This is a genomic window from Streptomyces sp. NPDC048291 (genome assembly GCF_043201715.1).
In the GTDB taxonomy this organism is placed as follows: domain Bacteria; phylum Actinomycetota; class Actinomycetes; order Streptomycetales; family Streptomycetaceae; genus Streptomyces.
In genome coordinates, this window is record NZ_JBICZC010000001.1 from 511,222 (window position 1) to 567,666 (window position 56,445).

At 71.1% G+C, this 56,445-nt stretch carries 55 protein-coding genes, 1 pseudogene and 2 riboswitches (2 of these 58 cut by a window edge); of the genes and pseudogenes, 35 read left to right on the forward strand and 21 right to left on the reverse strand.

Annotated features, from left to right (window positions below; translation table 11 throughout):
* The 4 genes from coxB to ACGF5O_RS02195 form a co-directional block, all read left to right on the forward strand.
* Positions 1-339 carry the 3' end of a cytochrome c oxidase subunit II gene (coxB, locus tag ACGF5O_RS02180; RefSeq protein ID WP_393808014.1) on the forward strand. Its footprint begins 624 nt before the window's first position, so only the last 339 of its 963 coding nucleotides appear in the window; the start codon falls outside the window, past its left edge; the stop codon is at positions 337-339.
* The gene (gene ctaD, locus ACGF5O_RS02185) at positions 336-2,069 is read left to right on the forward strand and encodes a cytochrome c oxidase subunit I (protein ID WP_393808015.1); all 1,734 of its coding nucleotides are present in this window, start codon (positions 336-338) and stop codon (positions 2,067-2,069) included. Before coxB ends, ctaD begins: the two co-directional genes overlap by 4 nt.
* Positions 2,066-2,464: a cytochrome c oxidase subunit 4 gene (locus ACGF5O_RS02190; RefSeq protein ID WP_393808016.1), complete on the forward strand. Its 399-nt coding sequence runs from the start codon at positions 2,066-2,068 to the stop codon at positions 2,462-2,464. The genes ctaD and ACGF5O_RS02190 overlap by 4 nt, the downstream gene beginning before the upstream one ends.
* Before the next feature lie 151 nt (positions 2,465-2,615).
* Positions 2,616-3,878 (forward strand): Ig-like domain-containing protein, encoded by a 1,263-nt coding sequence (locus ACGF5O_RS02195; RefSeq protein ID WP_393808017.1) that lies wholly within the window; start codon positions 2,616-2,618, stop codon positions 3,876-3,878.
* Positions 3,879-3,997: 119 nt separating this feature from the next.
* Here ACGF5O_RS02195 and ACGF5O_RS02200 read toward each other — a convergent pair whose 3' ends face one another.
* The gene (locus tag ACGF5O_RS02200) at positions 3,998-4,399 is read right to left on the reverse strand and encodes a hypothetical protein (protein WP_393808018.1); all 402 of its coding nucleotides are present in this window, start codon (positions 4,397-4,399) and stop codon (positions 3,998-4,000) included.
* Between the two features lie 187 nt (positions 4,400-4,586).
* On the opposite strand from ACGF5O_RS02200, the gene ACGF5O_RS02205 reads away from it, so the two are divergent.
* The 6 genes from ACGF5O_RS02205 (at position 4,587) to ACGF5O_RS02230 (ending at position 11,787) form a co-directional block, all read left to right on the forward strand.
* Complete coding sequence (locus tag ACGF5O_RS02205; protein ID WP_393808019.1) at positions 4,587-5,207, forward strand: heme-copper oxidase subunit III; 621 nt, start codon at positions 4,587-4,589, stop codon at positions 5,205-5,207.
* 77 nt (positions 5,208-5,284) lie between these two features.
* Entirely contained in the window at positions 5,285-6,097 is an 813-nt protein-coding gene (locus ACGF5O_RS02210) for a c-type cytochrome (protein ID WP_393808020.1), read from the forward strand.
* Complete coding sequence (locus ACGF5O_RS02215; protein ID WP_393808021.1) at positions 6,094-7,155, forward strand: Rieske 2Fe-2S domain-containing protein; 1,062 nt, start codon at positions 6,094-6,096, stop codon at positions 7,153-7,155. Before ACGF5O_RS02210 ends, ACGF5O_RS02215 begins: the two co-directional genes overlap by 4 nt.
* Positions 7,152-8,789, forward strand: coding sequence for a cytochrome bc complex cytochrome b subunit (locus tag ACGF5O_RS02220; protein WP_393808022.1), 1,638 nt, complete (start codon positions 7,152-7,154; stop codon positions 8,787-8,789). Before ACGF5O_RS02215 ends, ACGF5O_RS02220 begins: the two co-directional genes overlap by 4 nt.
* A gap of 133 nt (positions 8,790-8,922) precedes the next feature.
* Positions 8,923-9,987 carry an anthranilate phosphoribosyltransferase gene (gene trpD, locus ACGF5O_RS02225; protein WP_393808023.1) on the forward strand — a complete coding sequence of 355 codons (1,065 nt, stop codon included), beginning with the start codon at positions 8,923-8,925 and terminating at the stop codon, positions 9,985-9,987.
* Positions 9,988-10,141: 154 nt separating this feature from the next.
* Positions 10,142-10,258: riboswitch (SAM riboswitch) on the forward strand.
* 164 nt (positions 10,259-10,422) lie between these two features.
* Entirely contained in the window at positions 10,423-11,787 is a 1,365-nt protein-coding gene (locus ACGF5O_RS02230; protein ID WP_393808024.1) for an aminotransferase class V-fold PLP-dependent enzyme, read from the forward strand.
* 139 nt (positions 11,788-11,926) lie between these two features.
* Here the strand turns inward: ACGF5O_RS02230 and ACGF5O_RS02235 are convergent, their stop codons facing one another.
* Positions 11,927-12,208: an Lrp/AsnC family transcriptional regulator gene (locus tag ACGF5O_RS02235; RefSeq protein WP_020137395.1), complete on the reverse strand. Its 282-nt coding sequence runs from the start codon at positions 12,206-12,208 to the stop codon at positions 11,927-11,929.
* The gene (locus ACGF5O_RS02240) at positions 12,205-12,999 is read right to left on the reverse strand and encodes a rhomboid family intramembrane serine protease (RefSeq protein WP_393808399.1); all 795 of its coding nucleotides are present in this window, start codon (positions 12,997-12,999) and stop codon (positions 12,205-12,207) included. The genes ACGF5O_RS02235 and ACGF5O_RS02240 overlap by 4 nt, the downstream gene beginning before the upstream one ends.
* Positions 13,000-13,152: 153 nt before the next feature.
* Here ACGF5O_RS02240 and ACGF5O_RS02245 point away from each other — a divergent pair, with 153 nt between their 5' ends.
* From ACGF5O_RS02245 to ACGF5O_RS02265, 5 genes are all read left to right on the forward strand, one after another.
* Entirely contained in the window at positions 13,153-13,392 is a 240-nt protein-coding gene (locus tag ACGF5O_RS02245) for a hypothetical protein (protein WP_009309707.1), read from the forward strand.
* A gap of 39 nt (positions 13,393-13,431) precedes the next feature.
* Positions 13,432-14,775: an NYN domain-containing protein gene (locus ACGF5O_RS02250; protein ID WP_393808025.1), complete on the forward strand. Its 1,344-nt coding sequence runs from the start codon at positions 13,432-13,434 to the stop codon at positions 14,773-14,775.
* 210 nt (positions 14,776-14,985) lie between these two features.
* Positions 14,986-16,020, forward strand: a complete 1,035-nt coding sequence (locus ACGF5O_RS02255) for an NlpC/P60 family protein (protein WP_393808026.1) — start codon at positions 14,986-14,988, stop codon at positions 16,018-16,020.
* A gap of 425 nt (positions 16,021-16,445) precedes the next feature.
* Positions 16,446-17,462, forward strand: a complete 1,017-nt coding sequence (locus tag ACGF5O_RS02260) for an NlpC/P60 family protein (protein ID WP_393808027.1) — start codon at positions 16,446-16,448, stop codon at positions 17,460-17,462.
* 30 nt (positions 17,463-17,492) lie between these two features.
* Complete coding sequence (locus ACGF5O_RS02265) at positions 17,493-18,689, forward strand: hypothetical protein (RefSeq protein WP_393808028.1); 1,197 nt, start codon at positions 17,493-17,495, stop codon at positions 18,687-18,689.
* A 17-nt stretch (positions 18,690-18,706) separates the two neighbouring features.
* On the opposite strand, the gene ACGF5O_RS02270 is transcribed toward ACGF5O_RS02265, so the two are convergent.
* The gene (locus ACGF5O_RS02270) at positions 18,707-19,942 is read right to left on the reverse strand and encodes a glycosyltransferase 87 family protein (RefSeq protein ID WP_393808029.1); all 1,236 of its coding nucleotides are present in this window, start codon (positions 19,940-19,942) and stop codon (positions 18,707-18,709) included.
* Between the two features lie 114 nt (positions 19,943-20,056).
* On the opposite strand from ACGF5O_RS02270, the gene ACGF5O_RS02275 reads away from it, so the two are divergent.
* Together ACGF5O_RS02275 and ACGF5O_RS02280 are read left to right on the forward strand one after the other, a co-directional pair.
* Positions 20,057-21,199 (forward strand): glycosyltransferase family 4 protein, encoded by a 1,143-nt coding sequence (locus ACGF5O_RS02275; RefSeq protein ID WP_393808030.1) that lies wholly within the window; start codon positions 20,057-20,059, stop codon positions 21,197-21,199.
* 230 nt (positions 21,200-21,429) lie between these two features.
* Positions 21,430-23,013, forward strand: a complete 1,584-nt coding sequence (locus tag ACGF5O_RS02280; protein WP_393808400.1) for a GMC oxidoreductase — start codon at positions 21,430-21,432, stop codon at positions 23,011-23,013.
* Between the two features lie 28 nt (positions 23,014-23,041).
* Here the strand turns inward: ACGF5O_RS02280 and ACGF5O_RS02285 are convergent, their stop codons facing one another.
* Entirely contained in the window at positions 23,042-24,838 is a 1,797-nt protein-coding gene (locus ACGF5O_RS02285; RefSeq protein WP_393808031.1) for an AMP-dependent synthetase/ligase, read from the reverse strand.
* Between the two features lie 316 nt (positions 24,839-25,154).
* Between ACGF5O_RS02285 and ACGF5O_RS02290 the strand changes: the two genes are divergently transcribed.
* From ACGF5O_RS02290 to ACGF5O_RS02315, 6 genes are all read left to right on the forward strand, one after another.
* On the forward strand, positions 25,155-25,952 hold the full coding sequence (locus tag ACGF5O_RS02290; protein ID WP_393808032.1) for a metallophosphoesterase: 798 nt from the start codon (positions 25,155-25,157) through the stop codon (positions 25,950-25,952).
* Positions 25,953-26,092: 140 nt separating this feature from the next.
* Positions 26,093-26,536: an SRPBCC family protein gene (locus ACGF5O_RS02295; RefSeq protein WP_393808033.1), complete on the forward strand. Its 444-nt coding sequence runs from the start codon at positions 26,093-26,095 to the stop codon at positions 26,534-26,536.
* A 169-nt stretch (positions 26,537-26,705) separates the two neighbouring features.
* Positions 26,706-27,860 (forward strand): ArsA family ATPase, encoded by a 1,155-nt coding sequence (locus tag ACGF5O_RS02300; protein WP_393808034.1) that lies wholly within the window; start codon positions 26,706-26,708, stop codon positions 27,858-27,860.
* 63 nt (positions 27,861-27,923) lie between these two features.
* Complete coding sequence (locus ACGF5O_RS02305) at positions 27,924-28,385, forward strand: DUF5304 domain-containing protein (RefSeq protein ID WP_393808035.1); 462 nt, start codon at positions 27,924-27,926, stop codon at positions 28,383-28,385.
* A gap of 55 nt (positions 28,386-28,440) precedes the next feature.
* Complete coding sequence (locus ACGF5O_RS02310) at positions 28,441-29,394, forward strand: ROK family glucokinase (RefSeq protein WP_362581737.1); 954 nt, start codon at positions 28,441-28,443, stop codon at positions 29,392-29,394.
* Between the two features lie 147 nt (positions 29,395-29,541).
* Complete coding sequence (locus ACGF5O_RS02315; protein ID WP_393808036.1) at positions 29,542-30,291, forward strand: endonuclease/exonuclease/phosphatase family protein; 750 nt, start codon at positions 29,542-29,544, stop codon at positions 30,289-30,291.
* 4 nt (positions 30,292-30,295) lie between these two features.
* On the opposite strand, the gene ACGF5O_RS02320 is transcribed toward ACGF5O_RS02315, so the two are convergent.
* The 4 genes and pseudogenes from ACGF5O_RS02320 to ACGF5O_RS02335 all read right to left on the reverse strand — a co-directional run bounded on the left by ACGF5O_RS02320 (position 30,296) and on the right by ACGF5O_RS02335 (position 33,469).
* Positions 30,296-31,321: a CU044_5270 family protein gene (locus ACGF5O_RS02320; protein WP_393808037.1), complete on the reverse strand. Its 1,026-nt coding sequence runs from the start codon at positions 31,319-31,321 to the stop codon at positions 30,296-30,298.
* Positions 31,314-31,895, reverse strand: a pseudogene (locus ACGF5O_RS02325) (RNA polymerase sigma factor). The gene ACGF5O_RS02320 and the pseudogene ACGF5O_RS02325 overlap by 8 nt, the downstream one beginning before the upstream one ends.
* 184 nt (positions 31,896-32,079) lie before the next feature.
* Positions 32,080-32,697, reverse strand: coding sequence for a hypothetical protein (locus ACGF5O_RS02330; protein WP_393808038.1), 618 nt, complete (start codon positions 32,695-32,697; stop codon positions 32,080-32,082).
* Entirely contained in the window at positions 32,690-33,469 is a 780-nt protein-coding gene (locus tag ACGF5O_RS02335) for an alpha/beta hydrolase (protein WP_393808039.1), read from the reverse strand. Before ACGF5O_RS02335 ends, ACGF5O_RS02330 begins: the two co-directional genes overlap by 8 nt.
* A gap of 209 nt (positions 33,470-33,678) precedes the next feature.
* Here ACGF5O_RS02335 and ACGF5O_RS02340 point away from each other — a divergent pair, with 209 nt between their 5' ends.
* The 4 genes from ACGF5O_RS02340 to ACGF5O_RS02355 all read left to right on the forward strand — a co-directional run bounded on the left by ACGF5O_RS02340 (position 33,679) and on the right by ACGF5O_RS02355 (position 37,530).
* Complete coding sequence (locus ACGF5O_RS02340; protein WP_366364726.1) at positions 33,679-34,401, forward strand: lysophospholipid acyltransferase family protein; 723 nt, start codon at positions 33,679-33,681, stop codon at positions 34,399-34,401.
* A 65-nt stretch (positions 34,402-34,466) separates the two neighbouring features.
* Positions 34,467-35,681, forward strand: a complete 1,215-nt coding sequence (gene macS, locus ACGF5O_RS02345) for a MacS family sensor histidine kinase (RefSeq protein ID WP_393808040.1) — start codon at positions 34,467-34,469, stop codon at positions 35,679-35,681.
* Positions 35,678-36,340, forward strand: a complete 663-nt coding sequence (locus ACGF5O_RS02350; protein WP_393808041.1) for a response regulator — start codon at positions 35,678-35,680, stop codon at positions 36,338-36,340. The genes macS and ACGF5O_RS02350 overlap by 4 nt, the downstream gene beginning before the upstream one ends.
* Before the next feature lie 161 nt (positions 36,341-36,501).
* On the forward strand, positions 36,502-37,530 hold the full coding sequence (locus tag ACGF5O_RS02355) for a 6-phosphofructokinase (RefSeq protein WP_362581727.1): 1,029 nt from the start codon (positions 36,502-36,504) through the stop codon (positions 37,528-37,530).
* Positions 37,531-37,689: 159 nt separating this feature from the next.
* Here the strand turns inward: ACGF5O_RS02355 and ACGF5O_RS02360 are convergent, their stop codons facing one another.
* Both ACGF5O_RS02360 and ACGF5O_RS02365 read right to left on the reverse strand, forming a co-directional pair.
* Positions 37,690-39,555: an anthranilate synthase family protein gene (locus ACGF5O_RS02360; RefSeq protein WP_393808042.1), complete on the reverse strand. Its 1,866-nt coding sequence runs from the start codon at positions 39,553-39,555 to the stop codon at positions 37,690-37,692.
* A gap of 99 nt (positions 39,556-39,654) precedes the next feature.
* On the reverse strand, positions 39,655-39,711 hold the full coding sequence (locus tag ACGF5O_RS02365; protein ID WP_071659820.1) for a trp operon leader peptide: 57 nt from the start codon (positions 39,709-39,711) through the stop codon (positions 39,655-39,657).
* Positions 39,712-39,817: 106 nt separating this feature from the next.
* Between ACGF5O_RS02365 and ACGF5O_RS02370 the strand changes: the two genes are divergently transcribed.
* Together ACGF5O_RS02370 and ACGF5O_RS02375 are read left to right on the forward strand one after the other, a co-directional pair.
* On the forward strand, positions 39,818-41,170 hold the full coding sequence (locus tag ACGF5O_RS02370) for a class II 3-deoxy-7-phosphoheptulonate synthase (protein WP_393808043.1): 1,353 nt from the start codon (positions 39,818-39,820) through the stop codon (positions 41,168-41,170).
* 155 nt (positions 41,171-41,325) lie between these two features.
* Positions 41,326-41,550, forward strand: coding sequence for a bacterioferritin-associated ferredoxin (locus tag ACGF5O_RS02375; protein ID WP_393808044.1), 225 nt, complete (start codon positions 41,326-41,328; stop codon positions 41,548-41,550).
* 2 nt (positions 41,551-41,552) lie between these two features.
* Here the strand turns inward: ACGF5O_RS02375 and bfr are convergent, their stop codons facing one another.
* The gene (bfr, locus tag ACGF5O_RS02380; RefSeq protein WP_393808045.1) at positions 41,553-42,038 is read right to left on the reverse strand and encodes a bacterioferritin; all 486 of its coding nucleotides are present in this window, start codon (positions 42,036-42,038) and stop codon (positions 41,553-41,555) included.
* A 182-nt stretch (positions 42,039-42,220) separates the two neighbouring features.
* Between bfr and ACGF5O_RS02385 the strand changes: the two genes are divergently transcribed.
* The gene (locus tag ACGF5O_RS02385; RefSeq protein ID WP_393808046.1) at positions 42,221-42,853 is read left to right on the forward strand and encodes a sulfite oxidase-like oxidoreductase; all 633 of its coding nucleotides are present in this window, start codon (positions 42,221-42,223) and stop codon (positions 42,851-42,853) included.
* Between the two features lie 19 nt (positions 42,854-42,872).
* On the opposite strand, the gene ACGF5O_RS02390 is transcribed toward ACGF5O_RS02385, so the two are convergent.
* The 5 genes from ACGF5O_RS02390 to thiO form a co-directional block, all read right to left on the reverse strand.
* Complete coding sequence (locus ACGF5O_RS02390; protein WP_393808047.1) at positions 42,873-43,751, reverse strand: deoxyribonuclease IV; 879 nt, start codon at positions 43,749-43,751, stop codon at positions 42,873-42,875.
* 34 nt (positions 43,752-43,785) lie between these two features.
* Entirely contained in the window at positions 43,786-45,744 is a 1,959-nt protein-coding gene (gene pknB, locus ACGF5O_RS02395) for a Stk1 family PASTA domain-containing Ser/Thr kinase (protein ID WP_393808048.1), read from the reverse strand.
* Positions 45,745-46,007: 263 nt separating this feature from the next.
* A complete protein-coding gene (locus tag ACGF5O_RS02400; RefSeq protein WP_393808049.1) occupies positions 46,008-46,802 on the reverse strand; it encodes a thiazole synthase in 795 nt (264 codons plus the stop codon).
* Positions 46,803-46,807: 5 nt separating this feature from the next.
* Positions 46,808-47,020, reverse strand: coding sequence for a sulfur carrier protein ThiS (thiS, locus tag ACGF5O_RS02405; RefSeq protein WP_393808050.1), 213 nt, complete (start codon positions 47,018-47,020; stop codon positions 46,808-46,810).
* Positions 47,017-48,186, reverse strand: coding sequence for a glycine oxidase ThiO (gene thiO / locus ACGF5O_RS02410; protein ID WP_393808051.1), 1,170 nt, complete (start codon positions 48,184-48,186; stop codon positions 47,017-47,019). Before thiO ends, thiS begins: the two co-directional genes overlap by 4 nt.
* Positions 48,184-48,295, reverse strand: a riboswitch (TPP riboswitch). It overlaps the preceding gene by 3 nt.
* A gap of 164 nt (positions 48,296-48,459) precedes the next feature.
* On the opposite strand from thiO, the gene ACGF5O_RS02415 reads away from it, so the two are divergent.
* From ACGF5O_RS02415 to ACGF5O_RS02435, 5 genes are all read left to right on the forward strand, one after another.
* Complete coding sequence (locus ACGF5O_RS02415; RefSeq protein ID WP_393808052.1) at positions 48,460-49,692, forward strand: NAD(P)/FAD-dependent oxidoreductase; 1,233 nt, start codon at positions 48,460-48,462, stop codon at positions 49,690-49,692.
* A gap of 108 nt (positions 49,693-49,800) precedes the next feature.
* A complete protein-coding gene (locus ACGF5O_RS02420) occupies positions 49,801-50,166 on the forward strand; it encodes an Rv2175c family DNA-binding protein (protein ID WP_362581705.1) in 366 nt (121 codons plus the stop codon).
* A gap of 33 nt (positions 50,167-50,199) precedes the next feature.
* A complete protein-coding gene (gene thiE, locus ACGF5O_RS02425; RefSeq protein WP_393808053.1) occupies positions 50,200-50,847 on the forward strand; it encodes a thiamine phosphate synthase in 648 nt (215 codons plus the stop codon).
* Between the two features lie 154 nt (positions 50,848-51,001).
* A complete protein-coding gene (gene metF, locus ACGF5O_RS02430; protein WP_393808054.1) occupies positions 51,002-51,925 on the forward strand; it encodes a methylenetetrahydrofolate reductase [NAD(P)H] in 924 nt (307 codons plus the stop codon).
* 56 nt (positions 51,926-51,981) lie between these two features.
* Positions 51,982-53,004, forward strand: a complete 1,023-nt coding sequence (locus tag ACGF5O_RS02435; RefSeq protein WP_393808055.1) for a hypothetical protein — start codon at positions 51,982-51,984, stop codon at positions 53,002-53,004.
* A gap of 43 nt (positions 53,005-53,047) precedes the next feature.
* On the opposite strand, the gene ACGF5O_RS02440 is transcribed toward ACGF5O_RS02435, so the two are convergent.
* The 4 genes from ACGF5O_RS02440 to ACGF5O_RS02455 form a co-directional block, all read right to left on the reverse strand.
* On the reverse strand, positions 53,048-54,562 hold the full coding sequence (locus tag ACGF5O_RS02440) for a phytoene desaturase family protein (protein ID WP_393808056.1): 1,515 nt from the start codon (positions 54,560-54,562) through the stop codon (positions 53,048-53,050).
* 47 nt (positions 54,563-54,609) lie between these two features.
* On the reverse strand, positions 54,610-55,224 hold the full coding sequence (locus tag ACGF5O_RS02445; RefSeq protein WP_393808057.1) for a DUF4126 domain-containing protein: 615 nt from the start codon (positions 55,222-55,224) through the stop codon (positions 54,610-54,612).
* Between the two features lie 397 nt (positions 55,225-55,621).
* Positions 55,622-56,248: a TetR/AcrR family transcriptional regulator gene (locus tag ACGF5O_RS02450; RefSeq protein WP_393808058.1), complete on the reverse strand. Its 627-nt coding sequence runs from the start codon at positions 56,246-56,248 to the stop codon at positions 55,622-55,624.
* Between the two features lie 62 nt (positions 56,249-56,310).
* Positions 56,311-56,445, reverse strand: the end of a protein-coding gene (locus ACGF5O_RS02455; RefSeq protein ID WP_393808059.1) for a YhgE/Pip family protein. 1,950 nt of this gene lie beyond the right edge of the window; 135 of the gene's 2,085 nt are visible here — the last part of the coding sequence; its start codon lies beyond the right edge, outside the window; the stop codon is at positions 56,311-56,313.

The following is a 56,445-nucleotide window of genomic DNA, read 5'->3' on the forward strand; positions in this document are numbered from 1 at the left end:
CTCTGGCTCCCCAAGGGCGAGACCGTCCGCTTCGTCCTCACCTCGCGTGACGTCATCCACTCCTTCTGGGTGGTGCCGTTCCTGATGAAGATGGACGTCGTCCCGGGCCACACCAACGCGTTCCAGGTGACTCCCAACCAGGAGGGCACCTTCCTCGGCAAGTGTGCCGAGCTCTGCGGCGTCGACCACTCCCGGATGCTGTTCAACGTGAAGGTCGTCTCGCCCGAGCGTTACCAGCAGCACCTCAAGGACCTCGCCAAGAAGGGGCAGACCGGTTACATTCCCGCCGGCATCGCTCAGACGAGCCACGAGAAGAACCGGGAGACGAACAACCTGTGAGCATCCTCAACGAACCCCAGGGTGCCGCGGCAGCTGAGGGCTCTTACGCAGATGAGCTGCCGGTCAGGCGCAAGCAGCCCGGCAACGTGGTCATCAAGTGGCTCACCACCACCGACCACAAGACCATCGGAACGCTGTATCTGGTCACGTCGTTCGCGTTCTTCCTGATCGGTGGTGTGATGGCGCTGCTGATGCGCGCCGAGCTCGCCCGCCCCGGTCTGCAGATCATGTCGAACGAGCAGTTCAACCAGGCGTTCACGATGCACGGCACGATCATGCTGCTGATGTTCGCGACGCCGCTGTTCGCCGGCTTCACGAACTGGATCATGCCGCTCCAGATCGGTGCCCCCGACGTCGCTTTCCCGCGGCTGAACATGTTCGCCTACTGGCTCTACCTGTTCGGCTCGACCATCGCCGTCGGCGGCTTCCTCACCCCGCAGGGTGCGGCCGACTTCGGCTGGTTCGCCTACTCCCCGCTCTCCGACGCGGTCCGCTCGCCGGGCATCGGCGCCGACATGTGGATCATGGGTCTGGCCTTCTCCGGCTTCGGCACCATCCTCGGCGCGGTCAACTTCATCACCACGATCATCTGCATGCGTGCGCCGGGCATGACGATGTTCCGCATGCCGATCTTCGTGTGGAACGTGCTGCTGACCGCGGTGCTGGTCCTGCTCGCCTTCCCCGTCCTCGCCGCCGCGCTGTTCGCGCTGGAGGCGGATCGGAAATTCGGGGCACATGTCTTCGACGCGGCGAACGGCGGAGCACTGCTCTGGCAACACCTCTTCTGGTTCTTCGGCCATCCAGAGGTGTACATCATCGCCCTGCCGTTCTTCGGCATCATCTCCGAGGTCATCCCGGTCTTCTCCCGTAAGCCGATGTTCGGCTACATGGGTCTGGTGGCCGCGACCATCTCGATCGCCGGTCTGTCCGTGACCGTGTGGGCGCACCACATGTACGTCACCGGCGGTGTGCTGCTGCCGTTCTTCTCCTTCATGACCTTCCTGATCGCGGTACCGACCGGTGTGAAGTTCTTCAACTGGATCGGCACCATGTGGAAGGGATCGCTGTCCTTCGAGACACCGATGCTGTGGGCCACCGGCTTCCTGATCACCTTCACCTTCGGTGGTCTGACCGGTGTCATCCTGGCCTCGCCCCCGATGGACTTCCACGTCTCCGACTCGTACTTCGTGGTGGCGCACTTCCACTACGTGGTGTTCGGCACGGTCGTCTTCGCGATGTTCTCCGGCTTCCACTTCTGGTGGCCGAAGATGACGGGCAAGATGCTCGACGAGCGGCTCGGGAAGATCACCTTCTGGACGCTGTTCATCGGCTTCCACGGCACGTTCCTGGTCCAGCACTGGCTGGGCGCCGAGGGCATGCCGCGCCGGTACGCCGACTACCTGGCGGCCGACGGCTTCACCACCCTGAACACGATCTCGTCGATCAGCTCCTTCCTGCTCGGCCTGTCGATCCTGCCGTTCCTCTACAACGTCTGGAAGACGGCGAAGTACGGCAAGAAGGTCGAGGTCGACGACCCGTGGGGCTACGGCCGCTCCCTGGAGTGGGCGACCTCCTGCCCGCCGCCGCGGCACAACTTCGTCACCCTGCCGCGGATCCGCAGCGAATCGCCGGCCTTCGACCTGCACCACCCTGAGATCGCCGCCCTGGAGCAGCTGGAGCACGGCCAGGCCGTCGCCGCTGTCGCGGGCAGCAAGGAGGCCGGCAAGTGAAGATCCAGGGCCGCATGTTCGTGTGGCTGAGTGTCTTCGTCCTCGTCATCGCGATCGTCTATGGCGTGTGGTCGAAGGAACCGGCCGGTACCACGGCACTCTTCCTGGCCTTCGGCCTCTGCATCATGATCGGCTTCTACCTGGGCTTCACCGCCTCCCGCGTCGACGCGGGTGCCCAGGACAACAAGGAGGCCGACGTCGCGGACGAGGCCGGCGAGATCGGCTTCTTCAGCCCGCACAGCTGGCAGCCGCTCGCCCTGGGCGTCGGCGGCGCGCTGGCCTTCCTCGGTGTCGCCGTCGGCTGGTGGCTGCTGTACTTCTCGGCACCCGTCATCATGATCGGCCTCTTCGGCTGGGTGTTCGAGTACTACCGCGGTGAGAACCGCACCCAGTAGGCACACGCCGAACGCAGCGGGAGCCCGGACCCTCCGTCAGGAGAGTCCGGGCTCCCGCCGTTTCCGGCCGTTCGCGCCTTCGGCGCAGTGCCGGTCCCCCGTCTGGGCTACCTGCCGCGCCGGTCCGGAAAACATCTCATAGCGTGACAGTATGAGTCACTCTCCGTGCGCCCGTACCGTCGTCAGCTGCACCCTGCTGGTGACCGCCCTCGGCGTGGGCCTCACCGCCTGCAGCGCGGACGGCAACCCCCTCGCGGACAAGCCGTACGACGCGGCGGACCAGATCTCCTTCAACACCCCCACCGGGACGGGGAAGCGGGCCGACCCCGACAAGCCCCTGGAGGTCGTCGCCAAGAGCGACGAGGACCGCATCACGGACGTGACGGCCCAGGACGCCACCGGTCGCTTCGTGGCGGGCGAACTCGACGCCGACGGCCGCCGGTGGCACAGCACCTCCCCGCTGGCCGCCAACGCCCACTACACGGTCCAGGTCAGCACCGAGGACCAGGACGGCGCACCCGGCCGCAAGACCCTCACCTTCGACACCAGCACGCCCACCACCCGGCAGCGGCTGAAGGTCACCTTCGGCCCCAAGGCCGGCGAGTACGGCGTGGGCCAGCCGGTCACCGCCCAACTCGACCACGGGATCAAGGACAAGGCCCAGCGCGCCATCGTCGAGCGCGCCCTCCGGGTCGACTCCGTCCCGGCCGTCGAGGGCTCCTGGTACTGGGTGAGCGACAAGGAACTCCACTACCGGCCCAAGGACTACTGGCCCGCCCACGCCACCGTCCAGGTGCACAGCAACCTGGACGGCATCAGGATCAGCGACCGCCTGTGGGGCGGCGCCGCCGCGCCGCTGAAGCTCACCATCGGCGACAAGCTCCTCGCCGTCACGGACGCCGCCGCCCACCAGATGACGGTCTACAAGGACGACAAGGAGATCAACCAGATCCCCGTCACCACCGGCAAACCGGGCTTCGAGACCCGCAACGGAGTCAAGGTCGTCCTGGAGAAGCAGTACTTCGTACGCATGCGCGGCACCACGGTCGGCATCGCCGAGGGCACCTCGGACTCCTACGACCTGCCGGTCTACTACGCCACCCGGGTGACCTGGTCAGGTGAGTACGTGCACGCCGCGCCCTGGTCGGTGGGGTCCCAGGGCTACGAGAACGTCAGCCACGGCTGCACCGGCATGAACACCTCGAACGCCGAGTGGTTCTTCGACACCGTCCACCCGGGCGACCTGGTGAAGGTCGTCAACTCCAACGGCAAGGCGATGGAGAACTTCGGCAACGGCTTCGGCGACTGGAACCTCGCCTGGAAGGACTGGCGCAAGGGCAGCGCCCTCACCGACGCCACCCAGGACGGCCAGAAGCCCCAGGACGCGGCGAGAGTGCAGCCGGCCGCACTGTGAATCGCCCTCAAGGGCAGCCGACCCAGGGGCGCGGGGCCGTGACATGTGCGGCTCCGCCGCGTGGGCGCGAACGGCGCCCACCGGCCCGCACCCGCGCACGCACCGCGCCCCGCCCCCTCCTAGGCGCTCTGCAGCCTCGTCTGCCGCAGCAGGGACGCCAGGGCCGAGGCGAACTCCACCGGCTCCACAGGCAGCGTCACAGCCGCGTCCGCCCGGCTCCACGTGGCCAGCCACGCGTCCTGCGGCCGCCCGATCAGCAACAGCACCGGCGGGCAGTTGAACACCTCGTCCTTGATCTGCCGGCACATCCCCATGCCCCCCATCGGCACGGCCTCGCCGTCGAGCACGCACACGTCGATCCCGCCCTTGTCCAACTCGGCGAGGACCGCCGCGGGCGTCGCGCACTCCAGGAACTCGACGAGCGGCACATCGGGAGCCGGCCGCCGGCCGGCGGCGAGCCGCACCTGCTCGCGGGTGTTGGAGTCGTCGCTGTAGACCAGCACCGTGGCGGTCGGCTGCATTGTTCCTCCGATACGCGGGGACGGGAGTCGTCGTACGGACAGGACCGATGGGCCGGATGCTACTCCCCTGAACACCTCGTCAACACCTGTTGGAACACCGCTTCGATGGGCCATCCGGGCAGTACACACGGGGCGGACACTCCGAACGGCACCCCCCGGAGTGAGCGCGAGATAAGCGACCGACATAATGTCGGTCGTGGCGACAGCAACGACAGTAGAAACCGGGCACGCGCACCCGTCGGTCAACAGGCCGAACCTCACCAGCGTCGGAACCATCATCTGGCTGAGTTCCGAGCTGATGTTCTTCGCGGCCCTCTTCGCGATGTACTTCACCCTGCGATCGGTGACCGGTCCGGCGCACTGGAAGGAGATGGCGAGCCATCTCAACATTCCGTTCTCCGCGACCAACACCACGATCCTGGTGCTCTCCTCCCTCACCTGCCAGCTCGGCGTGTTCGCGGCCGAGCGCGGGGACGTGAAGAAGCTCCGGGGCTGGTTCATCGTCACCTTCATCATGGGTGCGATCTTCATCGGCGGTCAGATCTACGAGTACACCGAGCTGGTCAAGAAGGACGGGATCTCGCTCTCCTCCGACCCGTACGGCTCGGTCTTCTACCTGACCACCGGCTTCCACGGCATGCACGTGACGGGCGGCCTCATCGCCTTCCTGTTCGTCCTGGGGCGCACCTATGCGGCGAAGAGGTTCACGCACGAGCAGGCGACCGCGGCCATCGTCGTGTCCTACTACTGGCACTTCGTCGACGTCGTCTGGATCGGCCTCTTCGCCACGATCTACCTGATCAAGTAGCCGGGCCGGCACCACGCGCCGTAGAAGCGCATTTTCCAGAAGCATCGACGCAGAAGATCCTGACACCGGGGTAATCCGTGAAAAAGCTCTCCGCACGACGACGCCATCCGCTGGCGGCGGTCGTCGTCCTACTCCTCGCGCTGGCATGCACAGGAGGGCTGTACGCCGCGTTCGCACCCGCGGGCAAGGCGCAGGCCGATGAAACATCCCAGTCCCTGACCATCGAGGAGGGCAAGAAGCTCTACTCGGTCGGTTGCGCCAGCTGCCACGGCACCGGCGGTCAGGGTTCGTCCGACGGCCCCAGCCTGGTGGGCGTGGGCGCCGCGGCCGTGGACTTCCAGGTCGGCACCGGCCGTATGCCGGCCGCCACCTCGCAGGGTCCGCAGGTCGTCGCGAAGAAGAACATCTACACCCAGGCCCAGATCGACCAGCTCGCGGCGTACATCGCCTCGCTGGGCGCCGGTCCCGAGGTCCCGACCTCGGAGCAGTACGGCCCGGACGGTGCCGACATCGCCAAGGGTGGCGAGCTCTTCCGCACCAACTGCGCGCAGTGCCACAACTTCGTGGGCTCGGGCGGTGCGCTGACCAAGGGCAAGTTCGCCCCGAGCCTTGAGGGTGTCGCCCCGAAGCACATCTACGAGGCCATGCAGACGGGCCCGCAGAACATGCCGTCCTTCCCCGACACGACGCTGTCCGAGAAGAACAAGAAGGACATCATCGCGTACCTCGACGCGGTCAACAGCCCCAAGACGGTGAACCCCGGCGGTCTCAACCTGGGCGGCCTCGGGCCGGTCAGCGAGGGTCTGTTCGCGTGGATCTTCGGTCTCGGTCTGCTGATCGCGGTCGCCGTCTGGGTCGCCGCTCGGACCGCAAAGGCCAAGAAGTCATGAGTAGCCAAGAGATTCCAGAAGAGAACCTGCCCGCTGAGCAGGACCACCACGCGCACGGCGCCGTGAGCGTCGCGGACGAGAGGGACCCGTTCTCGGATCCCGGTCTGCCGCCCCACGAGCACCGCATCCAGGACATCGACGAGCGGGCCGCCAAGCGGTCCGAGCGCGTCGTGGCCATGCTGTTCACGGTGTCGATGCTGGCCACCGTGGGCTTCATCGCCTCCTATGTGACCATCCCGAAAGACAAGTCGATCTTCGTCTTCCCGCTCGGTCACATCAGTGCGCTGAACTTCGCACTGGGCCTGACCCTCGGTGCGGCGCTGTTCTGCATCGGCGCGGGCGCGGTCCACTGGGCCCGCACCCTGATGTCCGACGTGGAGGTCGCCGACGAGCGGCACGCCATCGCGGCCGAGCCGGAGGTCAAGGCCAAGGTCCTGGCCGACTTCAAGCAGGGCGCGAAGGAATCGGCGATCGGCCGGCGCAAGCTGATCCGCACCACGATGTTCGGCGCGCTGACCCTGGTCCCGCTCTCCGGCGTCGTGCTGCTGCGCGACCTCGGCCCGCTGCCGGGCACCTCGCTGCGCCACACGGCGTGGTCGAAGGGCAAGCTGCTCGTCAACATGAACACCAACGAGCCGCTGCGTCCCTCCGACGTCGCCGTCGGCTCGCTGACCTTCGCCAAGCCCGAGGGCGTCGAGGAGTCCCAGGAGGACTTCCAGAACGTGATGGCGAAGGCGGCCCTGATGATCATCCGGCTGCAGCCGGACAACATCAAGGACAAGCGCGAGCTGGAGTGGTCGCACGAGGGCATCGTCGCCTTCTCGAAGATCTGCACCCACGTGGGCTGCCCGATCTCGCTGTACGAGCAGCAGACCCACCACGTGCTCTGCCCGTGCCACCAGTCCACCTTCGACCTCTCCGACGGAGCCCGAGTGATCTTCGGCCCGGCCGGCCACGCCCTGCCGCAGCTGCGCATCGGCGTGAGCGAGGAGGGCTACCTCCAGGCGCTCGGCGACTTCGACGAGCCCGTCGGTCCTGCCTTCTGGGAGCGCGGATGAGCACTTCAGAGACCACAGAGTCCCGCGAGCGCGGGAAGGCGCCGGCCGGCGAGCGTGTCGCCGACTGGGCCGACGGACGGCTCGGGATCTACTCCCTGGCCAAGTCCAACATGCGCAAGATCTTCCCCGACCACTGGTCGTTCATGCTGGGCGAAGTGTGCATGTACAGCTTCATCATCATCATCCTGACGGGTGTGTACCTGACGCTGTTCTTCCACCCGTCGATGAACGAGGTGGCGTACCACGGCAGCTACGTCCCGCTCCAGGGACAGCTGATGTCCGAGGCGTTCAACTCGACCCTGCACATCTCCTTCGACGTGCGCGGTGGCCTGCTCATCCGGCAGATCCACCACTGGGCCGCGCTGATCTTCCTCGCCGGCATGTTCGTGCACATGATGCGCGTGTTCTTCACGGGCGCGTTCCGCAAGCCGCGTGAGATCAACTGGCTGTTCGGCTTCCTGCTGTTCGTCCTGGGCATGTTCACCGGCTTCACCGGTTACTCGCTCCCGGACGACCTGCTCTCCGGCACCGGTGTCCGCTTCACCGAGGGCGCCATCCTGTCGATGCCGATCGTCGGCACGTACATCTCGTACTTCCTCTTCGGCGGCGAGTTCCCCGGCCACGACTTCGTGGCGCGGTTCTACTCGATCCACATCCTGCTGCTGCCGGGCATCATGCTCGGCCTGATGGTGGGCCACCTGATCCTGGTCTTCTACCACAAGCACACGCAGTTCGCGGGTCCCGGAAAGACCGAGAAGAACGTCGTCGGCATGCCGCTGCTGCCGGTCTACATGGCCAAGGCCGGAGGCTTCTTCTTCCTGGTCTTCGGTGTCATCGCGGCCATCGCGGCGACCACCCAGATCAACCCGATCTGGGCCATGGGCCCCTACCGTCCGGACCAGGTGTCCACCGGCGCCCAGCCCGACTGGTACATGGGCTTCGCCGAGGGCCTGATCCGCTACATGCCCGGCTGGGAGATCAACTTCTGGGGCCACACCCTGGTCCTGGGCGTCTTCATCCCGCTGGTCCTGTTCGGTCTGGTCCTGGGCGCGATCGCGCTCTACCCGTTCATCGAGTCCTGGGTCACCGGCGACAAGAGCGAGCACCACATCCTGGACCGCCCGCGCAACGCCCCGACCCGCACCGCCTTCGGTGTCGCCTGGGTGACCGTGTACATGATCGGCCTGATCGGTGGTGGCAACGACCTCATCGCCACCCACTTCCACCTGTCGATCAACGACGTGACCTGGTTCGTCCGGATCTTCTTCTTCGCCGGACCGGTGATCGCGTTCATCGCCACCAAGCGGATCTGCATGGGCCTCCAGCGCCGGGACCGCGACAAGGTGCTGCACGGCCGCGAGACGGGCATCATCAAGCGGCTGCCGCACGGTGAGTTCATCGAGGTCCACGAGCCGCTCTCGCAGGAGCAGCTGCACACCCTCACGGCGCACCACCAGTACGAGCCGGCCCAGATCGGCCCGGCGGTCGACGAGAACGGTGTCGAGCGCAAGATCAAGGGGTCCGAGAAGCTCCGCGCCAAGCTGAGCGGCGCCTACTACGGCGAGGACAACCAGATCCCGAAGCCCACCGTCGAGGAGTACAAGGAGATCACGAGCGGCCACGGCCACCACTGATCGACCGCGTCGCCACGCCACAGCCGAAGGGCCCCCGTCCGTACATCGGACGGGGGCCCTTCGCGGTGCCCGGAGCTGGATAGGGTAGGCGTGGAAACCGGATATGTGGCGTACGACGATCAGGAGCGGCCGTATGAGCGCTGTGACCCCCGCTGGAGGCGACACCGCGGCGGGCCGTTCCTGGCCCGAGGTACTGAACGCGCTGCTGTACGGCCAGGACCAGAGCGCCGACGCCACGGCCTGGGCGATGGACCAGATCATGCGCGGCCAGGCCACCGACGCCCAGATCGCGGGCTTCGTCGTCGCCCTGCGGGCCAAGGGCGAGACCGTCGAGGAGATCAACGGGCTCGTCCGCACGATGTACGAGCACGCCAACGTCATCGAGGTGCCGGGCCGTACGGTCGACATCGTCGGCACCGGCGGCGACGGCGCGAAGACGGTGAACATCTCCACGATGTCGGCGCTCGTGGTGGCCGGCACCGGGGCGAAGGTCGTCAAGCACGGCAACCGCGCGGCCTCCTCCGCGTCCGGGGCCTCCGACGTCCTGGAGAAGCTCGGCGTCAACCTCGACCTGACCCCGCAGCGGGTCGCCGAGGTCGCCGAGGAGGCCGGCATCACCTTCTGCTTCGCCATCAAGTTCCACCCGGCGCTGCGGTACGCGGGCGCCGCGCGCGGCCAGCTGGGCATCCGCACGGTCTTCAACATCCTCGGCCCGCTGACCAACCCGGCACGGGTCCGCGCCCAGGCCGTCGGCGTCGCCGACCCCCGCATGGCCCCCGTCGTCGCGGGCGTCTTCGCCGAGCGCGGCCACTCCTCCCTCGTCTTCCGCGGCGACGACGGCCTCGACGAACTGACGACGACCGCCACGTCCCGCGTCTGGACCGTCCGCGACGGCAAGGTCACGGAGGAGACCTTCGACCCCCGTGACGCCGGCCTCGACCTGGTCCCCGTGGAGGCGCTGCGGGGCGGCGACCCGTCGTACAACGCGGAGGTCGCCCGCAGGCTCCTGGACGGCGAACAGGGCCCGGTACGGGACGCGGTGCTGCTGAACTCGGCGGCGGCGCTGGTGGCCCTGGACCCGGGCACCGGGTCGCTGGCCGAGCAACTGCGGGCGGGTATGGCCAAGGCGGCCGACTCGATCGACTCGGGTGCGGCCAAGCGCACGCTGGTGCGCTGGGCGGCGGCGACGCACAGGTAGGGACCGCGGTCGTCGGTCCGAGGCGCGGTTCGGCACCACCGGACCGCGCCGTCGCGGCTGATCGCCGTCGCGGCGGAGAAAAGAGAAACTCCCCTGTCCCGTCATCCGGACAGAAGTTGCGCGGCGGCGATCACTTCGCCTAGGTTCCTTTTCAGGTCATGAGTGACAGTCATGAGGCCCCGGCCGACTGTCCGGCAACCCTCCGTCCGTGGCGGGGTGCCCCGGGTGAAGACCAGGCCGTAGGCAGCGAGGTCTACGGCAAGCGCGGACCCCTCGAAGCACCAGGGGTCCTGGTCGTACGAGGGAGCCTTCTGTGAGCAAGCGAATGCGATAGGGCGTAGAGCCCCGCCTCCGCGTACCCCTTTTCAGCTTTCCCCGTGCCGTCGACACACCGTCCGGCGCGGCGGTTCCGCTTACCCTCACAGGAGCTCCGTCATGTCCGTCTCCACCGCTGCCTCCGCCCAGTCCGTTTGTGCCCCATTGCCTGTTCTGGGCCGGGATGTCACCGTCCCGCTGGTCACCGGCGGCGAGGTCGCCTACGCCGCCCTCGACTACGCGGCCAGCGCCCCCGCCCTCCAGCGGGTCTGGGACGACGTCGCGGCGTACGCCCCCTACTACGGTAGCGTCCACCGCGGCGCCGGCTACCTCTCCCAGCTCTCCACGGACCTCTTCGAGAACGCCCGCCGGACCGTCGCCGAGTTCCTCGACTGCCGCCCCGACGACCAGCTGGTCTTCACCCGCTCCACCACGGACTCCCTGAACCTCCTGGCCCGCGCCCTCCCCGCCGACTGCCAGGTCTTCGTCTTCGAGACCGAGCACCACGCCTCCCTGCTGCCGTGGCAGGACGCCCGGGTCACCTACCTCAACGCCCCCCGCACCCCGCGGCAGGCCGTCGAGACCCTGGAACGCGCCCTCGCCGCCCGCGACCCCTACGGTCCGGCCCTGGTCTGCGTCACCGGCGCGTCCAACGTCACCGGCGAGCTGTGGCCGGTACGGGAACTCGCGGCGGCCGCCCACGCGCACGGCGCCCGGATCGTCCTGGACGCCGCCCAGCTGGCCCCGCACCACCCGGTCTCCGTCCGGGACCTGGACGTCGACTGGATCGCCTTCTCCGGCCACAAGCTGTACGCCCCCTTCGGCTCCGGCGTCCTCGCCGGCCGCGCCGACTGGCTCCGGGCCGCCGAGCCCTACCTCGCGGGCGGCGGCGCCAGCCGCAAGGTCACCCGGCGTGAGGACGGGGGAGTGGCCGTGGAGTGGCACGAGAGCGCGGCGCGGCACGAGGCGGGGTCGCCCAACGTGATCGGCGCCTACTCCATCGCCTCCGCCTGCAAGGCGCTCACCGAGGCCGGCTTCGACACGCTGGTCGCCCGCGAGCGGCACCTGATCGAGAAGGTGCGGGCGGGGCTGGCCGAGGTCCCGGAGGTCCGGGTCCTCTCCCTCTTCGGCGACGACGCGCCCCGCGTCGGCGTGATCAGCTTCGTGGTGGAGGGCTGGAACAGCAGCCACTTCGCCGCCGCCCTCTCCGCCGAGTACGGCATCGGCGTCCGCGACGGCCTGTTCTGCGCCCACCCGCTGGTCAGGACCCTCCTCGGCTCCGACCCGCAGACCCAGGGCGAGTGCGGGGCGCCGGAGGCGGCACCGGGCGAGAAGTCCCTCAACGCGATCCGCGTGAGCTTCGGGGCGGGGACGCCGGACGAACACGTGGAGCGCTTCGTGACGGCGGTACGGGAACTGGTGACCGACGGTGCCAAGTGGTCCTACCGTACGGAGGACGGCCGCTGCGTCCCGGCGGTGAGCTGACCCACCTTCTTGGGGGCGCGGGGAACTGCGCGACAAGCCACGACGCACCCGCGGGGGACCACGCTGCGGGCCGGTGGGGGCTGATCGCGCAGTTCCCCGCGCCCCCAAAAGAAAGGCGCGCTGCAGCCGACGGCGTCTTCTAGCTGTCCAGGCCGATCGCGAACGCCGCCTCCAGGTCGTGCTGGGAGTACGTGCGGAACGCGACGTGCGTGTCCGTGGCCTCCACGCCGGGGATCTTGCTGATGGAGCCGGGGATGACCTCGGCCAGGTCCTCGTGCTGCTTCACCCGGACCATGGCGATCAGGTCGTACGTGCCGGTGACGGAGAAGACCTCGCTGACGCTTTCCAGCGCGGCGATCCGTTCCGCGATCTCGGGGATCCGGTCCACGCTGGTCTTGATGAGGACGATCGCGGTGATCACGGCTGGTTCTCTCCCTCGGGTGCCGGAGCTGGGGCGACCTTCACTTTAGTCGCCCGCCCGTCGCCCACCACCACCCTTCCAAGGCCGCGCTTCGCGCCCTTCTTTTTCCTGTACCGCACCCACGCGTACCCGAACCCGAGTCCGAAGCCGACCAGGTGGGCGAGGTAGGCGACGCCGGGGCCGGAGGGGGCCTGGTTCAGGGCCACCCACTGGAGGGCCGCCCAGAACGGGAGGACCACCCAGGCCGGGAACCGGAGCGGGAGGAAGAAGAGGAAGGGGAGGAGACTGGTCACGCGGGCGTTGGGGAACAGGTACAGGAACGCTCCGAGCACCGCCGAGATCGCCCCGGACGCGCCCACCAGCGACTGCGGGGACGTGGCGTTGGCGACCGCGTAGCCGAGCAGCGCGAGGTAGCCGCAGCAGAGGTAGAAGAGAGTGAACTCCACGCGGCCCATCCGTTCCTCGGTCATCGCCCCGAAGACGAAGAGGAAGAGCATGTTGCCGAGCAGGTGTACCCAGCCGCCGTGGATGAAGAGCGCGGTGGCCGGGGTGAGCGCCTCCCGCGCCGGACCGTCGAACAGGTCGGCGGGCACCACCCCCCAGTGCCGGAAATACGCCCGCTGGGCGGTCGCGAGGGCCTCTCCGGTGCCGTAGGACGGGTTGAAGCCGGAGGCGGGGCCGAGCACGAAGATCAGGCAGCACACGGCGATCAGGGTGTACGTCATGGGCGCGGACGTGCCCCGCAGACTCCGCAGGGTCCGGGCCGCCGTCGTGTTCCAGTTGCCGATCATGGACATAGAGCATGGCGTAACCGGACGCACCGGTGCAGATCGCCTCGCCGCCGCGGACAGGGCGGCGTCGGGTACCCGCCAGGCCGTAGGGTTACGAGCCACACGCGTCGGGACGGCGCGTCACGGACACTAGAAGGAAGCGAACAAGCCACGATGACGGTTCCCCTGCCGACCGCCACGACGCGGTGGCGCTGCACCCTCTGCGGCAACCTCACCCGCTTCGACGTGACCCGCTCGTCGAAGGTGGTCGAGTACGTCCACCTCGACCTGGCCGGTGAGCCGAAGGTCGAGGAGCGCGAGGTGGTCAGTGAGACCATCGAGTCGGTGCGCTGCCGCTGGTGCAACGCGGTGGACCAGGTGGAACTCGTGGACAGGCCGGGTGCCGACTCCTGAGACCGGGAGCGGCCCCGTACAGGTGATGGGGTGTGACGGATGGTGGAGACCACAGGCGGGGGGCCGGGCGACGGCACCGCCGAGGTGCTTGACCGTCCGTTGCCCGACGGCGTGCGACGGCGTGTCGTACAGATCGTGTCGGACGGCTTCGGCGGTCTGACCGTCGCCGAACTGCCCGCACAGCTGCGGCAGTACGCCCGATTCGCCCCGAATCGCCGGGCCAAGTTCGCGGGGAACGCGATGGCCGCCGCACTGGAGACCGACACCCTCTTCCGGCAGCGGATCGGGGAGAAGCTGAGAGAGGCCCAGCCGGAACTGGCCGGTGCCCTGGACTCCGGCTCCCCGCCCCCGGCCGCGGACCCGCTCGATGTGGCGGCCGCGGCCTATGTACTGCGCCCCATGGGCTGGGTGAAGCTCGTGGCGGCGGCCGGCGAGGAGGCCCAGCGGGCGGATGCCGAGCGGGCCGACGAGGAGAGCCGGGCCGAACTGGAGCGGCTGCGCGAGGAGCTGGACCGGGCCCGGGAGCAGACCCGGTCCGAGACGGAGCGGCTGCGCACCGAGCTGGACGCGGCGAAGAAGGAAGCGGAATCGCTTCACCGCAAGCTGCGGGCCGCGCTGAGCGACGTCAAGCGGGGTGAGGCGGCGCTGCGCAAGCTGCAGGGCGAGATGGAGACGGGGCGGACCGAGGGGCAGTCCCTGGTGTCCGCCGCGGAGAGCGAGAGCCGCCGGCTCAAGGCCCGGCTCGGTGAGGTCGAGGCGGCCCTGGAGGCCAGCCGCCGGGCCGCCCGCGAGGGGCGCAGCGTCGAGGACATGCGGCTGCGGCTGCTGCTCGACACCGTCCTCGACGCCGCCCAGGGGCTGCGCCGGGAGCTGGCCCTGCCGCCGGTGTCGGTGCGGCCCGCCGAGACCGTGGACGCGGTCGAACCGGGACGAATGACCCCGAAGGACATCGCGGCGCGCGCACTGTCCGAGCACGACCCGGCCGTCCTCAACCAGCTGCTCGCCCTGCCCCAGGCGCACTTGGTCGTCGACGGCTACAACGTGACCAAGACCGGCTATCCGCAGATGCCGCTGGAGAAGCAGCGGCTGCGGCTGCTCGGCCAGCTCTCCACGCTCGCCGCCCAGACCGGCGCCGAGGTCACCTGTGTCTTCGACGGCGCCGAGCTGGCCGCGCCGGTGCTGCTCGCCCCGCCGCGCGGGGTCCGGGTCCTCTTTTCCAAGCCGGGCGTCACCGCGGACGAGTTGATCCGCCAGCTGGTGCGCGCCGAGCCGCCGGGGCGCCCGGTGATCGTCGCCTCGACCGACCGGGAGGTCGCCGACGGGGTCGCGAGGGCGGGTGCCCGTCCGGTCGCTTCTGCCATGCTTCTGAAGCGACTGTCCTGAACGTTCAACCCGCATATGCAATGCCCGAATTGACCGAACCGTCACGCAACGTAGCGTCAATCGAGCATCACCGCTCGTGAGTTATGTGCAAAGAGTGCGTTGCGTGACCAGATTTTTCGCTGTTGGGTTTGAACTGATCACGGCGAGGTCACTAGGGTCGGGCCTCGAACCTCCACACGGGTGATCACTCAAACGAAGGAGCCCGTCTCCGTGGCGTCCCATCGTCGACCCAAGCAGCCGAGCCGTGCGCGCGTGACCGTGCTCACGACCGCAGCGGCCGCAGCCGTAGTCCTCAGCGCCAACGCCGCCAACGCGGCGCCCAGCGAGAAGCTGACCAAGGACGAGGTCAAGGCGAAGGTCGACAAGCTCTACGAGGAGGCCGAGCAGGCCACCGAGAAGCTGGACGGCGCCAAGGACAAGCAGCAGAAGCTGCAGAAGGAAATCTCCACGATCCAGGACAACGTGGCCCGTGGTCAGGAAGACCTCAACAAGCTGCGGGACAGTCTCGGTTCGCTGGCCACCGCGCAGTACCGCTCCGGCGGCATCGACCCGTCGGTCCAGCTCTTCCTCTCGTCCGACCCGGACGACTACCTCGACAAGGCCTCCACGCTCGACCAGTTGAGCAGTCAGCAGGTCGAGGCCCTGAAGAAGATTCAGGACAAACAGCGCGAACTCGCCCAGGAGCGGGCAGAGGCCTCCGACAAGCTCAAGGACCTCTCCGCCACCCGCACCGAGCTCGCCAAGCAGAAGTCGGCCGTCCAAGGCAAGCTCGCCGACGCGCAGAAGCTGCTCAACACCCTGACCGCCAAGGAGAAGGCGGCCCTCGACGCCGAGCAGGCCCAGGCCGCCAGCCGCGCCTCCTCCCGCGTGGACCTCGGCAGCACCGGCTCCGCCTCCGGCCGGGCCGCCTCCGCCTTCGCCGCCGCCCAGTCCGTGATCGGCTCGCCGTACGTCTACGGCGCCTCCGGCCCGTCCTCCTTCGACTGCTCGGGCCTGACCTCCTGGGCCTACGCCCAGGCCGGCGTGACCATACCCCGCACCTCCGAGGCGCAGGCCAACGCCGGCACCCGCATCTACAGCGCGAGCGACCTCAAGGTCGGCGACCTGGTCATCTTCTACGGCGACTACCACCACGTCGGCCTCTACGCCGGCAACGGCCAGGTGCTGCACGCCCCGCACACCGGCGCCGTGGTCCGCTACGAGGCGATGAGCGACATGACCTTCGAGTTCGGCGTCCGGATCTGACCACCGCCGAGACTCCGCGCCCCGTCAAGATCGAGATGCCCGGGCGTCCGAACGGGCGAACTGTTTCAGCCTGATGTACCCCCCCGCCCCGCCTGTGACCTGCGTCAGAGGCGGGGCGTCGCGTTGTGCGGCCGGGGAGGGCCTTTGGCCGGTGCGTGTCCGCGCGGCTAGCATCGCCGCGTCCAGTGACGGAAGTCGCCGGACCTACCGCCGGACGGGCGGGAAGTCACGCCTGTGGAGGCTGCGTAGGACCGACCCGCACGGGTCGGCGGCGGCCTGTGAAGCAGGAACCCGCGGTGGCGCCGCTGAGCGGCGCGGACCGGATCTCCTGCCCTGGGCGGGGGAGGGCGTCAATGTCTGGCGCGTTTCCCCCGACGCCGGGGGAGACCGTCGGCGTCCGACGATCGGAAGGAATGCGGCTTCCCGTGGGGTCTCACCGTCTCGTACCGTCGTCCGGGTTCAACCGGGGCGCCGGTGCCGCAATCTGCGTGCTGTCGGCCGCGGCCGCCGCGCTCGGTGCCGTACCGGCGAGCGCCGCCCCGCACGCCGACAGCCGTGCCGAGGTGGACCGGCTGTACCAGCAGGCCGAGGAGGCGACCCAGGCCTACGACAAGGCCGACGAGCGGGCCGGCGCGCTGCGCCGCGAGGTGAACGACTCCCAGGAGCGCATCGCCCGCCAGCAGGAGCGCATCAACACCATGCGGGAGGCGCTCGGTTCGCTCGCCGGCGCCCAGTACCGCTCCGGCGGCATCGACCCCACCGTGGCCCTGCTCTTCTCCGACGACCCGCAGGACTACCTGGACCGGGCCTCCCTCCTCGACCGCATCGACGTCCGCCAGGCCGGGCAGCTCAGGCGGCTCCGGGCGGCGATGCGCGAACTCGCCCAGGAGCGCGCCGAGACCACCGGGAACCTCGCCGAACTGGAGCGCAGCCGCCGGACGGTCGCCGCCCACAAGGCCGTCGTGGAGAGGAAGCTCGCCAAGGCCCGGCAGCTGCTCGACACGCTGCCCGCCGCCGACCGCGCCGCCTTCGAGCACTCCTCCCGCGGCGACGACCGGGCCGGCCTGCCCGACCTCTCCGGCGCCGCCGTCCCCGACGGCCGTGCCGCCGCCGCGATCGCCGCCGCCCGCTCCGCCCTCGGCAGGCCCTACGTCTGGGGCGCCAGCGGCCCCTCCGGCTTCGACTGCTCGGGCCTGATGCAGTGGTCGTACGCGCACGCCGGGCTCCACCTGCCGCGCACCTCGCAGGAGCAGCGCTACGCCGGCCACCAGGTGCCGCTCTCCCAGGCACAACCCGGTGACCTGGTCGTCTACCGCTCCGACGCCAGCCATGTGGGCATGTACGTCGGCAACGGCCAGGTCATCCACGCCCCCTACCCCGGCGCCCCGGTCCGCTACGACCCGGTCGGAATGATGCCGGTCTCCTCCGTCACCAGGCCCTGACTTCCGGGCTCCTGCCCTTACGATCGGAAAGTGGCTGGTCGTGGACGGGTGTGGCGCTCAGGGACGGTCGGGCTGTGTCTGCTGCTCCTGCCGCTGGCCGGCTGCGGCGGCGGGCAGTCGTCGACCGGCACGGCGATGGCCGAGGTGCAGCAGGTCCTGGACCGCCGCTCGGCCGCGGTCCTCGGCCACGACGAGCAGGCGTACGCCGAGACCGGCACCCGGAGCTCGTACGCCGACCTGCGGGCCGTACCGCTCGCGGACTGGAGCTACCGGCTGACCGCCCTCCACTCCGACGGCGCGGGCGCCACCGCCGACGCGCAGCTCAGCTACCGGATACAGGGGTACGACAAGGCACCGGTGACGACGGACCGGACGCTGACCCTCAGCCGCACCGCCGACGGACAGTGGTATGTCACATACGACAAGCCCGCCAAGAAGTCCGGGCAGCAGCTCTGGGACCAGGGGAAGGTGACCGCCGTCAAGAGCACCCGCACCCTCGTCCTCGGCGTCGGCCAGTCCCGGGCCACCCTGCGCGGCTACGCCCACCTCGCCGACACCGCCGTCCCCGAGGTCTCCAAGGCCTGGGGCACGGACTGGACCCAGCGGGTGGTCCTGCTCGTCCCCGGGTCGCTGAACGGCATGGCGGGCCTGCTGGGCGCCCCCGCCGCCAACTACAAGGGCATCGCCGCCGTCACCACCGGCGAGGCGGGCGGTTCGGGGCAGGCCCCGGCGGACCGGGTCATCCTCAACCCGGAGGCGTACGCCGTCCTCGGCACGGTCGGCAGACAGGTCGTCCTCACCCACGAGACGACCCATGTGGCCACCCGCGCGCACACCACGGCCGCCACCCCGCTCTGGCTCTCCGAGGGCTACGCCGACTGGATCGGCTACCTCGACACCGGCCGCACGCCCACCGAGGCGGCCCCCGAACTCGCCCGCGCCGTCGAGGCCGGGGACGTCCCCGCGGACCTCCCGGCCGACCAGGACTTCGGCTTCACCGACGACCCCACCAAGCTGGCCCAGGCCTATGAGGGCGGCTGGCTGGCCTGCCGGATGATCGCCGCCCACTGGGGCGAGGAGAAGCTCGGCGCCTTCTACCGGGCCGTCGGCGCCCACAAGCAGCGCCCGGGCGCGGTGGAGGACGCACTGAAGACCGAACTCGGCACGACCCTGCCGGACTTCACCGCCCGCTGGCGCGACTACCTGACGGCTCAGCTGGGCGACTGAGCCGGCCGCACCCGGGCTCAGGAGGAGACCGGGGTCTCCTCCGTGTGGGTCGCCTGGGCCGGGAAGGGGGCGACGGCGGTCTCGGTCACCGTGGCGCGCCACAGGATGCGGGCCGCCGCGACCGTCGCCGCGACCAGCAGGCCGTTGCGCAGGGCCAGCAGGGTGATGCCGTACCAGTCGCTGACGACGATGTGCGAGAAGCCGACCGGGAACTCCAGGACCGTCACGAAGGCCGCCAGGAGGAGCAGGACGGCCGGGAGGGCCATGCGGCTGGCGCGGAAGCAGAGACAGACGGCGGCCAGGCCCACCAGCCAGACCATGTACTGGGGGCTGATCACCCGGCTGGTGACCGTGAACATCAGGACGGCGGTGAAGGCCGCGTCCGCGAGCGTGTGGGAGCGGAAGCGGACCGCCGACAGCCGCCACAGCAGCAGCCAGCCGAACGCGACCGCGGTCAGCAGCAGGGCCGCCGTGCTCACCGCCTGCACGTGCGGGCCGAGGAATTCGATCGAGCCGTAGTTGAGCAGCACCTCGCCGTGCCAGCCGAAGTGCCGGGCCACATGGAAGACCAGCGCGCCGAGGGACTCCACCTCGGTGCCCCGGTCCCGCTGGAAGGTCAGGAACGAGAACGCGCCCGGCATGGCCACCGCGAACAGCGCCCCGACCGCGCCCGCGGTGAGGGCCGCCGACGCCCAGGACCGCCGCCGTACGGCACCGACCAGCAGCAGCGCCGGCCACACCTTGACCATGGCGCCGAAGCCCGCCAGCGCGCCCATGAGCCGGGGGTGCCGGGCCCCGGCGAGCAGCGCCGCGACGGCGACGGCGGTGACCATCAGGTCGTAGCGGGAGTAGACGGTCGGGCCGAGCAGCGGGACCCCCAGCACCCAGACCCAGGCGCCGCGCAGGGTGCGGCCGGGGCGCAGGCCGGCGTAGAGGAGGAGGGCGAGGACCACCGCGTCCGCGAGGCAGGCCAGCGCGAAGAAGGCGGTCGGGTAGTCCAGGAAGGGGAGCAGCCCGGGGGAGAGGATCGCCAGGGCGGCCGCGGGCGGGTACTGCCAGGTGACGTCGTCCAGGGGAAACGTTCCGTGCCGCAGGACCTCGTACCAGCCCTGGTAGATGACGGAGACGTCGCTGGTGACGTCCGCGCCCGGGAACACGAACACCTTCAGGACGAACAGCAGCAGCACCAGCCGGGTGGTACCCCAGACAACCAGCAGCGACGCCAGGGCACGCCGCGCGCCCGTCCTGTCCACCTGAGCCCCTGTCCGTCGGCATCGCCGGGTCGAATCGGCCACATGATCTCCCGGCGTCCTGTGCGGGGGCCATGAAGCACGGCCGAACACACTGTGCAGGTAGGGTCGGCGCCGATGGACAAGACCCTCGTCGTGACCAATGACTTCCCGCCCCGGCCGGGCGGAATCCAGGCCTTCCTGCACAACATGGTCCTGCGCCTGGACCCCGAGCGGGTCGTCGTCTACGCGTCCACGTGGAAGCGGGGCCGGGAGGGCGCCGAGGCCACCGCCGCATTCGACGCCGAGCAGCCCTTCACCGTCGTACGCGACCGTACGACGATGCTGCTGCCGACGCCAGGGGCGACCCGGACGGCGGTCGGGCTGCTGCGCGAGCACGGGTGCACGTCCGTGTGGTTCGGGGCGGCGGCGCCGCTGGGCCTGATGGCGCCCGCGCTGCGCAGGGCCGGCGCGCGGCGGCTGGTCGCCACCACCCACGGGCACGAGGCGGGCTGGGCCCAGCTGCCCGCGGCCCGGCAGCTGCTCGGCCGGATCGGCGACGCGACCGACACGATCACCTACCTCGGCGAGTACACGCGGTCCCGGATCGCGACCGCGCTCAGCGCGCAGGCGGCGGGGCGGATGGTGCAGCTGCCGCCGGGGGTGGACGAGAAGACCTTCCATCCCGGCTCTGGCGGGGCGGCGGTGCGGGCGCGGCTGGGGCTGAGCGACCGGCCGGTGGTGGTGTGCGTGTCGCGGCTGGTGCCGCGCAAGGGGCAGGACACGCTGATCCTCGCGATGCCGCTGATCCTGGCCGCCGAGCCGGACGCGGTGCTGCTGATCGTGGGCGGCGGGCCGTACGAGAAGGAGCTGCGGCACCTGGTCCGGGAGACCGGGGTCGAGGCGTCGGTGCGGTTCACGGGGGCCGTGCCGTGGGCCGAGCTGCCGGCCCACTTCGGCGCGGGCGACGTGTTCGCCATGCCGTGCCGGACCCGGCGGGGCGGGCTGGACGTGGAGGGGCTCGGGATCGTGTACCTGGAGGCCTCGGCGACCGGGCTGCCGGTGGTGGCGGGGGACTCCGGCGGGGCGCCGGACGCGGTGCTCGACGGGGAGACCGGGTGGGTGGTGCGGGGCGGCTCCGCCGAGGAGACCGCGGAGCGCGTCGTGGCGCTCCTGGGGGACTCCGAACTGCGTCGGCGGATGGGGGAGCGCGGGCGGCAGTGGGTCGAGGAGCGGTGGCGGTGGGATCTCCTTGCGGAGAGACTGGAGGCGTTGCTCTAGAGGGGGTGGGTGGTCGGTCGGCTGCGGGCCGGTGGGGGCCTTTCGCGCAGTTCCCCGCGCCCCTGACAAGGCGCCAGGCTTCCTTCGTCGCCGCCACCCGGGAAAAGTCTGTTCCAAACGCTCGGTCCAACTCTGCCGCAGGCCTAGGCGGAACCGGAAAATCCGCACATGCTGCGCGCATGACAGCAAAACTGATGCAGCGTCAGCTGACTAGACGTCACATCCTGGGCATGATCGCCCTCCAGACCGCCGCCGCGGCCGGTCTCACCCGTGTCGGTCTCCAGTCGGCGCAGGCCGCCGAGGAAGCGGCCGACGTCGACAACGCACCCGCGATCGTCATCGGTTCGGGGTACGGCGGGGCCGTGGCCGCGCTCCGCCTCGGCCAGGCCGGGGTGCGCACCCTCATGATCGAGATGGGCCAGCTGTGGAACACGGCAGGCTCCGACGGCAAGATCTTCTGTTCCACCGCCGCCCCGGACAAGCGGTCCATGTGGTTCAAGACCCGCACCGAGGCCCCGCTCGCCACCTTCCTCTGGCTGGACGTCGTCAACAAGGACATCGCCTCCTATCCCGGAGTGCTCGACCGGGTGCACTACGACAACATGTCCGTGTACGTGGGGCGCGGTGTGGGCGGCGGGTCGCTGGTCAACGGGGGGATGGCGGTCACCCCGCGCCAGTCGTACTTCACCGAGCAGTTCCCGACCGTGGACGCGAGCGCGATGTACAACACGTACTTCCCGCGCGCCCGCACGATGCTCGGCGTCAACACCGTCGACGCCACCTGGTTCGAGTCGACCGAGTGGTACCAGTTCACCCGGACCTCCCGGAAGGCCGCCGCCAACACCGGGCTCACGACCACCTTCGTGCCCAACGTCTACGACTTCGGGTACATGCAGCAGGAGGCCGCAGGCACCGCCACCAAGTCCGCGCTCGCCCAGGAGGTCATCTACGGCAACAACTACGGCAAGAAGAGCCTCGACAAGACCTACCTCGCCGCCGCCCTCGGCACCGGCAACCTCACCATCCACACCCTGGAGAGGGTGAAGGCGATCACGCGGGCGAGCGACGGGTCGTACCTGCTGAGCGTCGACCGGATCGACACCACCGGGGCCGTCGTCGAGAGCAAGCAGTACAGCTGCACCTACCTGTTCCTCGGCGGCGGGAGTCTCGGGACCACCGAGCTGCTCGTCCGGGCCCGGGACACCGGGGCGCTGCCCGCGCTCAACTCCAGTGTGGGGGCGGGCTGGAGCACCAACGGCAACACCATGCTGGGGCGCGCCAACCACATCTGGGACACCACCGGCGCCAACCAGGCGACCATGCCGGTCATGGGCATCGACGACTGGGCCAACACCGACAACCCGGTCTTCGCGGAGATCGCCCCGCTGCCCATCGGGTTCGAGACCTGGGTGAGCCTGTACCTGGCGATCACCAAGAACCCGCAACGGGCCTCCTTCACCTACGACGCGGCGAGCGACGGGGTGAAGCTGGGCTGGACCGCGGCCCAGAGCGCGGTCTCGGTCGCCATGGCCAAGAAGCTGTTCGACCGGATCAACCTGGCCAACGCCACGATCTACCGGTACGACCTGTTCGGGTCCAGCAGCAAGGTCTTCGCCGACGACTTCTGCTACCACCCGCTCGGCGGCTGCGTACTGGGCCAGGCGACCGACAACTACGGCCGGGTGAAGGGGTATTCGAAGCTGTACGTCACGGACGGCTCGCTCGTGCCCGGGAACATCGGCGTGAACCCGTTCGTCACCATCACCGCGCTCGCCGAGCGGGCGATGGAACGGGTCCTCGCCGAGGACTTCTGAGCACCGCAAGGACGCCCCGGGTGCCGCTCTACTTCTGGTAGATGGCCTCGATCTCGTCCGCGTAGTCCTTCGCCACCACGTTGCGCTTGAGCTTCAGGGACGGCGTCAGGTGGCCCGACTCCTCCGAGAACGGGGAGGACAGAATGCGGAACTTCCGCACCGATTCCGCCTTCGACACCGCGGCGTTGCCGTCGTCGACAGCATCCTGGATCGCCGCGATCAGATCCGGGTCGTCACGCAGCGACGCCGCGGTGGAACCCGCCGGCTTGCCGTGGTCGGCCGCCCAGCGGCCGAGGAACTCGTCGTCGACGGTGATCAGCGCGCCCACGAACGGCCGCCCGTCGCCGACCACCATGCACTCCGCGACCAGCGCGTGCGCGCGGATCCGGTCCTCGATCACGGCCGGGGCGACGTTCTTGCCGCCCGCGGTGACGATGATCTCCTTCTTGCGGCCGGTGATCCTGAGGTAGCCGTCCTCGTCCAGGGTGCCGATGTCCCCGGTGTGGAACCAGCCGTCGGCCAGCGCCTCGGCGGTCGCGGCCTCGTTGTTCCAGTAGCCCTTGAACAGGTGCTCGCCGTGCAGCAGCACCTCGCCGTCGTCCGCGATGCGGATCACCGAACCGGGCAGCGGCTGCCCGACCGTGCCGATCTTGGTCCGGTCCCAGGGGTTGAACGCGGTCGCCGCGCAGGACTCGGTCAGGCCGTAGCCCTCCAGGACCGTGAAGCCGATGCCCCGGAAGAAGTGGCCCAGCCGCTCACCGAGCGGGGCGCCGCCGGAGATCGCGTACTCGCCCCTGCCGCCGAGCACCGCGCGCAGCTTGCTGTAGACGAGCTTGTCGAAGGTCCTGTGCTTGATCTTCAGGCCGAGCGTCGGGCCCGACGGGGTGTCCAGCGCCTTGCTGTACGCGATCGCGGTGTCCGCGGCCTTGTCGAAGATCTTGCCCTTGCCGTCCGCCTGCGCCTTGGCGCGCGCCGAGTTGTAGACCTTCTCGAAGACGCGCGGGACGCCGAGGATCAGCGTCGGCCGGAACGCGGCCAGCTCGTCGGTGAGGTTCTTGATGTCCGGGACGCAGCCCAGCTTGATCGGCGCCATCATCGGGGCGATCTGGACGAGCCGGCCGAAGACGTGCGCGAGCGGGAGGAAGAGGAGGACCGAACACTCGCCGGTGCGGAACAGCGGGCGCAGCCGCTCCACGATGTTGCCGCACTCCGCGAAGAAGGCGCGGTGGGTGAGGACGCAGCCCTTGGGGCGGCCGGTCGTACCGCTCGTGTAGACGATGGTCGCCGGGTCGTCCGCCTTCGCCTGCGAGCTGCGCTCGTCGACCGTGGCGTCGGTGACGCCCTGGCCGAGTCTGCCGAGCTCCTCCAGGGCGCCGGCCTCGATCTGCCAGACGTGCTTGAGGGCGGGCAGTGTCTCGCGCACCGACTCGACGGCGGCCGTGTGGCCGTCGAGTTCGACGATGCAGGCGGTCGCGCCGGAGTCGCTGAGGATCCACTGCACCTGCTCCGGCGAGCTGGTCTCGTACACCGGCACGGTGACCGCGCCGGCGCTCCAGATCGCGAAGTCGAGGAGCGTCCACTCGTAGCGGGTGCGGGACATCAGGCCGACCCGGTCGCCCGGCTGGATGCCGGAGGCGATGAGGCCCTTCGCCGCCGCGTGCACCTCGGCCAGGAAGGCGGTGGCGGTCACGTCCGTCCACACACCCCCGACCTTGCGGGCCATGACGGCTACGTCGGGATGCTGCGCGGCGTTTCTGCGGACGATGTCGGTCAGATTGCCGTCCGCGGGGACCTCGTACAAAGCCGGAAGGCTGAACTCGCGCAAGACTGCTGCTCCTCATAGGGCGCCGACGCCACGACGTTGTGCGATGCGACGGTGCGGTCCAAGGCTCGGGCAGGTACTCAGGGCATCGTCACGGGCTGGAAGATCCGTTGGTTGAAATCCTGAGCACGACTGGACTGCCCGGACGTTACCCGCCGGTATGGCTTCTTCGACAGGGGGGTCCGGCGAGATGTTCGGTGCGTCACACAGGTTGGTGTTCTTTTGCGTACGGTAGTCCAAGGCCTTAGTGACTGACCAGTAACCGCAGGTCCGGCCATCGCCTGTTCACGTTTGCCGCACAGGCCTACGCTTGATCACCATGGCAGCAACACCCCCGGGCACCCGAAGGGCCCGCGTCCACGTGGTCAGCGACGTGCACGGCAACGTCCGTGACCTGGCCAGGGCCGGTGACGGCGCCGACGCCCTGATCTGTCTCGGCGACCTGGTCCTCTTCCTCGACTACGCCGACCACTCCCGCGGTATCTTCCCCGACCTGTTCGGCGTCGAGAACGCCGACCGCCTCGTCGAACTCCGCACCGCCCGCCGCTTCGAGGAGGCCCGGGAACTCGGCGCCCGGCTCTGGGGCGGCATCGGCATGGACCGCGCCGCCGCCATCGAGAAGGCCGTGCGCAAGCAGTACGCCGAGATGTTCGCCGCGCTCCCGACACCGACGTACGCGACCTACGGCAATGTCGACATGCCACCGCTCTGGCCGGAGTACGCAGGGCCGGGCACCACGGTGCTGGACGGCGAGCGGGTCGAGATCGGCGGGTGGGTCTTCGGCTTCGTCGGCGGCGGGCTGCGCACCCCCATGCGCACCCCCTACGAGATCTCCGACGAGGAGTACGCGGCGAAGATCGAGGCGCTCGGCGAGGTCGACGTGCTCTGCACGCACATCCCGCCGGAGGTGCCGGAGCTGGTGTACGACACGGTGGCGCGCCGGTTCGAACGGGGCAGCCGGGCGCTGCTGGACGCCATCCGCCGCACCCGCCCCCGGTATTCGCTCTTCGGCCACGTCCACCAGCCGCTGGTGAAGCGGATGCGGATCGGGGCCACCGAGTGCGTGAACGTCGGGCACTTCGCCGGTACCGGCCGGCCCTGGGCGCTGGAATGGTGACGACCCCGGACAGGGGGTGAAGTCGGCTGGTCGGACGCGCGGTAGCCTTCACGCGGCACACGCGTGCGTACGCCCGCGCACGCCGACCCCTTTACTGGTCCCACCGGTCCCACCGGCCCGTATCTGGAGGAGCCACGGCGATGGCGGAACACACCAGCTCGAACATCACGATCGAGGCGGCCCCGGCCGACGTCATGGCGGTGATCGCCGACTTCGGGCGCTACCCGGACTGGACCGGTGAAGTGAAGGAGGCGGAGGTCCTCAAGACCGACGCCCGGGGCCGTGCCGAGCAGGTCCGCCTGGTCATGGACGCCGGCGCGATCAAGGACGACCAGGTCCTCGGGTACACCTGGACCGGCGACAACGAGGTCTCCTGGACGCTGGTGAAGTCCCAGATGCTCCGCTCCCTGGACGGCTCGTACCTCCTGAAGCCGGCGGGCGCGGGCTCCACCGAGGTCACGTACTCGCTGACGGTCGACGTGAAGATCCCGATGCTCGGCATGATCAAGCGCAAGGCGGAGAAGGTCATCATCGACCGGGCACTGGCGGGACTGAAGAAGAGGGTGGAGTCGGGGGAGAAGTGAGGTAGGGGTACCCGTGGTCTCGAGGCTTGCCTAGCTGCGGGCAGGCGTGCCGCAGGGCGGCACGGGTGGGCGCGGCGGCACCCTGCGAGCGCCGGTAAGCGTCCCCACCCCCCGCCCCCGACGCCGGGCACCGATCAAGCAAGGCCCGCTTCGGTTACGGTTCACCCTCATGCGCACCATCCTGATCACCGGCCCGGGCGGCAGCGGCCGTACGACCGTCGCCGCGGCCACCGCCCTGCGCGCCGCGGCCGACGGCACCCCCACCCTCGTTCTCGGTGCCGACCGCACGGACACCCTCGGCGCCGCCCTGGGCACGGCGACAGGACCGGAGCCCACCCGCGTCACCCCCACCCTCACCGCCTGGCGCCCGGACGCCGCCGCCCGCTTCCGCGAGGACCTCACCGCCTTCCAGACCCGCGCCGCGAACGTCCTCGACCTGCTCGGCGCCTCCCGCCTGGACGCCGAGGAGCTCACCCCCCTGCCCGGCGCCGAGGAACTCTCCTTCCTCCGCGCCCTGCGCGACGCCGCCCTCTCCGAGCGCTACGAGCTGCTCGTCGTGGACCTCCCGCCCGCCCCGCAGGCGCTCGCCCTCCTCTCCCTCCCCGAGGAGCTCCGCCGCTACCTGCGCCGCCTGCTCCCGCCCGAGCGGCAGGCGGCCCGCGCCCTGCGCCCCGTCCTCGGCCGCCTCGCCGGCGTCCCCATGCCCGCCGACTGGCTCTACGAGACGGCAGCCCGCTGGGACGTCGAGCTCGCCGCCGTGGCGGCCGTCCTCGCCGACCGCGACACCGCCGTACGCCTGGTCGCCGAACCCGGCCCGGCCGGCGCCGACGCCGTCCGCACCGCCCGCCTCGGCCTCGCCCTGCACGGCCTGCGCGCCGCGACCCTGGTCGCCAACCGCGTGCTGCCCGAGGCCACCCCCCTGCACGCCCTCGTCGCCCAGCAGCGCAAGGCCCTCGCGGAGTGGGGAGAGTCGTACGACGTCACCGCCGTCGCCCACCTCGGCCACGACCCGCGCGGCACCGACGACCTCGCCGCGCTCTCCGTACCCGGTGTCAACGCCGTGCCCGCCCCGGTCGAGTGGCAGGTCGCCGACCGGATCGAGGCGGACGGCGTCCTCGTCTGGCACATCCCGCTGCCCGGCGCGATACGGGACGACCTCGACCTCGTCCGGCGCGGCGACGAGATCGTGATCACCGTGGGCGGCTTCCGCCGGATCGTCGCCCTGCCGTCGGCCCTGCGCCGCTGCACCGTCGCCGGGGCCGCCCTGCGCGACGGCGAGCTGCGCCTGCGGTTCGCGCCGGACCCGGAGCTGTGGCCGCGCTGACGGTGAAACCGGTACGCCCGTTCGGGTAACGTCGTAGAGACGAACCGTAGTCAGGAGTCCGTCATGAGCGAAGAGCGCCCCGCAGCCGACGCCTCCGAGGCCGCGGACGAGGTACGGGCGACGGACGACGACGCCTGGGCCACCGCCTGCGCCGAGGACCTGGAGGCGGAGAAGGCCCGCCGCCGCACCCAGTACGGCCCGCCCCCCGGGTCGGCCGCCGAGGAACTGCGCAGGCTCGTCGACGCCGTCGCCGACAAGCTCTCCGGCATCCAGACCCCGCTGCTCGGCGCGGTCGCCGGACCCGCCGCCCAGCAGGTGGTCCGGCAGGTCGTCCAGCAGGCGAAGAACGCCGTCGAGCCCGTCCTGGAGCGCAACCCGGACGTCTTCGACCACCTGGCCGCCGCCGGCAGCGAACTCCTCGCCGCCTACCGCTCCGCGGTCCAGACCCACGAGACCCGCTGGACCTCCGGCAGCCCCGACAAGGGCGAGGAGCCCGGCCCCGGCGAGCGCATCGACCTCGACTGACAGCCCCCTCGGGTACGGTTGGCCGTAGCGGGGCTCGACCGAAACTGAGGGATTCATGGGACTCACCATCGGCGTCGACATCGGCGGCACGAAGATCGCGGCCGGCGTGGTCGATGAGGAAGGCAACATCCTCTCGACCCACAAGGTGCCGACCCCGGGTACGCCCGAGGGCATCGTGGACGCCATTGCTTCCGCCGTAGAGGGTGCGCGCGCCGGGCACGAGATCGTCGGCGTGGGCATCGGCGCCGCCGGTTACGTGAACCGGCAGCGTTCCACGGTCTACTTCGCGCCCAACATCGACTGGCGCCAGGAGCCGTTGAAGGAGGAGGTCGAGGCCCGCGTCGGCCTCCCCGTGGTCGTGGAGAACGACGCCAACGCCGCGGCCTGGGGCGAGTACAAGTTCGGCGCGGGCAAGGGCCACCGCAACGTCATCTGCATCACCCTCGGCACCGGCCTCGGCGGCGGCATCATCATCGGCAACAAGCTGCGCCGCGGGCATTTCGGGGTCGCCGCCGAGTTCGGCCACATCCGGATGGTCCCGGACGGGCTGCTGTGCGGCTGCGGCTCGCAGGGCTGCTGGGAGCAGTACGCCTCCGGCCGTGCCCTGGTCAGGTACGCCAAGCAGCGCGCCAACGCCACCCCGGAGAACGCCGAGGTCCTCCTCGCCCTCGGTGACGGCACCCCCGAGGGCATCGAGGGCAAGCACATCTCCGTGGCCGCCCGGCAGGGCGACCCGGTCGCCGTCGACTCCTACCGCGAGCTCGCCCGCTGGGCCGGCGCCGGCCTCGCCGACCTGGCCTCCCTCTTCGACCCCTCCGCGTTCATCGTCGGCGGCGGCCTCTCGGACGAGGGCGAACTGGTCCTCGACCCGATCCGCAAGTCCTACAAGCGCTGGCTGGTAGGCGGCAACTGGCGCCCGGTCGCCGAGGTCATCGCGGCCCAGCTGGGCAACGAGGCGGGCCTGGTGGGCGCGGCGGACCTGGCCCGGGAGCCCGACCCGATCATGTAACGCCCTGGACTTCTCGGGAGGCGGCAACCGCAACTCCCCAGGGGCGCGGGGAACTGCGCGACCGGCCACGACGCGGCACGTCGCGCACCCACCTCGCGCCCCACCCCAGAAGGCGCACGATCCCTCTCCGGGCGTACATTGATCGATATGGCGTCGCTCCCCAACTCCCACACAGAGCCCGACGGTTCCGCCGTCATCCGCGTCCTCGGCTACAACGTCCGCTCCCTGCGGGACGACACCGACGCCCTCGCCCGCGTCATCAAGGCCTGCGCCCCCGATCTGGTCCTGATCCAGGAAGCCCCCCGCTTCTTCCGCTGGCGCAAGAAGCTCGCCCGCCTGGCCTCCGCCGCCGACCTGGTGATCCTCACCGGAGGCGGCACGGCGGCCGGCCCGGCGATCCTCTGCGACCTCCGCGCCACCGTCGAGCGCACCGAGGACGTCCTCCTCCCCCTCACCCCGGGCCTGCACCGCCGCGGCCTCGCGACCGCCGTCGTCCGGTTCGGCCGCGCCCGCCTCGGCGTCACCAGCTTCCACCTCAGCCTCCAGCAGGACGAGCGCTACGAGCAGGGCGGCTTGCTCCTCGACCGGGTCGCCGGCATGGGCGTGGAGCACGCCGTCGTGGGCGGCGACCTCAACGACCGCCCCGACGGCCGCACCTTCCGCCGCCTGGCCGACGCCTACCAGGACTGCCGTACCACCGCGCCCTGGGGCGGCGAGCTCACCTCCCCGTCCACCGACCCCCACCAGCGCATCGACGCCGTTTTCGCGACGAAGGGCATCGAGGTGCTCGGCTGCGGCGTACCCACCGGCCTTCCCGGCATCACCGACAGGGACCTGAGAGCGGCCACCGACCACCTCCCGGTCCTGGCCGCCCTCAGGGTCCCCGCCGCCTCCTAGCCCGCTACGGCCGCTCCTTCACCCTGTCCACGACGGCCCAGCTGTCGAGGTACGAGAGCTGGGTGTACGTCTTCATGGCCGCGCCGTCGCCGGAGGTGCGGATGTCGCGGAAGCCGAGGAATTCGTAGGTCAGGGGGTCGAAGACGAAGTAGCCGCCGAAGCCCACCGAGCCCTTCGGGAGCGTCGGGTCGTCGTAGGTGATGGCCACCCCGATGCGCCCCTTCGCGTCCTTCTGGCCCGGTACGGCCGTCACCCCCGGCACCATGCCGAGCGCCTCGTAGGCCGCGGGACGCAGCCCCGCCGGCATCACCGGGACCAGCTTCAGCAGCCCGGCGAGGCTGAAGTGGACGTTCGACCAGTCCTGGTCGGAGAGCTCGTCGAGCGAGGTCTTCCGGCCGCCGTACTCGTTGGTGATCGACAGGATCAGCCGCTCGGGGTCGGTCGGCAGCTTCCGCAGCGTGCCCCAGTCCCGCGGCGGCCAGCTGCTCTCGCCCTTCTTCAGCGGCGGCGACCACCAGCCCTTGCCGATCTCCATGACCCAGGACCGCCTGGAGCCGTCCACGGAATGCCAGTTCTCGTCGACATAGCTCTTCGTGACACCGGTCTGCTGGTCCGTCTCCTTGATGATCTCCTTCGTGTAGATGTACTGGTCGTCGCGCGGGCTGGCCGTCCGCTCGTGCTCGCGCGCGTACGCGGCGGCCCCCCTGAGCACCGTCTGCGCGCTCACGTCCCGCATGGCCGGCGCGCTGGTCGCCGGCGGTTTCGCGGTCCGGTGGGTGCCCGCACCGGCACCGGCACCGGCACCGCTGTCGTTCCGTACGGCGACGAGCACACCGGCCGCGACCGCGGCGGCGAGCCCGGCCGTCAGGGCGATGCGCAGCACGGGACGGCGGGGCGGCCGTACGCGGGGGGCGGTCCCGTGGACCGCGGTGAGCAGCCGGTCCCGGGCCCGGCGCCTGGTCTCCTCGTCGAGCGGGGGAGCCCCCGTGTCGAAGTCCCTCAGCTCACGCAGTTCGTCGATGTCACGCATGGGCGTCTGCCTCTCGGAAAGCCGTCGGATCGGTTCCGCCCAGTGCTTCGCGCAATCTGCCGCGAGCCCGGTGCAGCCGTGATCTGACGGTGCCGACCGGCACGCCGAGCGCCTCGGCGGCCTCCTCGTAGTCGAGGCCGGCCCACGCCACCAGCAGTACGACGTCGCGATGGCGGGCGGACAACCCGCCCAGCGCGGCCGCCAGTTCCCGGCGCACCCCCGTGGCACCGGCCCTGGCGACCGCGCGGGCGCCCCTTTGCGCCTAAACCGGCGCCGCTCTCGCGGAGGTGGTTGCTCGCCGTCGTGGCTCCCCAATGCGTGCTCGCGGTGGTGGCCGGTGCCACACCGAACCGATGCACACCGGGTGCTGCACGGGAACCGTTGTCTCCGCCATCAGATCCTCCGCCGTCTCAGGACCCAGCCGCCGGGCCGCGTAACGGTGTACGGCGTCGGCATGCCGGTCGAAGAGCACGGCGAACCGCTCGGGCTCGTCCCGGGACCGCACGATCACCCGGGCGTCGCTGTCCTCGCGATCCTCGTCGCGGGTGCCGGTGCCCGGTGGTCCGACGGCCATCGGGGCTCCTTTCCGTTCGTTCGAACGCCTCGAAGGCTTGGGCTGGGGTGTTCACCTCTCCTTCGCCGGTCGGCGCAAGCGGGTTCCCTTTTCCCGGGCCGGGGCGCCGCCGAAAAGCCCGAGGGCCCGTCCGGAGTCACTCCGGACGGGCCCTCGGGTGGGCGCGGGTCGATCGGCGGACCGGTCAGACGACGGCTCCCCTGCCGGGGTCGCCGTCCTCCTCGTCGTCGGTCTTCATCCTGGTCACCAGCGTGACGAAGCCGCCCAGGAAGCCGCCGATGCCCAGCGTCGTCAGCCACCAGGTCATGTCCCAGCCCAGCAGCACCGCGAGCAGCAGCAGGATCGGCCCGCCCACCACGCCCAGCCAGGCGAACTTGGCCGTGGCGTCGGCCTCCGGCAGCGGCGGCGGCTCGGGCGGCACGAAGTGCCCCTCGTCGTCATCGTCGAAGTCGTCCTCGGACGGCTCCGGCGCCGTGTAGTCGCGCGGGCCCACGCCGGGCGCGAAGGAGACGGAACCGCCCAGCGGCTGCACGGGCCGCTGCTCCTCGGCCGCCGCGGCTCCCGTCCCGGCGGCCTCCGTGTTCCCGTCGGCGTTCGCCTCGGTGTTCGCCTCGGCCGTCCCGTCCTCGTCCATCGCGGGCAGCGCCAGGTCCTTCACCGGCTTGTACGGCGTCGTGCCCGGCGGATCCGGCGGTTCGTCGCCGTACCCCGCGACGATCGCCGCCCAGGCGGCCGCCTCGTCGAAGGGCACCCCCGTCTCGTCCGGCTCGCGGTCCTCGCGGTCGGAGTCGTGCTCAGCCAACTGCGGCCGTCCCTTCCTTGCCGACACTGGGTGCGAGCCGGCCGATGAAGGCGAGGCTCTCCTCGAAGATCCGGTCCGCGTCATGGTCCAACGTCGCGACGTGGTAACTCTGTTCCAGCACGACCTCCGTTACGTCCGTGGACGACACCCGGCTCAGGATGCGGGCGGAATCCACCGCCGGCACCACATGGTCCTCGGCGCTGCGCAGGAGCAGCAGCGGCTGGGTCACCTGCGGCAGCTCCTTGTCCACCTGGCGGAAGAGGTTCCGCAGCGAGTGCGCGCTGTGCAGCGGCACCCGGTCGTACCCCGTCTCCGCGGCGCCCGGCTTGGCGATGTCGCTGGCGATGCCCTTCGTCGTGCGCACGAGATGCCGCGCCACCGGAAGGGCGTACGCGGACAGGCCGTGCACCTTGTTCGCCGGGTTGACGATCACCACGCCGTCCACACCCGTACCGTTCCGCGCGGCCAGCCGGAGCGCCAGCGTGCCGCCCATGGACAGGCCCGCCACGAAGATCTGGGAGCAGCGCTCGCGCAGCAGCCGCAGCTCGCGGTCCACCTCCGCGTACCAGTCCTGCCAGCCGGTGACCACCAGGTCCTCCCAGCGGGTGCCGTGTCCGGGCAGCAGGGGCACGGACACGGTCAGGCCGTGTGCCGCATGGTGTTCGGCCCAGGGGCGCAGCGACTGGGGCGATCCGGTGAAGCCGTGGCAGAGGAGGACGCCGGCCTCCCCGCCGTCATGGCGGTACGGCTCGGCTCCGGGGAGAACCGGCACCTTCGGTCTCCAATTCATTCGAGTTCGTTCGAGTACGTTCGAAATCGTTCGGCGGGGGTGGAACTGCGAGAGCCGTGGACGACGACTTCAGTTGTGCTTCACCGTACGCGACGGCACTGACACCGACCAGGGTCGTCGGGCCCATTCCCGGCGCTCCGGGTTAAGGTCTGATCGACGGAAACAGGAGGCACTCGGTGTTGTACGGCGCGATGAAGGTCGCTATCGGGGGACCGCTGAAGGTCACCTTCAGACCCTGGGTGGAGGGTCTGGAGAACGTCCCGGCCGAGGGCCCGGCGATTCTGGCGAGCAACCATCTGTCCTTCTCGGACTCGTTCTTCCTGCCCGCGGTGCTGGACCGCAAGGTCACCTTCATCGCGAAGGCCGAGTACTTCACCACACCCGGGCTGAAGGGCCGCCTCACGGCCGCCTTCTTCAAGGGCGTCGGCCAGCTCCCCGTCGACCGCTCCGGAGCCCGCGGCGCCGGCGAGGCCGCGGTGCAGAGCGGCATAGACGTACTGGAGCGCGGCGAGTTGTTCGGCATCTACCCGGAGGGCACCCGCTCGCCCGACGGCCGCCTCTACCGGGGCAAGCCCGGCGGCCTCGCGCGCGTGGCGCTCGCGACCGGCGCCCCGGTCGTGCCGGTCGCCATGATCGACACGGAGAAGATCCAGCCGCCGGGGCAGGTGATGCCCAAGCTGATGCGGCCGGGCATCCGGATCGGCAAGCCGCTGGACTTCAGCCGCTACCAGGGCATGGAGCACGACCGGTTCGTGCTGCGCGCGGTGACCGACGAGGTCATGTACGAGATCATGAAGCTCTCCGGCCAGGAGTACGTGGACATCTACGCGACGGCCGCCAAGCGGCAGATCGCGGAGGCCGCCAAGGCCGAGAAGGACGCGGCGAAGGCCGAGAAGAAGGCCGCCGAGTCCTAGACCGGCGGCGGGGGCCCGCGGCCGGGGGGACCGGCGGCCGGGGAGTGGCAGGGGGACTGGGGGACATGAGCAAGCGGGAACGCGTCATACGGATGTCGGTCGAGCAGCCGCTGTGGCGTGCCCTCACCGGCTACCGCGTACTGACCCTGCTGTACGCGATCGGCCTGTTCGCCACGGCCTACGACGACTACGACCGCGCGGGCGTCGCCATCGCCTACTACGCCGTCCTGACCGTCTGGACCCTGGCGACCCTGCCCCGCGTACAGAACGCGGCGGCCTGCACCAAGCGCTTCCTCGCCGTCGACCTCGCCGTCGCGCTCACCGGCATCGTGCTGACCCCCTGGGTGGTCACCCAGGGCCACATCGACCGGGGCGGCCCTACCCTGCCGTCGATCTGGACCGCCGGCTCGGTCCTCGCCTACGCCCTCAAGGGCGGCTGGCGCTGGGCCGCGTTCGCCTCCACACCGGTGGCCGCCGCCAACCTGATCGAGCGCGGCCACCCGGCCCGCGACACCGTCCACAACGTGATCCTGGTCTGGGTCGCCTCCATCGCCATCGGGTACGTCGTCGAGGTCGCCCGCGCCTCCGAGCGCACCCTCGCCCGCGCCCTGGAGATCGAGGCGGCGACCCGGGAACGGGAGCGGCTCGCCCGGGACATCCACGACGGCGTGCTCCAGGTGCTCGCCATGGTGCAGCGGCGCGGCGCGGTCCTCGGCGGCGAGGCGGGCGAACTGGGGCGGCTGGCCGGCGAGCAGGAGGTGGCCCTGCGGACGCTGGTCTCCGGCGGCCTGGTGCCGCCCTCGCGGCTCTCGGAGGACGAGGCCGAGGGCGCGGTCGTACGCCTGGTCGAGGAACCGGACGACGGCGGTCCCGTGGACCTGCGCACGCTGCTCTCGCGGTACGCCGGGTCCCGGGTCAGCCTCGCCGAGCCGGGCGCCCCGGTGGAGCTGCCGCCGTGCGCCGCACGCGAGTTGGCCGCCGCCGTCGGGGCCGCCCTGGACAATGTGCGCAGGCACGCGGGCGAGGCGGCCCGGGCCTGGATCCTGGTCGAGGACGAGCCCGGCGAGGTCGTGGTGACCGTACGGGACGACGGCCCCGGCATTCCGGAGGGCAGGCTCGCCCAGGCCGAGGGCGAAGGGCGGCTCGGGGTGGCCCAGTCGATCCGGGGGCGGCTGCGCGACCTCGGCGGCAGCGCCGAGCTGTTCTCGACTCCCGGGCAGGGCACGGAAGTAGAGCTGAAGGTACCGAAGGTCTCCCCGGGGAAGGCGGAGCGGCGATGAGCATCAAGGTCATGGTGGTCGACGACCACCCGATGTGGCGGGACGCGGTCGCCCGTGACCTGGCCGAGTCCGGTTTCGAGGTGGTCGCCACCGCGGGCGACGGCGAGCAGGCGGTGCGCCGCGCCAAGGCCGCCGCGCCCGACGTCCTCGTCCTGGACCTCAACCTGCCGGCCAAGCCGGGCGTCCAGGTCTGCAAGGAACTCGTCGGCCACAACCCGGCGTTGCGGGTCCTGGTCCTCTCCGCGAGCGGGGAGCACGCGGACGTCCTGGAGGCCGTGAAGTCCGGCGCGACCGGCTATCTGCTGAAGTCGGCTTCCACGGAGGAGCTCCTTGACGCGGTCCGCCGTACCGCCGTCGGCGACCCGGTGTTCACGCCCGGCCTCGCCGGTCTGGTCCTCGGCGAGTACCGCCGGCTGGCCTCCGAACCCGCCCCGGAGGCCGACGCCGACCGGCCCGACGCGCCCCGGCTCACCGACCGCGAGACGGAGGTGCTGCGCCTGGTCGCCAAGGGCCTGAGCTACAAGCAGATCGCCGAACGCCTGGTCATCTCCCACCGCACGGTCCAGAACCACGTCCAGAACACCCTCGGCAAACTCCAGCTGCACAACAGGGTGGAGCTGGTGCGGTACGCGATAGAGGCCGGCCTCGACGACGACTGAGCCGACGGCCGATCCGACGACTGATCTGATCTGATCTTCGGGCGGCCGTAAACCAACCGCCTGACAATTCACCGGAATTGCCCTTCCGCGCCCATCCCTGTGTGAGCTGGATCACCATTAGCGTGAGTCCCACCAGGCAACCGCGGCGAAGGGACATTTCCATGCGGGTCGGAGTACTGACCGGAGGCGGCGACTGCCCCGGGCTCAACGCCGTCATCCGGGGCGTCGTCCGCAAGGGCGTGCAGGAGTACGGCTACGACTTCGTCGGCTTCCGGGACGGCTGGCGCGGACCCCTCGAAGGCGACACCGTCCGCCTCGACATCCCCGCCGTACGCGGCATCCTGCCCCGTGGCGGCACCATCCTCGGCTCCTCGCGGACCAATCCGCTCAAGCAGGAGAACGGCATCCGCCGGATCAAGGACAACCTCGCCAAGCTGGAGGTCGACGCGCTGATCGCGATCGGCGGCGAGGACACCCTCGGCGTCGCCGCCCGCCTCACCGACGAGTACGGCGTGCCCGTCGTCGGCGTCCCGAAGACCATCGACAACGACCTGTCCGCCACCGACTACACCTTCGGCTTCGACACCGCCGTCGGCATCGCCACCGAGGCCATCGACCGGCTGCACACCACCGCCGAGTCCCACATGCGGGTCCTGGTCTGCGAGGTGATGGGCCGGCACGCCGGCTGGATCGCCATCCACTCCGGACTCGCCGGCGGCGCCAACGTCATCCTCATCCCGGAACAGCGCTTCGACGTCGACCAGGTGTGCGCCTGGGTCACCTCCCGCTTCAAGGCGTCCTACGCCCCGATCGTGGTCGTCGCCGAGGGCGCCATGCCCAAGGACGGCGAGATGGTCCTCAAGGACGGCACGCTGGACTCCTTCGGGCACGTCCGGCTCTCCGGGGTCGGCGAGTGGCTGGCCAAGGAGATCGAGAAGCGCACCGGCAAGGAGGCCCGGACCACCGTCCTCGGGCACATCCAGCGCGGCGGTACGCCCAGCGCCTTCGACCGCTGGCTCGCCACCCGCTTCGGCCTGCACGCGGTCGACGCCGTCCGCGACGGCGACTTCGGCAAGATGGTCGCCCTGCGCGGCACCGACATCGTCCGCGTCCCGATCGCCGAGGCCACGGCCAAGCTCAAGACCGTGGACGTGAAGCTGTACGAGGAGGTCGGGGTCTTCTTCGGCTGACCCCCGGACCCCCTGCCCGGCTCGCGCGCCGCCACGGCCACCGTGACGGCGCGCAGTGGCGCCCTCTACAAGGCCGAGCTTTTACGCAACGGCTGAGGCGAGACACCTGAGGGGCGCGGGGAACTGCGCGACCAGCCCCCACGCGCCCGCACCCGAAACTCAAGCCTGGACGGTTCCGGTACCGCGCAACTGCCCCACCAGCTCCCGCACCACCGCGGCCCCGTTCAACGTGAGCACCGACTCCGGATGGAACTGCACCCCGGCGAACCCGGGCCCCCGCAAGGCATGCACCTCACCGTTCTCCGCCCGGCTCACCTCCACCCCGTGCGCCGCCAGCTCCCGCGCCGCCTCCTCGTCGCAGCGGGCCACGAAGCTGTTGTAGAAGCCGACCGTCTCCGGCCGCCCGAACAGGTCCACGGTCGTCTGCGCCCCCTGGTAGGGGACCTCCTTGCGGACGATCTCCAGCCCCAGCTCCGCCGCGATCAGCTCGTGCCCGAGGCAGACGCCCAGCACCCCGTGCTGGTGCTCGCGGATCACGGTCGCCGTCAGCTCCCGCAGGAACCGCATCTTCGGATCATGCAGGTCGGACGGGTCGCCGGGCCCGGGGCCCAGCACCACCGGACCCTCGTGCGCGCGCACGGCCGCCCGCAGCCCCGGCTCGTCGTAGCGCCGGACGCTGACGTCGAGCCCGCCGGCCCGCAGCACGTGCGCGAGCATCGCCGTGAACGTGTCCTCGCCGTCGACCACGAGCGCGTGCCCGGACAGTTCCCCGGTCCGCTCCTGCATCCGCAGCCAGAACGGCGCCAGGGAGGCCCGCCGCCCGTCCAGCGCGGCCCGCACCCGGGGGTCGTCGGCAAGCCGCGGCCCCGTCCGTTCCACGCGCGGCCGGGCCGGCCGTACCCCGAGGGCGGCCAGCACCCCCGCCACCTTGGCGTGCGTCTCGGCGACCTCGCCCACCGGGTCCGAGCCGCGTACCAGGGTGGCGCCGACGGGGACCCGCAGCCGGCCGTCCGCGTCGATGTCCGCGGTGCGGATCAGGATGGGGGAGTCGAGGGTCTGGGCGCCGCCGGAGTCGCGGCCGAGCAGCGCCAGCGCACCCGCGTAGTAGCCGCGCCCGCCCACCTCGTGCCGCTCGATCACCCGGCAGGCGTTCTGCACCGGGGAGCCGGTCACGGTCGCCGCGAACATGGTCTCCCGCAGCACCTCCCGCACGTCCAGCGAGGACCGGCCGCGCAGCTCGTACTCGGTGTGCGCGAGGTGCGCCATCTCCTTCAGCCGGGGCCCGACGACGACACCGCCCATGTCGCCCACCGTGCACATCATCTTGAGCTCCTCGTCGACGACCATCGACAGCTCCTCGATCTCCTTGCCGTCGGCGAGGAAGTCGAGCAGGTGTTCGGGGGTGGGGCCCTCGGCCGGGTAGCGGTACGTGCCGCTGATCGGGTTCATCACCACCGTGCCGCCGGACATCCGCACGTGCACCTCCGGACTGGCGCCGACCAGCGTCCGGTCCCCGGTGTGCACCACGAACGTCCAGTACGCGCCCCGTTCGCCCTCAAGGAGCCGGCGGAACAGCGCCAGCGCGTCGGCGCGCCCGAAGCCCGGGATGTCGCCCTCGTACGTCCGTCGGATCACGAAGTTCGCGCCCTCGCCGCGGCCGATCTCCTCGCGCAGCACCCGGTCGACGATCTCCGCGTAGGCGTCGTCGTCGACGTCGAAGGCGCCGGACTCGACGCGGACGTGGTGGGAGGGGAGGGCGGCGAGGGCCTCGTCGAGTGGAATGTGACATACCACCGTCGGGGTCAGGACCAGCAGCGGTGTCCCGTCGTCCCGCACGTCGAACCCCCGCTCCCGGATCTGCCGGTACGGGACCAGCGCCAGCCCCTCCCCGGGCAGGTCGGCGAGCCGGTCGCGGGCGGTGACCGGGCCGAGCAGGAGTTCCACCGTGTTCCCGTCGTGGCCGGGGGTGCGGCGGCGGAGCAGGGCGAAGGGACGGTCGTCGTGGAGCAGCTGGGTCAGGTCCATGGTTCCTCTGCCTGGTGAGACTGGTGAGGGAGGAACGGCCCCGGAAACACCGAAGGCCGCCCCTCCGGGCGGCCTTCGCGAAGTCTTGCGTACGCGCAGTCAGTGGGCCGCCGGAGAAGCGGTCCACCACCAGTTCTGGGTCGAATGCGCGAACATGCGCGAAACCCTACCCCACCGAGCGCCCTGTCCACAGGACAATCACTCTGTCTCACCAGTCGAGCGGGAGGAAAACATGGCGACACGACCCCGTAATGTTTACGAGGTGACCGTGAACGCTAAGACCAGCCTCGGTGCTGGCAACACCTGGCGAAACCTGCCCGCGGCGCAGCAGCCCGAGTACCCCGACCCCGAGGCTCTGCGCACCGTCGTTGCGGAGCTGGAGTCGTATCCGCCGCTCGTCTTCGCGGGCGAGTGCGACCAGCTGCGCGCCCGGATGGCGGCCGTCGCCAAGGGCGAGGCGTTCCTGCTCCAGGGCGGCGACTGCGCCGAGGCCTTCGACGCGGTGTCCGCCGACCACATCCGCAACAAGCTCAAGACCCTCCTCCAGATGGGTGCCGTACTGACGTACGCGGCGTCGGTGCCCGTGGTGAAGGTGGGGCGGATCGCCGGCCAGTACAGCAAGCCGCGCTCCAAGGGGACCGAGACCCGCAACGGCGTGACCCTGCCGACGTACCGCGGCGACTCGGTCAACGGCTTCGACTTCGACGAGAAGGCCCGCATCCCGGACCCCGAGCGGCTGAAGCGGATGTACAACGCCTCCGCCTCGACGCTGAACCTGGTGCGCGCCTTCACCACCGGCGGCTACGCCGACCTGCGCCAGGTGCACGCCTGGAACCAGGACTTCGTGAAGTCCTCGCCGTCCGGCCAGCGCTACGAGCAGCTGGCCCGCGAGATCGACAACGCGCTGAACTTCATGCAGGCCTGCGGTGCGGAGCCCGAGGAGTTCAAGACGGTCGAGTTCTTCTCCTCGCACGAGGCGCTGCTGCTCGACTACGAGTCCGCCCTGACCAGGGTCGACTCGCGCACCGGCAAGCTGTACGACGTCTCCGCGCACATGGTGTGGATCGGTGAGCGCACCCGGCAGCTGGACGGGGCGCACATCGAGTTCGCCTCGAAGATCCGCAACCCGATCGGTCTCAAGCTCGGCCCGACGACGACCGCCGAGGACGCGCTGAAGTACATCGACCGCCTCGACCCGGACCGCGAGCCCGGCCGGCTGACCTTCGTCGTCCGGATGGGCGCCGACAAGGTCCGCGACAAGCTCCCCGAGCTGGTCGAGAAGGTCACCGCCTCGGGCGCCACCGTGGCCTGGGTGACCGACCCGATGCACGGCAACACCTTCGAGGCGGCCTCGGGCCACAAGACCCGCCGCTTCGACGACGTGCTCGACGAGGTCAAGGGCTTCTTCGAGGTCCACAAGGCGCTCGGCACCCACCCGGGCGGCATCCACGTGGAGCTCACCGGCGACGACGTCACCGAGTGCGTGGGCGGCGGCGACGAGATCTTCGTCGACGACCTGCACCAGCGCTACGAGACGGCCTGCGACCCGCGGCTGAACCGCAGCCAGTCCCTGGACCTGGCGTTCCTCGTCGCGGAGATGTACCGCGACCAGTAGGGCGGACTCGGGTTTCACAGGGGGGTGGGGCGCGGATCACATGCGATCCGCGCCCCACCCCACTTTTGCGCTCGCCGGGTGATGGGTAAGGTTAGGTTTGCCTCACCGGTCATCGGGGCGGCACACTGATCGATCCCGGCGGGAGGTGAATCCGCGTGTACGTCTGCAGCTGCTTCGGGGTGACCGAGGCGCAGGTCAAGCAGCACGCGGAGGACGGCGCCTGCACCCCCCGCCAGATAGCGTCCGCCTGCAAGGCGGGCACGGACTGCGGTTCGTGCGTCCGCCGCATCCAGGCGATCCTCGGCCGCGGCAACTGCCCGCGCCGCGACCTGGCGGACCAGGGCCGCCCGGTGCTCTCCGAACTGGACGAGGCGGCCTAGCCTCAGCTGCTGCTCTCCGGCTGCTCGATGATCTGCGCGATGTAGAGCGCCTCGCCGAGCTTCTCCACCAGTTCCAGCTGGGTGTCGAGGTAGTCGATGTGCTGTTCCTCGTCGGCCAGGATGTCCTCGAAGATGTTCGCGGACGTGACGTCGCCCTTCTCGCGCATCATCTTGATCCCGCGCTTGAGGCGGTCGATCGCCTCCACCTCGACCTGCCGGTCGGCCTCGAACATCTCCTTGACGGTCTGCCCCACGCGGACGTGGAACAGCCGCTGGTAGTTGGGCAGCCCCTCCAGGAACAGGATCCGGTCGGTGAGCACCTCGGCGTGCTTCATCTCGTCGAACGACTCGTGCCGGGTGTACTTCGCGAGCTTGTACCAGCCGAAGTTCTCCTGCATCTTCGCGTGCAGGAAGTACTGGTTGATCGCGGTGAGCTCACCGGTGAGCTGCTCGTTGAGGAATTCGATGACCTCGGGGTCGCCCTGCATCGCAGAGGCTCCTTCCACGGACTGGGGTGTTTGCGGCGCATGATTGCACCGGCGTAGAAGATCGTCCAGTAAGTGTTGACTTAGTAAGTAAGTGCATACTTGACGCCAGTTGCCCGATTTGCCGATCGGTGGGCGGTCTGCCTGGTCAGATGCACCGCCCCTGGTCTGTCAGGATGGAAGGCATGGGTCATCCGGTGGAACGCGCGTCTCGGGAAACCGCGGGAGCCGGGCTTCCGCCGGGACAGCGACTGCAGCGCGGCTGGCCGGTCACCCACTACGGCCCGGTGCCCAAGTTCCGGCCCGAGCGCTGGGAGTTCCGGATCTTCGGCGCCACCGCCGACGGGGACGCGCACGTCTGGAACCACGAGCAGTTCACCGCCCTGCCGTACGCCACCGTGGTCGCCGACCTGCACTGCGTGACGAAGTTCAGCATGCTCGGCGCGGAGTGGGGCGGGATCCCGGCCCGGACCGTCCTGGAACTCGCGCCGCCCGCCCCCGATGTCACCCATGTGATGGTCTGGGCGGAGTACGGCTTCAGCTCCAACCTGCGCCTCGCGGACTTCGCCGCCGAGCGCACCCTCTTCGCCACCCACAAGGACGGTGAACTGCTCACCGCCGAGCACGGGTTCCCGGTCCGCCTGGTCGTCCCCCACCTGTATGCCTGGAAGGGCCCCAAGTGGGTCCGCGGCATCGAGTACATGACCGCCGACCGCCGAGGCTTCTGGGAGGAGCGCGGCTACCACAACATCGGCGACCCCTGGAAGGAACAGCGCTTCTCCTACCAGGAGGGACCGGGGGACGGCCCGGAACTCTGAGCCGCGCCGACGGCCCGGCTCAGCTCTCCCGGAGCCGCTTGAGGCGCTCGACGTCGGCCGCGTGCCCCTCCGGGCCGCCGGGCGTCTCGATGACCAGCGGCACGCCCGCGGTCGCCGGGTGCGTCATCAGCGCACGGAACGGGTCCTCGCCGATGTGCCCGGAGCCGATGTTCTCGTGCCGGTCCTTGTGCGCGCCCACCACGTCCTTCGAGTCGTTGGCGTGGATCAGCTTCAGCCGCCCCTCGCCGACCGTCGACACGAGAAGGTCCAGCGTCCGGTGCATCCCGCTCGTCCCGGTCAGGTCGTGCCCGGCGGCGAAGACGTGGCAGGTGTCCAGGCAGACGCCCAGCTTCGGATGGGCGTCCAGCGCCTCGAAGTACGGGCCGAAGTCCCAGGTCCGCGAGCAGAGCGAGGCGCCCTGTCCGGCGGTGGACTCCAGCAGCAGGAACGGGTCGTCGTCGTGGGTCAGCTCGTCGAGCAGCGGCAGCAGACGCGCCCGCACCTGCTTCAGCGCCACGTCCCGGGCCCGTCCGCCGGTCGCGCTGCCGGTGTGCACGACGACCCCCAGCGCCCCGATCTCCCGGCCGCGCCGCAGCGAGTGCCGCAGCGACTCCACCGACTTCTCCACGGTCGCCTCGGTGTGCGAGCCGAAGTTGATCAGGTACGGGGCGTGCACGTACGCCGGGATCGACTCCTCCGCGCAGGCCGCGCGGAACGCCTCGTCCTGCTTGGGGTTGCCCGCCGGGGTGGCCCAGCCGCGCGGGTTGGCGACGAAGACCTGCACGGTCTCGGCCTTCAGCTCACGGGCGTAGGACAGCCCCACGGAGTGCAGACCGCCGGCCACCGGGACGTGGCCGCCGACGGGGTTGCGGGCGGGACCTGACTGCTGACTCTTCACCCGTCAAGGGTGTCACGGCGCCGCCCGCGCCCGGTCAGCGGATGGTGATCGTGATCGTCGACCCCTTGGGCGCCTGCTCGCCGGCGTCCACCGACTGCTTCCGCACGGTGTTGCCGAACAGCCCGAGCAGCCCGCGGTCCTCCTTGACCTGGAAGCCGGACTGCTCCAGCAGCTTGGTCGCGTCGTCCACGGTGGCCCCGACCACGCTCGGCACCTCGACCAGCTCCGGGCCCTTGGACAGCGTCAGCGTCACGGTGTCGCCCTCGGCGGCCTGCGCGTCACCGGCCGGGGTCTGCCGGGCGACCTGCCCCTGGTCGTACTCGGAGTTGACCTCGGTGGCGGACACCGTCACCTTCAGCCCGGCCTCCTGGAGCTCCTGCCGGGCGTCGTCCAGGCCGTCGCCGGTGACGTCCGGGACGTCGACCGGGGCGCCCTTGCTGACGACGAGCGCGATGGCGGTCCCCGCGTGCCGCTTGGTCCCCGCCCCCGGATCGGTTGAGATGACCGTCCCCTTGGCCACGTCCTCGCTGAACTCCCGGGTCACCATGCCCGGTTCCAGCCCGTCCGCCGTGAGCAGCAGCCTGGCCCTGGCCACCGTCCGCCCCTGCACGTCCGGCACGGTCACCGTCTCGGGGCCGTCCGAGACGGTGAGCGCCACCGAGTCGTTGCTGCGGATGCGCTTGCCGGCCGCCGGGTCGGTGCTGATCACCGTGCCCCGCTTCACCGTGTCGCTGTAGGCGTGCTCGACCGACCCGACGTCGAGCCCGGCCTCCTTCAGCCGCGCGGTGGCCTGGGCCTCGGTCTTCGACAGCAGCGGCGGGACCTTGGTGAACTGCCCGGAGTTGATGTACCAGACGCCGGCGCCCGCGCCAAGGACGATCAGTACGGCGACGACCAGCGTCAGCAGCCCGCGCCGGGACCGACGGCCCCCGCGCCGCCGGTCGGACGGGGGTGCCCCCGCGCGAGCGAACCCGAGCGTGGGGGCGGGCGGCGCCTCGAACCTGCTGGTCCGCAGCACCCCCTCGTCCTCCTCGTTGACGGGCAGCGGCCGGGGCACGGTCAGCGACCGGGGTATGACACTGGTCCGGTCCTCGGCGATGTCGTGCGCCTCCGCCAGCGCCTGCGGCGGTACGGCGTCCAGCTGCTCGGCGCCGAGCCTGCTCCGCGCCTCCCGCAGCAGGGCGAGCAGCGCGACGGCGTCGTACGGCCGGACCGCGGGGTTGCGGGCGGTCCCGAGGGCGACCAGCTCGTCCAGCTCGCGGGCGAGCCCCGGCACGACGGCGGACGGCGCCGGCACGTCCTCGTGCAGATGCTTGTAGAGGATCACCGCGGCCGAGTCCGCGTCGTGCGGCTTCTCCCCGGTGAGCATCTCGTACAGCACGACACCGCACGCGTAGACGTCGACCCGCGGATCGGCGGTCCCGTTCTCGACCTGCTCGGGCGCCAGGTACGACAGGGTGCCGAGCACGGCACCGGTCGTACTGGTGACGGAGTCCACGGACCGCACCAGCCCGAAGTCCGCGACCTTGACCCGCCCGTCGTCCCCTATCAACACGTTCTCGGGCTTCATGTCCCGGTGCACGAACCCGGCCCGGTGCGCGGCGCCCAGCGCGGCCAGCACCGGCTCCAGGATGCCCAGCGCGGCCCGCGGCTGCAGCGCGCCGCGCTCGCGCAGCACGTCACGCAGGGTGCAGCCGGCGACGTACTCCATGGCGAGATACACGTACGACCGGTCGGCCCCCTGGTCGTAGACCTGGACCACGTTCGGGTGGGCCAGCCGGGCGACCGACTTGGCCTCCCGGATGAACCGCTCGACGAAGGAGACGTCGGCGGCGAGCGCCGGGTGCATCACCTTCAGCGCGAGCACACGGTCCAGCCGGACGTCCAGGGCCCGGTAGACCGTGGCCATCCCGCCGACGGCGATCCGCGCGTCGACGCGATACCGGCCGTCGAGCACCTGCCCGACAAGGGGGTCCTGAAGGGTCGTATCCACCCAGCGAGTGTACGAGCACCGGCTGACACCCCCACAGGTGAGACCGCTTTCCCCGGGTGACTGCAGCGCACCTGTGACGCTTTGCACCTGGCTGGAATACATCCCCACCGCCCGGCAGCCGCCGACGACGCCCGGCCCCCGGGCATGCTTTCTCCCCCTTCCGGCAGCCGCCGACGGTGCTCAGCCCCCACGGGGGAGCCCGGCCTTCCAGCGAACGGTTTCGGGCGGTGCGCGGGTGGGCGAGCACGGGAGCGGTCCGGCGTTCAGAACGCAGGGCGCTCGGGGTCCAGCACGGCCAGGCCCTCCGCAGGAGAGGACGCCTCCGCGAGGTACCGGCGGGGAATCCGCCCCGCCAGCCGGGCCAGCCGCCCCGCCTCCACCCCGGCCCGCATGGCGTGAGCCATCCGCTCGGGATCCTGGGCCCGCGTCACCGCCGACGCCAGCATCACCCCGGCACACCCCAGCTCCATCGCCAGCACCACGTCCGACGCCGTACCGGCCCCCGCGTCCAGGATCACCGGCACACGCGCCTGCTCGACGATCAGCTGGAAGTTGTGCGGGTTGCGGATCCCGAGCCCCGACCCGATCGGCGACCCGAGCGGCATCACCGCGGCGCACCCCACGTCCTCCAGCTTCCGGGCGAGGACAGGATCGTCGTTCGTGTACGGCAGCACCGTGAACCCGTCGTCGACCAGCGTCTCCGCCGCGTCCAGCGTCTCGACCGGGTCCGGCAGCAGCGTCCGCTCGTCGGCGATGACCTCCAGCTTGACCAGGTCGGTCCCCAGCGCCTCCCGCGCCAGCCGGGCCGTCAGTACGGCCTCCCCGGCCGTGTAGCAGCCCGCGGTGTTCGGCAGCACCCGGATCCCGAGCCGGTCGAGCACCGACAGCACCGACCCTCGTACCCCCGGGTCCACCCGGCGCATCGCGACCGTGGTCAGCTCGGTCCCGGACGCGACGAGCGCCCGCTCCAGCACCTCCAGGCTGGGCGCACCCCCGGTACCCATGATCAACCGGGAGGAGAACGTCGTACCCCCGAGGACGAACGGATCGTCGGCCATGGCGCTCAGCCTCCCTGCACGGCGGTCAGGACTTCCACCCGGTCGCCGTCGGCGAGCCCGGTCGTCGCCCACTGCCCGCGCGGTACGACGGTCTCGTTGACGGCCGCGGCCACCCCGGAGGGCGCGGCCGTGAGGGACCGTACGAGCGCGTCGAGAGCGGTGCCCGGGGCGATCTCCCGGCGCTCCCCGTTGACGGAGATGGTGACGGAGATGTTCATGCGGTCTGCTCCACGAGTACGTCGGAAACCGGGCCGAAGCGCCTCGGTGTGAACGGACGGGCCTCCGCCGGCAGCTCGCCGCCGGTCAGCAGCTCCGCCATCACGTCTCCGGTGACCGGCGTGAGCAGCACCCCGTTGCGGTAGTGGCCGGTGGCCAGCAGCAGTCCGTCGAGGCGGGTCGGCCCGAGCAGCGGCGCGTTGTCGGGGGAGCCGGGGCGCAGTCCGGCCCGGGTCTCGGTCAGGGGGAGCTCGGTGATCCCGGGCACCAGCTCGTGCGCGTCGCGCAGCAGCTCGTACACGCCGCCCGCGGTGACCGCCGTGTCCCAGCCCAGCTCCTCGCTGGTCGCGCCGACCACCAGTTCGCCGTTCTCCCGGGGCACCAGGTAGACGTTCCCGCCGCGCACCACGGCCCGTACGGTCCGGCTGAGGAACGGCGCGTACGGGGCGGGCACGGTCAGCCGCAGCACCTGCCCCTTCACCGGCCGCACCGGCGGCAGCACGTCGGCGGGCACGCCCGCGAGCCGCCCGCTCAGGCTTCCGCCGGCGAGCACCACCTGCCCGGCGCCCCACGTGTCACCCGCGCGGGTGCGGACACCGGTGGCCCGCTCCCGCGCCACCTCCAGGCGCTCGGCCCAGTCCCGGTGGAACACCACCCCGGCCCGCTCGCACGCGGTCAGCAGCGCGGCCGAGAGCCGGCGCGGGTCGATCTGGTGGTCGCCGTCGACCCGCAGCCCGCCGCGCACACCGGGCGCGAGCATCGGCTCGAGCCGCCGGCACTCCCGCCCGGACAGCCACTCGGACTCCAGGCCCGACTGCTGCTGGAGGGCGTGCAGCTCGCGCAGATGGGCGCGGTCGTCGGCGTCCAGCGCGACCGCGAGGGTGCCGCACCGCCGGTAGCCGAGGTCGTGGCCGGTGAGCTCGGTCAGCTCGGCGGCGAAGGCGGGATAGCGGCGGGCGGAGGCCAGGTTGAGCCCCAGCAGGGTCTGCTCGCCGTAGTGCAGCTCGGTGACGGCGGCCAGCATCCCGGCCGCGACCTGCGCGGCCCCGCCGCCCGGCGCGGGGTCGACCACCGCGACGGCGAGCCCGCGCTGGGCCGCCCGCCAGGCCGTGACCAGGCCGATGATGCCGCCCCCGATGACGAGGACGTCGGACGTACGTGAGGACATGGGCGTCCAGCCCCTCCCTTCGCCGGCATGACCCGGATCAGGTTCGTACGGTCGGAGGCCGCCAGCCTCCCTCTCAGCCCGGTGCGTCCGGGCTCCCGCGTGTGCTTCCCCGCCACCCTAGCCCGCGGGGCTCGGCCCTTGTAAGACGGCCTCGGCCGGCGCTGTGGACAGCGCAGCCGAGCGTGCGGCGGCCGACGCTGTGGAACAGGTCACCCGCCGCGCCCCTGACTGACTCATTGTCAGTTGTCTATCGTTCTTGTCTATGGTGATCACGTGAGCGAGCAGACGCAGCGACGGAGCACGTCACAGACGCGGCGCGTGGTCGTCGTGGGCGCGGGCATGGCCGGGGTGCAGACCGCCGTCGCCCTGCGCGACCAGGGGTTCACCGGGAGCGTCACGCTGATCGGCGCCGAGCCGCACCAGCCGTACGACCGGCCGCCGCTCTCCAAGGCCGTGCTGCTCGGCAAGTCGGAGGGCTCCGCCTTCGAGGTCGACTTCGAGGCGCTCGGCATCGAGCTGGCGCTCGGTCGCGAGGCACTGGGCGTGCGCACCGCCGACCGCGAGCTGGACACCGAGACCGGACCGGTGCCCTACGACGTCCTGGTCCTCGCCACCGGCGCCGAACCGATCACGCTGCCCGGCACCGAGGGTGTGCCCGGCGTCCATCTGCTGCGCACCCTGGACGACGCCGAGCGGCTGCGGCCCGTGCTCGCCCGGCAGCACGACATCGTGGTCGTCGGCGCCGGCTGGATCGGCGCCGAGTTCGCCACCGCGGCCCGCGAGGCCGGCTGCGCGGTCACCGTGGTCGAGGCGGCCGACCGCCCGCTCGCGGGAGCGCTCCCCGCCGAGGTCGCCGCGCCGATGGCCGCCTGGTACGCGGACAGCGGCACCGACCTGCGCACGCACGCGCGCGTGGCGGGCGTCGAACCCGGCGCGGTGGTGCTCGACGACGGCTCGCGGCTGCCCGCGGGCGCCGTCGTGGTCGGCATCGGCGCCCGCCCCGCCACCGCCTGGCTGGCCGGCTCCGGCATCGAGCTGGGCGCACACCGCGAGGTGCTCGCCGACGACCGCCTGCGCACCAACGTCCCCGACGTCTACGCCGTCGGCGACTGCGCGTCCTTCCCGTCCGGCCGCTACGGCGAGCGCCTGCTGATCCACCACTGGGACAACGCCCTCCAGGGCCCGCGCACGGTCGCCGCCAACATCCTCGGCGAGACCGACGCCGTCTACGACCCGGTGCCGTACTTCTGGTCCGAACAGTTCGGCCGCTTCGTGCAGTACGCGGGCCATCACGCCGCGGCCGACCGGCTGGTGTGGCGCGGCGACCCGGCCGGCCCGTCCTGGAGCGTCTGCTGGCTGAGCGAAACCCGCCTGGTCGCCCTGCTGGCGGTAGGCCGCCCCCGCGACCTGGCCCAGGGCCGCCGCCTGATCGAGGCGGGGCGCCATATGGACGCCGAGGCATTGGCGGACCCCGGACGTCCCTTGAAGGATGCAACGGACGGCTGAACAGAGCCCCGTAAGGGGCGCGGGGAACTGCGCGACCAGCCCCCACGATGCCGCACCCGAACACCCACCCATCGCGGCCGAACCGCCAAAGCGCCTACCCTTGACCCCGTGACCGAGATTGACACGAAGATCGATGCTCTCGTCCCCGCCTGGCTCACCGTCCCCGACATCGCAGAGATGATGGACGTCGAGGTGACGCGCGTGCGGCAGCTGGTCAAGGAGGGCCAGCTCATCGCCGTCCGCCGCGGTGAGAACAGGGCGCTGCACGTCCCCGCCGCCTTCATCGACGGCGACAAGGTCGTCAAGGGCCTGTCCGGGACCCTGACGCTCCTGCGGGACGACGGCTTCAGCGACGAAGAGATGCTGGAGTGGCTTTTCACTCCCGACGAGACCCTGCCCGGCACCCCCGCGCAGGCGCTCAGCGAGAATCGCGGCACGGAGGTGAAGCGCCGCGCCCAGGCGCTCGCCGTCTGAGGCAGCCAGTACCGACACCACGGGGGACCACCGATGACCGACACCGCCCGCGCCCAGCTGGCCGACGCCCGCCTCTACCTGTGCACGGACGCCCGTAAGGAGCAGGGCGACCTCACGGAGTTCCTGGACGCGGTCCTGGCGGGCGGTGTCGACATCGTGCAGCTGCGTGACAAGGGCATGGAGGCCGCCGAGGAGCTGGAGCACCTCGCCGTGGTCGCCGACGCCTGCGCCCGGCACGGCAAGCTGCTCGCGGTCAACGACCGCGCCGACGTGGCGCACGCGGCCGGCGCCGACGTGCTCCACCTCGGCCAGGGCGACCTGCCGGTCCCGGCCGCCCGGGCGATCCTCGGCCCGGACGTCCTGATCGGCCGCTCCACGCACGCCGAGTCCGAGGCCGCCGAGGCCGCCGTGCAGGACGGCGTGGACTACTTCTGCACCGGCCCCTGCTGGCCCACCCCCACCAAGCCCGGTCGCCCCGCCCCCGGCCTCGGCCTGGTGCGGTACACCGCCGCCCTGGGCACCGACCGCCCCTGGTTCGCGATCGGCGGCATCGACCTCGGCAACCTCGACCAGGTGCTGGACGCGGGCGCCCGCCGGGTGGTCGTCGTCCGCGCGCTCACCGCCGCCGACGACCCGGGCGCGGCGGCGGCCGAGTTCGCGAAGCGACTGCGGGCGCTGTAGCCGCAGCGGCAGCCGTATCCGCAGCCGCAGTGTGGTGGCCGGCTGTCCGGAAACTTGTCCAGTATCCGGACACGAGGTCCACCAGATGTCGACAATTCGGGCAAATGTCCCGACTGCGGTTGGGTGACCGGCCGCCCCTGACTAACCTGCGGGTATGGCCCTTGGAACCGCATCCACCAGGACTGACCGCGCACGCACCGTGCGCGACATGCTCGCCACCGGCAAGACCACGTACTCGTTCGAGTTCTCGGCGCCGAAGACCCCCAAGGGTGAGCGGAACCTGTGGAGTGCGCTCCGGCGGGTCGAGGCGGTCGCCCCCGACTTCGTCTCCGTGACCTACGGCGCCGGCGGTTCCACCCGCGCCGGCACGGTCAGGGAGACCGAGCAGATCGTCGCGGACACCACGCTCACCCCGGTCGCCCACCTCACTGCGGTCGACCACTCGCTCGCCGAACTGCGCAACATCATCGGCCAGTACGCGGACGCCGGGATCCGCAACATGCTCGCCGTGCGCGGCGACCCGCCCGGCGACCCGATGGGGGACTGGGTGGCGCACCCGCAGGGGCTGACCTACGCGGCCGAACTCGTCCGCCTCATCAAGGAGTCGGGCGACTTCTGCGTGGGCGTCGCCGCCTTCCCGGAGATGCACCCGCGCTCCAGCGACTGGGACACCGACGTCCGGCACTTCGTCGACAAGTGCCGCGCGGGCGCCGACTACGCCATCACGCAGATGTTCTTCGAGCCCGAGTCGTATCTTCGCCTTCGTGACCGGGTCGCCGCGGCCGGTTGCGAGACGCCGGTGATTCCGGAAATCCTGCCCGTCACCAGTGTGAAGATGCTGGAACGGCTGCCCAAACTCAGCAACGCGGCCTTCCCGGACGCCCTGAAAGAGCGGATCCTCACAGCAAAAGAGGATCCGGCGGCGGTACGCTCCATTGGCATCGAACACGCCACGGAGTTCTGCGCGCGGCTGCTGGCCGAGGGAGTGCCAGGACTGCACTTCATCACGCTCAACAACTCCACGGCGACGCTGGAAATCTACGAGAACCTGGGCCTGCACCATCCCCCGCGGGCCTAGACCGGCCGCACCGGAGTACGACACACTGCGTAGCGGTCACAGGGAGAGGGGCGTACATGGGCTGGACGGTCCTCTACGTAGCGTTCGGCATCGTCGCGCTGTGGTTGCTCGGCGAGGTACTGCTGCAGTACAAGGCGCGGCTGCGCTGGCGGCTGCTCGCCTTCGTGGGCTTCCTCGGCGTCGTCTTCGGTGTCCTGATCCCGTCGGTCGTCGTGATCGGTGTGGGCGCGATCGCCTTCGCGGTCGGCCAGACCTACGTCACGCTGTCCTTCCGCCGCGGCTTCGAGGCCGGCTGGGCGGTCAAGCGCCCCGGTGCGGACGGTGAGGGCGGCGGCCTGACCAAGCGCCGCCGCGGCGAGCCGGACGAGGACCCGGGCCTGGAGGCCACCGACCCGGACGCGGCCGACGCCGCCTACGCCGAGCAGCAGGGCGCCTACGCCGCGGCCCCGGGCGGCGGCGATCCGTCCTACGGCGGTGACGAGTACGACCGCGACGACGTGTTCACCCCGGCGGCCCGCACCATGGAGCCCGGCGCGGCCGAGGCGACCGCGGTGTACGAGCCGCAGCCGATGCCCGACGACACCGGCTCCTACGGCGTCTACCGCGACACCGGTTACGCCGCGACCGGCGACCAGCAGGCCGCCTACGCGGCCGCCGCCCAGGACCAGGGGTACGCCGCCCAGGGCACCGACCAGAACTACGCCTACGACTACTCCGGCTACGGCCAGCAGCAGTACGGCTACGACACGAGCGGCGGCCAGCAGCAGTACGCCAACTACTCCGACCCGTACATCGGCAACCAGACCTACGGCGGAGCCGGGTACGACCAGTCGTCGTACGGCACCCAGCAGTACGACCAGCAGGGCTACGCCCAGGGCCAGTACGGCACCGGCACCGGCACCGGCGGCTACGGCGAGACCCCGGCGGGTGGTGTCTGGGTCCCGCAGCAGCGCGCCGACGAGACCTACGGCGGCGAACTCCCGCAGGAGCAGCAGTACCCCTACCAGGGCCAGGGCGACGGGCAGGGGCAGCAGCAGGGCCACCAGGGCAACGGGTACGACGAGCAGTACCGTTTCTGAACCGTCCTGACGGTGTTCTGAGCCGTCCTGGCGGCACCGCGTCTCACTGCGAGCCGCGGAACTCCGGCCCCTCCACGATCAGCCCGGCCACCAGCGCCCCCGACATGCCCGCGTGCGGAAGCCCGCCACCGGGGTGGGACCAGTCGCCCACCCGGTACAGGCCCGGCACCCGGGTCGTGTTGGCCGGGTGCAGGAAGCGGCCCCGGCCGGCGGCCAGGGCCGGTGCGGAGATCTCCCCGAACCCCTGCGCGTCCGTCACCTGTTCCGGCGCCCGTGTCTCGTGCCAGAGCAGGCGCTCCCGCAGCCCCGGCACGGCGGCCTCGGCGGCTTCGAGCAGGAAGTCCGTGTAGGCGAGGGCCGTACTCTCCTTCTCCCAGTCGGCCTCGGTCGACAGGACCGCCGACAGCACCACGGACTCGTGGTTCTCGTCCGGTCTGAGCGCCGGGTCGCCGGGACGCAGGACCGTGACGGTGGGGCGCACCGGCCGGTCGCCGCCGGGTGCGGTCAGCAGGTCCAGCTCGGTCTGGTCGTCCGGCGCGTGCACGACCGTGCGGTGCACCGCACCGGCCTCCGGGCCGCCCCGGAGCGCGAGCAGCACGCTGAACCGGCCCGGGCGCGCCACCGCCGCGTCGGCCCGTACGTCACCGTCCGCGTCCAGTTGCCAACCCGTCGACCGGGTGAGGGCGTTGAGGCGCACCGGATCCACGCCGGCCACCACATGGTCCGCGTCGACCGCCCGGCCGTCGGCCAGCTCCACCCCCACCGCCCGGCCGTCCTCCGCCAGGATCCCGGTGACCTCCGCCCCGAAGACGAACTCGACCCGCCGCTGCACGCACCGCTCGTACACCGCGCGCGCCAACTCCCGTATGCCGCCGCGCACGTACCAGATGCCGAAGGCGTGCTCCAGATACGGCAGTACGGCCGCGCTCGCCGGAGTGTCCCGGGGGTTGAGGCCGTAACCGATCGCGTGGCTGTTCAGAAGCGCGGCCAGCCGCTCGTCGCGCAGCTCCCAGGCGCCGATCTCCGCGAGCGTGGCCGCCCGGCGCGTGCGCAGCAGCTTCTTGTGCGGGACCGACGGGTACGGCTCGCGCTCGGCCAGCACCTGCCAGTTCGGCCACAGCGGCTCCTCCAGGAGCGGGCGCCGGGTGCGGTCCCAGGCCTCCCGGGCCCGCACCAGGAAGTCTCCCCAGCGCTGCCCGGCGCCGGCGCCGAGGGCCTCGTCCAGGGCGGCGACGACGCCCGCGCGGGACGCGTTCGGCAGGGACACCTCGGTGCCGTCCGCGAAGACGTGCCGGGCCGACGGGTCCACCTGGACCAGCTCGACGCACTCCTCCAGCGGCTCCTTGCCGGTCTTGACGAACAGATCCCGGTACACGGCGGGCAGCGGCAGCAGACCGGGGCCGGTGTCGAAGGCGAACCCGTCGCGCTCGAACCGGCGCACCTCGCCGCCGTACGTCTCCGTGCGCTCGTACACCGTCACCCGGTGGCCCGCGACGGCCAGCCGGGCAGCCGCCGCCATGGCGCCCATCCCGGCGCCGATCACCGCAATCCGTCCCATGCCCGCGACTTTATCGACCGCCACCGACAGCGCGGTCCGGCGGGCCGTCAGCCCGGTGGCGGGGGCAGGTGCGCGGCCAGCCGCCGTTCCTCCCGGCGCTGGGCCCGGCGGCGCCGGAACCGCCGGATCCGGGAGATCAGGAACACCAGCACGATCAGGCCGGTCGCCAGCAGCACCGCCGCGACGACCGCCGCGGCGAGCGGGTGGAACATCGCGAACGACACGATCCCGGCGACCCCGAGATCCTCGGCGAAGCTCAGCACGATGTTGCTGAACGGCTCCGGCGAGGTGTTGACCGCCATCCGGGTCCCGGCCTTCACGGTGTGGCTGGCCAGGGCCGTGGAACCGCCGACCAGCCCGGCCACCACGTCGTTGACCGAGCCGCTGTGCCCGGCGAGCAGCGCGCCGACCCAGGCGCCCGCCACCGGCCGGATCACCGTGTGCACGGAGTCCCACACCGAGTCGACGTACGGGATCTTGTCGGCGACCGCCTCGCACAGGAACAGCACGCCCGCGACGATCAGCACCTCGGGGCGCTGGAGCGTCTCGGGGACGTCGTCGCTCAGGCCCGTCGCGCCGAAGAGACCGAGCAGCAGCACCACCGCGTAGGCGTTGATTCCGCTGGCCCAGCCGCTGGTGAAGACCAAGGGGAGTACCGACACGGACGCGATCGTAACCAGTCCGGGGCCGCGCGTCCTGGGCGTCGGTGCGCAGACCTGAGTACGTCTACCCAGGGACCCAGTTGAGTACGCGGACGGATGGGCCGCGACCTGCGGGAACGAGAGAGTGGGGACACGGAAAGGGGCGCGGGGTCCGGTACCGCCGACACGGGGCGGCGGAACGGCACCCTCGCCCTTGACCGCTCCTTCCGCCGATTCGCGTCGGCGGAAGCGAGACACGGGGGAGAGGGGACCCGGGGGAACAGCGGGAAACCGGGGGAACACGGGGGTGCACGGAAGGCGCCGGTCCGACGGCGGCCCGCGGGGGACGCGGCCGTCGGCGGCCGGCGCTTTCGCACGCCCACGCGCGCGTGGGCGTGCGAACCGGTCCGGGAAGGGCTCAGCCCTTCCCGCTCACCCGCCCCTGCAGGAGCCGGGACAGCGCCGCGTGGACGTCGTCCAGGGAGCGCTCCGGCTGGAAGGACTGCCAGTCCAGGGCCGCCACCAGCACCATCCCGACCAGCGCGGCAGCCGTCAGCTGGACGTCGATCTCCTCGCTGAACTCGCCGTTCTCCACCCCCTCGCGCAGCACCCCCTCGACGACCGCGACGGCCTGCTGCCTGACCACCATCAGCGTCGACTGCCAGGCCCGGTTGGTGCGCCACAGCTCCGCGACGTAGAGCTGCGTGAAGGCCGGGTAGCGGTCGATGAAGACCAGGCCCGCGCGGACCATCGCGTCCAGCGCGTCGACCCGGCTGCCGCCCTCCCGCGCGGTCCGCTCGGCGGCATCCCTGAGGGAGGCGGTGAGCAGGCCCACGCCGTGCCGCAGCAACTCCTCGAAGAGGACCGACTTGCTCGCGAAGTTGTAGTAGACCGTGCCCTTCGCGACGCCTGCCCGTTCGGCGATCTCGTCCACCGTGGTGGCCGAGAAGCCCTGCTCGGCGATGAGCGTGACGGCGGCCTCGTAGAGCTTCTGCCGGGTGGCCTCACGGCGTGTGCTGCCGCCCGTGGCGCTGCTGCTTTCCATGGTCCCGATTCTCACAGGAACGGCGGCCCCCGCGGGCACGGAAGAGGAGGTCATGGAGGTCCTCACAGGCTCAGTTCAGGATGCAGCCGGTCCAGCGTCCACACCTGGCGGCGCCGGGCGGAGACGGCGGTGAGCGCCAGGGCACCCGCCGTGAACGCCACCAGGACGGCGCAGGCCTGCCACACCGGCCCCAGACC

Bases quoted from the DNA above. Each gene is read 5' to 3' on its own strand.
- ACGF5O_RS02385 (WP_393808046.1), top strand. From the start codon at position 42,221: ATGGGTCATCCGGTGGAACGCGCGTCTCGGGAAACCGCGGGAGCCGGG.
- ACGF5O_RS02200 (WP_393808018.1), bottom strand. From the start codon at position 4,399: ATGCAGCCGACCGCCACGGTGCTGGTCTACAGCGACGACTCCAACACC.
- thiO (WP_393808051.1), bottom strand. From the start codon at position 48,186: ATGTCCTCACGTACGTCCGACGTCCTCGTCATCGGGGGCGGCATCATC.
- thiS (WP_393808050.1), bottom strand. From the start codon at position 47,020: ATGAACATCTCCGTCACCATCTCCGTCAACGGGGAGCGCCGGGAGATC.
- ACGF5O_RS02230 (WP_393808024.1), top strand. From the start codon at position 10,423: ATGTCCGTCTCCACCGCTGCCTCCGCCCAGTCCGTTTGTGCCCCATTG.
- ACGF5O_RS02360 (WP_393808042.1), bottom strand. From the start codon at position 39,555: ATGGACCTGACCCAGCTGCTCCACGACGACCGTCCCTTCGCCCTGCTC.
- ACGF5O_RS02450 (WP_393808058.1), bottom strand. From the start codon at position 56,248: ATGGAAAGCAGCAGCGCCACGGGCGGCAGCACACGCCGTGAGGCCACC.
- ACGF5O_RS02440 (WP_393808056.1), bottom strand. From the start codon at position 54,562: ATGGGACGGATTGCGGTGATCGGCGCCGGGATGGGCGCCATGGCGGCG.
- ACGF5O_RS02245 (WP_009309707.1), top strand. From the start codon at position 13,153: ATGACGGTTCCCCTGCCGACCGCCACGACGCGGTGGCGCTGCACCCTC.
- ACGF5O_RS02280 (WP_393808400.1), top strand. From the start codon at position 21,430: ATGATCGCCCTCCAGACCGCCGCCGCGGCCGGTCTCACCCGTGTCGGT.
- ACGF5O_RS02435 (WP_393808055.1), top strand. From the start codon at position 51,982: ATGGGCTGGACGGTCCTCTACGTAGCGTTCGGCATCGTCGCGCTGTGG.
- ACGF5O_RS02205 (WP_393808019.1), top strand. From the start codon at position 4,587: ATGTCGGTCGTGGCGACAGCAACGACAGTAGAAACCGGGCACGCGCAC.
- metF (WP_393808054.1), top strand. From the start codon at position 51,002: ATGGCCCTTGGAACCGCATCCACCAGGACTGACCGCGCACGCACCGTG.
- ACGF5O_RS02355 (WP_362581727.1), top strand. From the start codon at position 36,502: ATGCGGGTCGGAGTACTGACCGGAGGCGGCGACTGCCCCGGGCTCAAC.
- ACGF5O_RS02300 (WP_393808034.1), top strand. From the start codon at position 26,706: ATGCGCACCATCCTGATCACCGGCCCGGGCGGCAGCGGCCGTACGACC.
- thiE (WP_393808053.1), top strand. From the start codon at position 50,200: ATGACCGACACCGCCCGCGCCCAGCTGGCCGACGCCCGCCTCTACCTG.
- ACGF5O_RS02305 (WP_393808035.1), top strand. From the start codon at position 27,924: ATGAGCGAAGAGCGCCCCGCAGCCGACGCCTCCGAGGCCGCGGACGAG.
- ACGF5O_RS02215 (WP_393808021.1), top strand. From the start codon at position 6,094: ATGAGTAGCCAAGAGATTCCAGAAGAGAACCTGCCCGCTGAGCAGGAC.
- bfr (WP_393808045.1), bottom strand. From the start codon at position 42,038: ATGCAGGGCGACCCCGAGGTCATCGAATTCCTCAACGAGCAGCTCACC.
- ACGF5O_RS02220 (WP_393808022.1), top strand. From the start codon at position 7,152: ATGAGCACTTCAGAGACCACAGAGTCCCGCGAGCGCGGGAAGGCGCCG.
- ACGF5O_RS02310 (WP_362581737.1), top strand. From the start codon at position 28,441: ATGGGACTCACCATCGGCGTCGACATCGGCGGCACGAAGATCGCGGCC.
- ACGF5O_RS02250 (WP_393808025.1), top strand. From the start codon at position 13,432: ATGGTGGAGACCACAGGCGGGGGGCCGGGCGACGGCACCGCCGAGGTG.
- ACGF5O_RS02290 (WP_393808032.1), top strand. From the start codon at position 25,155: ATGGCAGCAACACCCCCGGGCACCCGAAGGGCCCGCGTCCACGTGGTC.
- ACGF5O_RS02400 (WP_393808049.1), bottom strand. From the start codon at position 46,802: ATGGCCGACGATCCGTTCGTCCTCGGGGGTACGACGTTCTCCTCCCGG.
- ACGF5O_RS02315 (WP_393808036.1), top strand. From the start codon at position 29,542: ATGGCGTCGCTCCCCAACTCCCACACAGAGCCCGACGGTTCCGCCGTC.
- ACGF5O_RS02195 (WP_393808017.1), top strand. From the start codon at position 2,616: ATGAGTCACTCTCCGTGCGCCCGTACCGTCGTCAGCTGCACCCTGCTG.
- ACGF5O_RS02240 (WP_393808399.1), bottom strand. From the start codon at position 12,999: ATGATCGGCAACTGGAACACGACGGCGGCCCGGACCCTGCGGAGTCTG.
- macS (WP_393808040.1), top strand. From the start codon at position 34,467: ATGAGCAAGCGGGAACGCGTCATACGGATGTCGGTCGAGCAGCCGCTG.
- ACGF5O_RS02275 (WP_393808030.1), top strand. From the start codon at position 20,057: ATGGACAAGACCCTCGTCGTGACCAATGACTTCCCGCCCCGGCCGGGC.
- ACGF5O_RS02350 (WP_393808041.1), top strand. From the start codon at position 35,678: ATGAGCATCAAGGTCATGGTGGTCGACGACCACCCGATGTGGCGGGAC.
- ACGF5O_RS02295 (WP_393808033.1), top strand. From the start codon at position 26,093: ATGGCGGAACACACCAGCTCGAACATCACGATCGAGGCGGCCCCGGCC.
- ACGF5O_RS02320 (WP_393808037.1), bottom strand. From the start codon at position 31,321: ATGCGTGACATCGACGAACTGCGTGAGCTGAGGGACTTCGACACGGGG.
- ACGF5O_RS02340 (WP_366364726.1), top strand. From the start codon at position 33,679: ATGAAGGTCGCTATCGGGGGACCGCTGAAGGTCACCTTCAGACCCTGG.
- trpD (WP_393808023.1), top strand. From the start codon at position 8,923: ATGAGCGCTGTGACCCCCGCTGGAGGCGACACCGCGGCGGGCCGTTCC.